The following is a 56,842-nucleotide window of genomic DNA, read 5'->3' as shown; positions in this document are numbered from 1 at the left end:
CTTAAAAAATATGAGAATCTTCTGGTAGTACAGACTTTTTCCAAATCCAGAGCCATGGCGGGAATGCGTATCGGCTTCTGTATCGGTAATGAGAAGCTGATACACTATCTGAATGATGTAAAATTCTCCTTTAACTCCTATACCATGAACCTGCCTTCCCAGGTCATGGGCGTGGAAGCGGTAAAGGATGATGCTTATTTCAAGGCCACCACGGCAAAGATCGCAGCTACCAGAGAGCGGATCAAGAAGGAACTGACGAGCCTGGGCTTTACTTTCCCGGATTCGAAAGCAAACTTTATATTTGCTTCTCATAAGGAAGTTCCCGCAGAAGAACTGTTCCGGGCTCTCCGTGAGGCTGACATCTATGTCAGACACTGGAATAAACCGAGAATTGCCAACTCCCTGCGTATCTCGGTCGGTACGGATGAGGAAATGGACCGTCTGATCGCTTTTCTGAAAGAATATCTGGAAAAGCGGGTATAATTAAAAAATAAAAGAATTGGAGTAAACACATGTTAAAAAAATATTTGATGATTTTCCTGGTATCTATGGTTCCTCTGATCGAGCTGAGAGGTGCTGTCCCTATTGCGGTTGGAATGAATCTTCCTTTGCTTCCCAGCTATATTATCTGTATTCTGGGAAATATGCTGCCGGTACCTATTATCTTCTTTTTTGCAAGAAAAGTACTGGAATGGGGTGCGGACAAGCCGGTCATCGGCAAGTTCTTTACCTTCTGCCTGGAAAAAGGACATAAAGGCGGACAAAAGCTGCAGGAAAAAGCGGGCAGAGGCCTGTTCGTGGCGCTGTTGTTGTTCGTGGGTATTCCCCTTCCCGGAACCGGTGCGTGGACCGGAACACTGGCAGCAAGTTTGTTAGACATGGATTTCAAGTCCAGTGTCATTGCAGTAATGTGCGGTGTGGTTCTGGCAGGCGTGATCATGGGATTGCTCAGCATGGGAGTATTCGGCGCATTGGGGACTATTTTCTAAAAAAACTGGAGATGCTGCAATTATGGAGAATACGGAAGAAATCTATACAGACTTTGCAAGAGTATATGACGAACTGATGGATAATACACCCTATGAAATGTGGTGCAATCGTCTGGATCAGCTGATTGCGTCCTATGGTGTATCCAGACCTACGCGGGATGCGGAAGGAATTCTGGATTCCGAGCGGAATCTGGTGGTGGATCTGGGCTGCGGCACCGGCACTTTGACAGAACTGTTATACCAAAAAGGGTATGATTGCATCGGCGTGGACAATTCTGAAGAGATGCTGGGCATTGCCATGGAGAAAAAGGTGGAGAGCGGTTCGGAGATCCTCTATCTGCATCAGGATATGCGGGAACTGGATCTGTATTCTACTGTTGGTACGGTGATCAGCGTCTGTGATTCCGTCAATTATATTTTGGAAGAAGAGGAACTTTTGCAGGTATTCCGGCTGGTGAACAATTATCTCTACCCCGGTGGCATTTTTATCTTTGATTTTAATACAGATTATAAATACCGGGAAGTCATCGGCAATACGACGATTGCGGAGAACCGGGAGGATTGCAGTTTTATCTGGGAAAATTATTATGATCCGGAAGAAGAGATCAACGAGTATGATCTGACAATCTTCGTCCAGGAAGAGGGTGATACCTTCCACAGATTTACCGAGACCCATTTGCAGAGGGGTTATACCGTAGGACAGATGAGGACACTGGTGGAACAGGCCGGACTGAAGATTCTGGAGATCATGGATTCCGATACCGGTGAGGCGGTAACGGAGACCAGTGAAAGAGTATATATCGTAGCAAAAGAGCAGCAGAAAGAGCTGTAGACAGAAAGGTACGTGGAATAAATGAAGGATTATATGGTACGTGCAACCGCGGCAAATGCGCAGATCCGAGCGTTCGCCTGCACGACAAGAGAGACGGTGGAGACCGCAAGAGTATCTCACAATACCAGCCCTGTGGTAACGGCGGCACTGGGGAGATTACTCAGCGCAGGGGCCATGATGGGAAGCATGTTAAAGGGCGATGATGAACTGATCACACTGCAGATCAAAGGAGATGGTCCGATTGGCGGACTGACAGTTACAGCAGATATGAACGGTCACGTAAAGGGCTATGCCAATGTGCCCGATGTGATCCTGCCAGCCAATGCCCAGGGGAAACTGGATGTGGGCGGTGCCGTAGGTGCAGGTGTTTTAAGCGTGATCCGCGATATGGGACTGAAGGATCCCTATGTGGGACAGATAGAGCTGCAGACCGGCGAGATTGCAGAGGATCTGACCTATTATTTTGCGGTATCCGAACAGGTACCTTCCGTGGTAGGACTTGGGGTATTGATGAACAGAGACAATACCGTGAGACAGGCAGGCGGCTTCATTGTACAGCTGATGCCCTTTGCGGAAGAGGAAATGATCAGCAAACTGGAAGAGAATATCAAGAATCTCTCTTCCGTTACTACTATGCTGGATGCCGGCAAGACTCCGGAGGGAATGCTGGAAGTACTGCTTTCCGGAATGGATCTGGAGATCACCGATACACTTCCTGTGGAATTTGCCTGCAATTGCAGCAAGGACAGAGTGAGAAAAGCACTGATCAGCATTGGCAGGGAAGAATTGCAGTCCATGATCGATGATGGAGAGACCATCGAAGTGAACTGCCACTTCTGTAATAAAAACTATAATTTTACCGTGGATGAATTGAAACAGATGATCCAGTAATGTATACAGTAAAGCGAGGAAGCTTATGAAACAGGGATTTGTCAAGGTAGCATCCGCCACACCCAGGATCCGGGTGGCGGATCCGGTCTATAATGCGCAGGTAATCTGTGAACAGGCAAAAGAAGCGGCGGAGCATGGAGCAAAGATCGTAGTGTTTCCGGAATTATGTATTACCGGATACACCTGTAACGATCTTTTTTTGCAAGAACTTTTGTTGGAAAAAGCAAAAGAAGCATTGCTTACGATTGCAGAAGAGACCGGACAGTTGGAAACGTTATTTCTGGTGGGACTTCCCGTGGACAAGGACGGCCGTCTGTACAATGTGGCTGCGGTATTGTACCGGGGTAGGATACTGGGAATGATTCCTAAGAAAAATATCCCTATGTATGCGGAGTTCTATGAAGGCAGGCATTTCACACCGGGAGAGGAAACGGTGACGGAATATCGTCTGGGAAAACAGGTGATTCCTTTCGGATCCAACCTGTTGTTCCGGTGTGAGGAACTTCCGGAGCTGATATTGGGATGTGAGCTCTGCGAAGATCTGTGGGTGGCAGAGCCGCCTTCTACCTCGCATGCACTGATGGGAGCTACAGTCATTGCGAATCTGTCGGCCTCAAATGAGACGGTTTCCAAGGATGATTATCGTACCCTTCTGATAAAAGCTTCCAGTGCAAGACTTCTGTGCGGTTATATCTATACCTCTGCCGGAGAAGGGGAATCCACGCAGGATCTGGTATTCGGAGGACATGATCTGATCGCAGAGAACGGAACACTGTTGGTACAGTCCGCTCGTTTTACTACGGGAATTCTTTACACAGATCTGGATGTATTAAAAATAAGCAGTGAGCGCAGGCGAATGGGTACCTTCGGAAAGAGACCGATGAAGCCCTATCTTACAGTTCCTTTTTCCATGCAGCTGACTGGGACAAAACTGGACCGGAAGTTCGCTGCACACCCGTTTGTACCGGAGGACATGGTAGAACGCAACCGCAGATGTGAAGATATTTTATCCATTCAGGCTTTCGGCCTGAAAAAGAGATATGAGCATATCGGATGTAAGACAGCGGTCCTGGGTATTTCAGGAGGACTGGATTCCACACTGGCACTTTTAGTGACAGTGCGCACTTTTGATCTGTTGGGACTTCCGAGGTCGGGGATCATTGCAGTGACCATGCCCTGTTTCGGAACAACAGACCGGACTTATGAGAATGCCTGTCTGCTGGCGAAGACGCTGGGAACTACATTGCGGGAGGTGGATATCCGGGAATCGGTCACCAGACATTTTACGGATATCGGTCAGGATATGGAGTGCCATGATGTCACCTATGAGAACGGACAGGCCAGAGAGCGTACCCAGGTGCTCATGGATATTGCCAACAAGGAAAATGCTCTGGTCATCGGCACGGGAGATATGTCGGAACTGGCCTTAGGGTGGGCTACCTATAACGGAGATCATATGTCCATGTATGGCGTCAATGCCGGAGTGCCCAAAACACTGGTGAGACATCTGGTGGCCTATTATGCCGATACCTGTAATAATGCAGAGCTTACCGCAGTCCTAAAGGACGTGCTGGATACGCCGGTGAGCCCGGAACTGCTTCCACCGGTGGAGGGGAACATTGCACAGAAGACGGAAGATCTGGTAGGTCCTTACGAACTGCATGACTTTTTCCTGTATTATATGCTGCGGTGTGGTTATGCACCGGACAAGGTCTACCGGATCGCGAGAGAGACCTTTGAAGGAAAATATGACGATCCGACGATCCGCAAGTGGCTGAAGAATTTTTACCGGAGATTTTTCACACAGCAGTTTAAGCGTTCCTGCCTGCCGGACGGACCGAAAGTGGGAAGTGTGGCATTGTCACCCAGAGGTGATCTGCGGATGCCGTCCGATGCCTGTGCCAGGATCTGGCTGGATCAATTGGAAGAAATATAAAAATATTGTTAAAAATTCGTCGAAATTCTTAATTTTCTGTTTTTTACTTGAAATGGAAAACGGGAAATCGTATATTATAGCTGTACCAATTTTGGAGGACACGTGGAGGAATAAATATGACTAAGGCGGAGATTTTAAAGAAAGAAATTTTGAGACAGTATCGTAGTGTCAGACAGTTTGCCATGGAGATGAACATTCCCTACAGCACACTGGTGACTGCATTGGAGCGCGGGATTGAAGGGATGGCGTACGGAACAGTGATCAAGATGTGTGACAAGCTGAGCCTGAACCCGGTGGATTTCTCTTCTCTGGAGAGAGATGCTTCTCTGGGAGCACAGCTTCTGGAAAACCGTGTTATGCAGAACTACGTGAAGCTGAACCAGACAGGTAGAGACAAGATTCTGGAGCTGATGGATGATTTTGTACAGATTGATAAGTACAAGGCCAAATCCAAAAAGGCAAAATAAGAAAACAGAAGCAGAAAATGAAATAACAGCTACTGTTAATTCCCCGGAAGGGAATCAACAGTAGCTGTTAAACATCATACCGCTGTAAGCGCTGGTAATGTAAGGACTGGCAAAATTGTGACCGGGATTTTTGTAGGCCACAATTTTTTTGTCTACATAATCCATAGGATTCAGAGCAACCTGATCACTCTTGTGTAAAAGCGAACTGCTGAATTCTTTCAGTACATTGAAGCCGGACAGGTCATTCCCGGATTCCGCGGCGGTCTGCCGCAGCTTTTCATCATTGACAGATAGAATACCATCCTCCTGCAGGTGCATTCCCATGTTTTCCAGAGAAGTACCGTAGTGGGAAGCTATGGAGGAGAATTCGTGAATCAGCTGTTTGCTTCTGGACTGTGTCTCCAGGTAGGAGGAAGCTGTTTTAATAAATTCATTATAACTGCCTACCAGCTGGATGATATTGTCTGTGATGGATTCGGTATCTGTTTTCAGACCGACACGTGTGGGCTGATCCTCCGGACTGACGGTTTTTAACTGTACATCGAACAGTTTTCCTATTGTCAAGTGGTTGGAAGAAGCGGTTCGTTCTTCACCATTGAGAAAAAATCTTGCGTTGCCGGCAGGACGACTGACATAATTCAGTCCGAGGTAATCCACAACACCGGAGGTCTTGCTGGTATGATCATCGCTGACCTGAAAATGATAGGCCTTGCCGTTCGGTACACCGGTAGCATCCGAGGTCAGACGAAGTGCGTAACGGGAATCGGATTCCGTCACATCTGCTGTGATACCGATATCCGCGTTGTTGATCAGACGGGACAGACGTTCCATGATCTGCCGGTTCGTATCACCCTCGCCAATATTGAACTGGAATTCATAGTTCATATCGTTGATCGCAATATCAAAAGAATAGGTGGCAGGAGCAAGCGTGGTTGCCAGATCCGGAAGAAAATAACCCAGATTCTCCTGCGGCGTGGCCAGCTGTTTTACTTCGATATCAAATTCCGGAGAAGCTCCTGTGGTGGTATCGGAGCCTATGTAGGAAGCCTCCACGATATCATCGTCTGTGGAGTAGGCACTCTTTTTCCGGAACAGTCCATCCGTCTCCAGTCCGCCGATCTGTGCGATGGTGTTGTGCAGTTCGCGGGCGTTTTCCTTCAGATCCACGGCATAATGCTGTGTGTCTTTATTGGTGGTGGGAAGATACCAGGGAGTGTCCTTGTTCAGCTTTACGATAGAGTTGTATACACTGCGAAGCTCACTCTTTTTATGGGTGTCATATTTTGTAATCTGTCTTGATGCATAGGTGGTCAGGTAGTTATTATAGACAGTGTTCATGATAGCACTCATAGGCATCTCCTTTCTTCCCTGCGGATGAATTGGGACGGGGAAATCCAATACCCCACTTTTATGCGATCATTATAGCATAATAAATAAGAAGAAACAAGAAAAATAGTGGGATTTTTGGGAAAACAGTTGACGAAGACCGCAGATTATGTTATAGTATCCAAGCGAGATGAGATTTAGGTCTTTTTTTTATGCTTAAATTTAGAGATCAGAAAACACGTGGAGGTAGAAAAATGCGTACAAAAATTACTTTAGCATGTACCGAGTGCAAGCAGCGTAACTACAATACTACCAAGGATAAGAAGACTCATCCTGATAGAATGGAAACCAAGAAGTATTGTAGATTCTGTAAGACACATACATTGCACAAAGAAACCAAATAATCAGCCGTTCTAGTATGGGAGGTCGAAATGGGAGATTCCGCAGAAAAACAGAAGCGCCCCAGTTTCTTTAAAGGCGCAAAAGCTGAATTTAAGAAAATTTCATGGCCGGACAGACAATCAACATTGAAGCAATCCGTAGCGGTTGTTGCAATATCAGTTGTAGTGGGTGTGATTATTGCGGTTCTGGATTATTTTATCCAGTACGGCGTAAACTTCTTAACATCATTATAGAGCGAGGGTGATTGTATGGCAGAGGCAAAATGGTATGTAGTCCATACCTATTCAGGATATGAGAACAAGGTCAAAGCCAATATTGAGAAGACCATAGAGAACAACAAGAGTCTGGCAGAACAGATCCTTGAAGTAAGAGTTCCCATGCAGGATGTCGTAGAACTGAAAGACGGCGCCCGCAAGACGGTCTCCAAGAAAATGTTCCCCGGTTATGTGCTTCTCAACATGGAGATGAACGATGATACCTGGTATGTCGTTCGTAATACCCGTGGTGTGACCGGTTTCGTAGGTCCCGGAAGTAAACCTGTACCTCTTACAGAAGCTGAGATGAAGCCTTTGGGCATTAAGACCGAGAATGTATCCATCGACTTTGGTGAAGGCGACAGCATTGCTGTTGTGGCCGGAGTATGGAAGGATACCGTCGGCGTGGTGCAGAAACTGGACTATGGCAAACAGACAGCTACGATCAATGTAGAAATGTTTGGAAGAGAGACCCCTGTGGAAATCAGCTTTGCAGAGGTCAGAAAGCTTTAATAAGCTTACAAGGATATTTTTTCTCACGGGCAATTCCGGAGATAAAATATAAAACTCTCAGAAACCGCAAGGTGAAGAGAGTGGCAGCATGAAAGGAACGAGAAGTCGTTCCAGTGGGAGCAGGAGGCAAGCAACAAGGCAGCCTGCGCCGAATTACCACATTATAGGAGGTGCCACAATGGCAAAGAAAGTAGAAGGATATATCAAGTTACAGATCCCTGCCGGCAAAGCAACACCGGCTCCCCCTGTTGGTCCTGCACTTGGACAGCACGGGGTTAACATCGTTGAATTTACCAAGCAGTTCAACGCAAGAACAGCAGACAAGGGAGATCTTATCATCCCCGTAGTTATTACTGTATATGCAGACAGAAGCTTTAGTTTCGTTACAAAGACTCCCCCTGCAGCAGTACTGTTAAAGAAAGCCTGCAACATTAAGTCCGGTTCCGGCGTTCCTAACAAGACCAAGGTAGCTACCATTTCCAAGGCTAAGGTTCAGGAAATCGCTGAGATGAAGATGCCGGATCTGAATGCAGCAAGCCTGGAAGCAGCTATGAGCATGATCGCTGGTACTGCACGCAGCATGGGTATTGTTGTTGAGGAGTAACTTATAAATATTTGGGAGGCAATGAATAAAATATTGCCGCTGGAACCTAGGAGGTAAAATAATGAAACATGGTAAGAAATATACCGAAGCTGCCAAGCTGGTAGATCGTGCTACATTCTATGAGCCCAACGATGCTATCGCTCTGGTTAAGAAAACTGCAACTGCTAAATTCGATGAGACCATCGAAGTTCACATCAGAACCGGTTGTGACGGACGTCACGCTGAGCAGCAGATCCGTGGCGCAGTTGTACTGCCTAACGGAACTGGTAAGACTGTAAAAGTTCTGGTATTCGCAAAGGGCGATAAGATCAATGAGGCTGAGGCTGCAGGCGCTGACTATGTTGGTGGCGAGGAGCTGATCCCGAAGATCCAGAACGAAGGATGGCTGGACTTCGACGTTGTAGTAGCAACCCCTGATATGATGGGTGTTGTAGGTCGTCTGGGTAAGGTTCTCGGACCTAAGGGCTTAATGCCTAACCCTAAGGCTGGTACCGTAACCATGGATGTAACCAAGGCAGTTAACGATATCAAAGCCGGTAAGATTGAATACAGACTTGATAAGACCAACATCGTGCATGTTCCCGTTGGTAAGGCTTCTTTCTCTGAGGAAGCTCTGCAGGAGAACTTCAATGCACTTATGGACGCAATCGTAAAGGCTAAGCCCAGCGCATTAAAGGGTCAGTATCTGAGAAGCATCACTCTGACCAGCACTATGGGACCTGGCGTTAAGGTTAGCGTAGCAAAGTTCTAATCTGATCTCTAATCTAATTAGATAACGAATGCAAAAGAGCCGCTTCACTGTTTACAGTGAGGCGGTTTTTGTGATAGAATACATTTATCCTTAGGAAACAATAACTGGCTGCCTGCAGGTATGCTGGTTACGAATTCGAACGTTCGAAGAACGGAGAAACCGTATGTTTTAGAATAAAGGTTACCTCCAAAAGGTATAGTAGATGAAAAGAGAAGGAGAAAACACCATGAACAAATATCAGGGAACCCAGACAGAGAAAAATCTCCAGGCGGCATTTGCCGGAGAGTCCCAGGCACGTAACAAATATACTTATTTTTCATCTGTAGCAAAGAAGGAAGGGTATGAGCAGATCGCAGCTATTTTCTTAAAGACTGCAGATAATGAGAAAGAACATGCAAAAATGTGGTTCAAGGAACTGAACGGCATCGGTGATACCAAAGAAAATCTTGCTGCAGCATCCGAAGGTGAGAATTTCGAGTGGACTGATATGTATGAAGATTTTGCGGCAACTGCAGAGAATGAGGGATTCCCTGAACTGGCGCAGAAATTCCGTATGGTTGGAGAGATCGAAAAGCATCATGAGGAAAGATACCGCGAACTGTTAAAGAACGTGGAGACAGCAAAAGTGTTCGAGAAGAGTGAAGTGAAGGTATGGGAGTGCCGCAACTGCGGGCACATCGTGGTAGGCACCAAGGCACCGGAGGTTTGCCCCGTATGTAATCATCCCCAGAGCTATTTTGAAATTCATGCAGAAAATTATTAAATAATCCTTGACAAACACGGTCTCCCATGCTATTCTATCTGAGGTTGTAAAACCATGCCGAAGACAGCAGGTGCAAGGGAGACCGAGCGTAAGTCCTGCCGAGGAGATAAGTATGATGATATCATCTCTCTGTGTCTTCACAGAGAGTTTTTTTTACTTTATAGGATTTTATCCTATAAAGCAAAACGCTCCGCGAGGATCGCACTGCGGCGAAGTGGAATATATCGCTAAAGCGATTCGCCGCAGGCGTAGAATCCTGCGAGCAGGATTCTATTTATATTCTTCTTATCGGCACAAAATCTATAAGGAGGTAAAGAAATGGCAAAAGTTGAATTAAAACAGCCTGTAGTAGAAGAGATTTCTGCTGGTATCAAAGATGCCCAGTCTGTAGTTCTGGTAGACTACCGTGGACTTACCGTTGAGCAGGATACCCAGTTACGTAAGAGCTTACGTGAGGCAGGAGTTAGCTACAAGGTTTACAAGAACACCATGATGAACTTTGCGTTCAAGGGTACACAGTTCGAAGGTCTGTCCGAGTATCTGGAAGGACCCAGCGCAATGGCTTACTCTACCGAGGATGCAACCGCTCCTGCAAGAGTACTGGCTCAGTTCGCTAAGACTGCTGATAAGCTTGAGATCAAGGCCGGTGTGGTAGAAGGTACTGTTTATGATGCTAAGGGTATGGCTGCAATCGCTAACATCCCTTCCAGAGACGTACTCATTTCCAAACTGCTTGGCAGCTTACAGAGTCCTATCACCAATTTTGCACGTGTTATGAATCAGCTGGCTGAAAAAGGCGGCGCAGCAGCTTGCGAAGCAGCACCCACAGCTGAATAATAATTGCAGCTAATTGACAATCAATCAAAATATTTCAAATGGAGGAAATTAAAATGGCTAAATTAACAGCACAGGAATTAATCGATGCTATCAAAGAGTTATCTGTATTAGAGTTAAATGATCTCGTAAAGGCTTGCGAGGAGGAGTTCGGCGTATCTGCAGCAGCTGGCGTTGTTGTAGCAGCAGCTGGCCCTGCTGAAGCAGCAGAAGAGAAGACTGAGTTCGACGTAGAGCTGACCGAGGTTGGCGCTGAGAAGGTTAAGGTTATCAAGGTTGTTCGTGAAGTAACCGGTCTGGGCCTGAAGGAAGCTAAGGATGTAGTTGACGGAGCTCCTAAGGTTGTTAAGGAAGGCGCTTCTAAGGAAGAGGCTGAGGACATCAAGAAGAAGCTTGAGGAAGTTGGCGCAAAGGTTACTCTGAAGTAATTTTTAACCAGTATATGACGGACCATGTGCCGGCACCTGCCGGTGCATGGTTTTTCTTATTCGCATCTGTCAGTTATTAATTTTTAAAAATATCTATTCTTTTTAAATAATTCAAAATATTTCCTTGACGTATTTCTAACATTGTGCTATTATGGATAGTGCACTATTGTGCGGTACCATGCTTATTTGTCATGCCAAAAAACTGGCGTTTATATATACTGCATTGTTGCCGACGCAAAATAGGCTTTAAATCTGAAAGAACGGGGTGAAATGTCAATGGAAAAGAACAGAATACGTCCGATTGCCGGTACCAAGGTTATGCGTATGAGTTATTCAAGACAAGAAGAGGTTTTAGAGATGCCCAATCTGATCGAGGTCCAGAAGGACTCCTATCAGTGGTTTTTAGACGAAGGCTTGAAGGAAGTCTTTGACGACATCTCTCCGATCGCTGACTACAGCGGTTCCTTGAGTCTGGAATTTGTGGATTTTGAACTCTGCAGGGACGACGTGAAGTATTCTATCGAAGAGTGTAAAGAGAGAGATGCTACCTTTGCAGCACCTCTTAAGGTTAAGGTTCGCCTTTATAACAAGGAGAAGGAAGAAATCAGTGAGCATGAGATCTTCATGGGTGATCTTCCGCTGATGACTGAGACCGGTACTTTCGTAATCAATGGCGCAGAACGTGTTATCGTCAGCCAGTTGGTTCGTTCTCCCGGTATCTACTACGGAATCGGACATGATAAGATCGGTAAGAAGCTCTTCTCCTGTACCGTGATCCCGAACCGTGGTGCATGGCTGGAGTATGAGACCGACTCTAACGATGTCTTCTATGTACGTGTGGACAGAACCCGTAAGGTTCCCATTACCGTACTGATCAGAGCCCTGGGTATCGGTACCAATGATGAGATCCGTGAACTCTTCGGTGACGAGCCCAAGATCGAGGCAAGCTTTACCAAGGACACTGCTGAGAATTATCAGGAGGGTCTGTTAGAGTTATACAAAAAGATCCGTCCCGGTGAGCCTTTAAGCGTTGAGAGTGCTGAGAGCCTGATCAATGCTATGTTCTTCGACCCCAGAAGATATGATTTAGCCAAAGTCGGCAGATATAAATTCAATAAGAAGTTAGCTCTGAAGAATCGTATCCGTCATCAGATCCTGGCTGCAGATGTAGTGGATCCTTCCACCGGTGAAGTGATCGCATCCGCAGGAGACAAGGTGACCGCAGAACTTGCAGATACCATCCAGAACAGCGCAGTTCCCTTCGTATATATCCAGACCGAAGAGAGAACTGTAAAAGTACTGTCTAATCTGATGGTAGATCTTACCCACTATGTAGATTGCGATCCCAAGGATTTCGGTATCCATGAACTGGTATACTATCCGGTTCTGGCACAGATCCTGGAAGAGTTCGGCGATGATCCCGAGAAGCTGGCAGAAGCAATCAAGAAGAACGTACATGAACTGGTACCCAAGCATATTACCAAGGAAGATATCCTGGCTTCCATCAACTATAATATGCATCTGGAGTATGGCCTGGGCAACGATGATGATATCGACCATCTGGGCAACAGACGTATCCGCGCAGTAGGTGAGCTGCTGCAGAACCAGTATCGTATCGGTCTGTCCAGAATGGAGAGAGTGGTACGTGAGCGTATGACAACACATGATGCTGAGGATATTTCTCCCCAGTCTCTGATCAATATCAAGCCTGTAACCGCTGCAGTGAAGGAGTTCTTCGGATCTTCCCAGCTGTCTCAGTTCATGGATCAGAATAACCCTCTGGGTGAGCTGACCCACAAGAGACGTCTGTCTGCACTGGGCCCCGGCGGTCTGTCCAGAGACCGTGCCGGATTCGAGGTTCGAGATGTACATTACTCCCATTATGGAAGAATGTGCCCTATCGAGACACCCGAAGGTCCTAACATCGGTCTGATCAACTCTCTTGCAAGCTATGCAAGAATTAATGAATATGGTTTCGTAGAGGCTCCTTATCGCAAGATCGACAAGTCCGATCCTAAGAACCCCCGCGTTACCGATGAAGTAGTTTACATGACTGCGGACGAAGAGGATAATTACCATGTGGCACAGGCAAACGAAGCACTGGATGCAGAGGGACATTTCGTGAGAAAATCTGTTTCCGGACGTTATCTGGATGAGACACAGGAATATCCTAAGGAAATGTTTGATTACATGGATGTATCCCCGAGAATGGTATTCTCTGTGGCTACTGCACTGATTCCTTTCCTGCAGAACGATGATGCGAACCGTGCGCTGATGGGATCCAACATGCAGCGTCAGGCTGTGCCGCTGTTAAGCACTGAGGCTCCTGTGGTTGGTACCGGTATGGAAGTAAAGACAGCGGTTGACTCCGGTGTCTGCGTAGTGGCCAAGAAGCCCGGAACCATTACCTATGTATCTTCCAAGATCATTCGCATTGCTTATGATGACGGAGAAAAGGCAGAGATCCATCTGACCAAGTTCTCCCGCAGTAACCAGTCCAACTGCTACAACCAGAAGCCTATCGTATTCAAGGGTGACCATGTAGCGGCAGGTCAGGTCATTGCAGACGGTCCTTCCACCTCTCAGGGTGAGCTGGCACTGGGTAAGAACCCTCTGATCGGTTTCATGACCTGGGAAGGTTACAACTACGAGGATGCGGTTCTGTTAAGTGAGAGACTGGTACGTGACGATGTTTATACTTCCGTTCATATCGAGGAGTATGAGGCAGAAGCCCGTGACACCAAGCTGGGACCGGAAGAGATCACCCGTGATGTTCCCGGTGTCGGTGACGATGCACTGAAGGATCTGGATGACAGAGGTATCATTCGTATCGGCGCAGAGGTTCGTGCCGGTGATATTCTGGTAGGTAAGGTTACTCCTAAGGGAGAGACTGAACTGACCGCAGAAGAGAGACTGCTGCGTGCCATCTTCGGTGAGAAGGCAAGAGAAGTAAGAGATACCTCCTTAAAGGTACCTCATGGCGAATATGGTATTGTAGTGGATGCCAAGGTATTTACCCGTGAGAACAGCGATGAGCTGGCACCCGGAGTAAATCAGGCAGTCCGCATTTATATCGCACAGAAGAGAAAAATCTCCGTAGGCGATAAGATGGCAGGTCGTCATGGTAACAAGGGTGTCGTTTCCCGCGTGCTTCCTGTAGAAGATATGCCTTATCTGCCCAACGGACGTCCTTTGGACATCGTGCTGAACCCCCTGGGCGTGCCTTCCCGTATGAATATCGGACAGGTCCTGGAGATCCACCTTTCCCTGGCTGCCAAGGCTCTGGGATTCAATGTGGCAACACCTGTCTTCGATGGTGCGAACGAGAAAGATATTATGGATACGTTGGATCTTGCCAACGATTATGTAAACCTTCCTTTCGACGATGCAGAAAGTGCAGAGTGGAAAGAAAAGGGACAGGAAACTACCGCAGACGGTAAGCCCTGGGCAGGAGAGACCTTTACCAGCAAACATGGTGAAGAGCTTCTTCCTGAGGTTATGCAGTATCTGTCTGAGAACAGAGATCACAGAGGAGTATGGAAGGGTGTTCCCATTTCCAGAGACGGTAAGGTACGTCTTCGTGACGGTAGAACCGGTGAATACTTTGATGGCCCTGTAACGATCGGACACATGCATTACCTGAAACTGCATCATCTGGTAGATGATAAGATCCATGCGCGTTCTACCGGACCGTACTCCCTGGTAACACAGCAGCCTCTGGGTGGTAAAGCCCAGTTCGGCGGCCAGCGTTTCGGAGAGATGGAAGTATGGGCTCTGGAGGCGTATGGCGCATCCTACACCCTGCAGGAGATTCTGACTGTGAAGTCCGATGATGTGATCGGACGTGTGAAGACTTACGAAGCAATCATCAAGGGAGACAATATCCCTGAGCCCGGTATCCCCGAGTCCTTCAAGGTTCTGTTAAAGGAACTGCAGGCACTGGGGCTGGATGTCAGAGTGCTGCGTGAGGATCAGACCGAGGTTGAGATCATGGAGACTGTCGATTACGGTGATACCGATTACCGTTATGAGATGGAAGGTGATCGTAAGTACGATGACGATTACGATAAGAGCTCCCTTGGCGAGATGGGCTATCAGTCACAGGAATTTGATGACAATGGTGAGCTGGTGAACTCTGAGGACGACGATTACGTTGACGATGATTACACCGATGATAGCTTTGACGGCAGTGATGATGAATTTTAATGCTTTGTATAGAAGGGAGTGCCATTAATGTCAGAAACAAAAAATGAAACAACCTATCAGCCTATGACATTTGATGCCATCAAGATTGGATTAGCTTCCCCGGAGAAAATCCGGGAGTGGTCCCATGGCGAGGTATTAAAGCCCGAGACGATCAACTATAGAACACTGAAGCCCGAAAGAGACGGTCTGTTCTGTGAGAGAATCTTCGGACCCAGCAAAGACTGGGAATGTCATTGCGGTAAATATAAAAAGATCAGATATAAGGGCGTAGTCTGCGATCGTTGTGGCGTAGAAGTTACCAAAGCCAGCGTACGTAGAGAGCGAATGGGACATATAGAGCTTGCAGCTCCCGTATCCCATATCTGGTATTTCAAAGGTATCCCCAGCCGTATGGGCCTGATCCTGGATCTGTCTCCCAGAATCCTGGAGAAGGTTCTGTACTTCGCTTCCTATATCGTTCTGGATCCGGGAACCACGAACCTTGAATACAAGGCAGTGCTGTCCGAGAAGGAATATCAGGATGCAAGAGAGACCTGGGGCAACAAGTTCCGTGTAGGCATGGGGGCAGAGGCTATCAAAGAGCTGCTGCAGGCCATTGACCTGGAAAAAGAGGCAGTAGAGCTGAAGACCGGTCTGAAGGAGTCCTCCGGTCAGAAGCGTGCACGTATCATTAAGAGACTGGAAGTTGTAGAAGCTTTCCGTGAGTCCGGTAATAAGCCGGAGTGGATGATCATGGATGTGGTTCCTGTCATTCCTCCCGATCTGCGTCCTATGGTACAGCTGGATGGCGGACGTTTTGCTACCTCCGATCTGAATGATCTGTACAGAAGGATCATCAACCGTAATAACCGTCTGAAGAGACTGTTAGAGCTTGGTGCTCCTGATATCATTGTTCGTAACGAGAAGAGAATGTTGCAGGAAGCGGTAGATGCTCTGATCGATAACGGCAGACGCGGACGTCCTGTTACCGGCCCCGGTAACAGAGCACTGAAGTCTCTGTCCGATATGTTAAAGGGTAAGACCGGTCGTTTCCGTCAGAACCTGTTAGGTAAGCGTGTAGATTACTCCGGACGTTCCGTTATCGTCGTTGGACCGGAACTGAAGATCTATCAGTGTGGTCTGCCGAAGGAAATGGCAATCGAACTGTTCAAGCCTTTCGTAATGAAAGAACTGGTAGCCAAGGGAATCAGCCAGAACATCAAGAATGCGAAGAAGCTGGTAGAAAAGCTGGATACACAGGTATGGGATGTGCTGGAAGAGGTTATCAAGGAACATCCTGTTATGCTGAACCGTGCGCCGACACTGCACAGACTGGGCATTCAGGCATTTGAGCCGATCCTGGTAGAAGGTAAGGCAATCAAGCTGCATCCCCTGGTATGTACCGCATTCAACGCGGACTTCGATGGAGACCAGATGGCTGTACATCTTCCTTTGTCCCAGGAGGCACAGGCAGAGTGTCGTTTCCTGCTGCTGTCTCCCAACAACTTACTGAAGCCTTCCGATGGTGGACCCGTAGCCGTTCCTTCCCAGGATATGGTACTTGGTATCTACTATCTGACCCAGGAGAGACCCGGTGCGATCGGCGAAGGTAAGTATTTCAAGAGCGTAAACGAAGCAATCCTGGCATATGAGAACCAGGCGCTGACCTTACATTCCCGCATCCATGTGCGTATGCACAAGGTAAATGCAGAGGGCGAGACCATTACCGGTACGGTAGAGTCCACTCTGGGACGTTTCATCTTCAATGAGATCCTGCCTCAGGATCTGGGATTCGTAGACAGAAGCGATCCCGAGAACTTCCTGAAGCTGGAAGTAGACTTCCACGTAGGCAAGAAGCAGTTGAAGCAGATCCTGGAGAAGGTCATCAATACCCACGGAGCATCCAAGACCGCAGAGGTACTGGATGATGTTAAGGCTATCGGTTACAAGTACTCTACCAGAGCTGCTATGACCGTATCCATTTCCGATATGACCGTCCCTGAGAAGAAGGGTGAAATGCTGGCAGCTGCACAGGCTACCGTAGACAAGATCGCAAGCAACTTCAGACGTGGTCTGATCACCGAGGAAGAGCGTTATCGTGCCGTTGTAGAGACCTGGAACGAGACCGATAAAGAACTGACCGACGTACTGCTGTCCGGTCTGGATAAATACAACAACATTTTCATGATGGCAGACTCTGGTGCGCGTGGTTCCAGTCAGCAGATCAAACAGCTGGCAGGTATGCGTGGACTGATGGCTGATACTACAGGTAGAACCATCGAGCTGCCCATTAAGTCAAACTTCCGTGAAGGTCTGGACGTACTGGAATACTTCATGTCCGCACATGGTGCACGAAAAGGTATGTCCGATACCGCTCTGCGTACCGCAGACTCCGGTTATCTGACCAGACGAATGGTTGACGTATCTCAGGAACTTTCTATCCGTGAAGTAGACTGCTGTGAGGGTCAGGCTGAGATCCCTGGTATGGTAGTCAAGGCATTCATGGATGGCAAAGAGACCATTGAAGGCCTGAAAGACAGAATCACAGGAAGATATTCCTGCGAGGATATTTATGATAAAGACGGCAATATGATCGTTAAGCACAACCACATGATCACCCCCAGCCGTGCTGCCAAGATCTTAAGTGTTGGTGTCAATGCACAGGGTGAGCCCATTGAGGAAGTGAAGATCCGTACGATCCTGACCTGCCGTTCACACGTTGGTATCTGTGCAAAATGTTACGGTGCCAACATGGCAACCGGTGAAGCCGTACAGGTAGGTGAAGCAGTTGGTATCATCGCTGCACAGTCTATCGGTGAGCCCGGTACCCAGCTGACCATGAGAACCTTCCACAGTGGTGGTGTCGCAGGTGACGATATCACTCAGGGTCTTCCCCGTGTCGAGGAGTTGTTCGAGGCCAGAAAGCCTAAGGGACTTGCAATCATTGCTGAATTTGGCGGCAAGGCTGAGATCCGTGATACCAAGAAGAAGCGTGAAGTGGTAATTACCAACGAAGAGACCGGTGAATCCAAGGCATATCTGATTCCTTACGGTTCCCGTATCAAGGTTATCGACGGCCAGGTACTGGAGGCCGGTGATGAACTGACCGAAGGTAGTGTAAACCCTCACGATCTGTTGAAGATCAAGGGTATTCGTGCCGTACAGGATTACATGCTTCGTGAAGTACAGCGTGTATATCGTCTGCAGGGTGTAGATATCGCAGATAAGCATATCGAAGTCCTGGTACGTCAGATGCTGAAGAAGGTTCGTATCGAGAATAACGGCGATACTGAGTTCCTGCCCGGAACTCTGGTAGATGTTCTGGATTTCGAAGAAATGAACGAGAAGCTGACCGCTGAAGGCAAGGAGCCTGCAGAAGGTAAGCGTATTATCCTGGGTATTACCAAGGCAGCACTGGCAACCGAGTCCTTCCTGTCTGCAGCATCCTTCCAGGAGACCACCAAGGTTCTGACAGAAGCTGCCATCAAGGGTAAGGTAGATAATCTGATCGGTCTGAAGGAGAACGTTATCATCGGTAAGCTGATTCCTGTAGGAACCGGTATGAAGAGATATCGCAATACCAGACTGAGCACCGATGCCGTAGAGACCATTGACTTCGGTGGTGATATGTATGGTGACGATGCAGAACTGAACCTGAGCGACGGAAGCGAACTGGATGCAGAAGGTGCAGAACGGAATGAAGATGTGAACACAGAAGCAGAAACTGTGGAAGTGGGAACAGACGCTGATAATCAGTAAAATAAAAAGACTTTATTAAGAAAGGCTCTCCGGGATTTTCCCGGGGAGCCTTTTAGAATCGGAACAATTATTGCAATTCTTCTGTATTCAGAACCTGCCAGGCAGTAATCCGGTAAAAGGTATCTTCATCAGATTCCGGATAGAGGATCTCAATGGTCACCTGCAGGGTCTGTAAGTCGGAGATTGGAATCACGTAAGATTTTCCGTGACCTACCGCCACAAAATAGGCTTCTTCGCTGTCACTGGATGCATACATGCGTTGCAACGTCTTATCCATACCTGCCAGGGATTGTTCTGCCTGATTGCAGGCGGCATAATAAGCGGTGGTACGTTCCAGCACACGGGCGCTGAGTTTGCTATCAGCGTTGGCACTGACGATGGACAGTACGGCAAAAGACACCAGGCAGAGGATCACGAATACCAGAAGGATCGAGGCGGATCCGATATTCATGCCGAATTGTTTTTTTCTGGAGGAATTATTCATGGGATCCCCTCCTTTCTGCGGTGTGATGCATGACAGAGAGTGTGTAAATGGGAGATTCCGGTGTAGATACATCATAGACGGTGATCTCGCCTTTCATGATTCCGGTCTCTTCTGCCGGAGTGCTTTTTAGTTCTGCATAAAAGCCGGCGTTATCTTCGGCAGTGCACAGATTCCAGCTGCTGTCAAAGGCAAGGCGGAGAGTGTTTTCATCGGTCAGCTCCGATGGGGAGAACAAATCCTGCATGGCAGCCACATTGCCCTCCAGAGAGAGATAGGACTCTGCCAGATTCTGTGCCTGAACGACAGCATGATTCTGGTTTACCGTCTGTGTGCTCAAAAGATGTGAGCGGGCAAACAACTGGATACAGACGGCACTGGCCAGTGAAAAAAACAGGATCGCTATGATCATTTCCATTAAAAATAAACTGGATCTGGAATGTTTCATAATAAGTTCGGAATCCTTTCTGTTCGGTTTCTATTCTGTGGTAGTATTACAGTGCACGTGGATATAAAAAGTATGGTCCTCTCCGGAGGCGGTTCTCAGGGATATCCGGATCAGATCGTCCGACGCATAGGATAAGGAGAACTCCTGCAAGTCCATAATATCCGTACCGGCAGGCAATACCTGTCCGCCGAGGGAAGCTCCTTCCCGCATAAAAAGTTCTTTTAAATGTCCGTCATACAGATAGAGGTAAGTACAGTAGGTTTCTTCGTCAATTTCGGAAAGCATGCAGAGCGCCGGAACATTTTCCAGATCGGTCAGGAAAATACTGTCAGCGGTATCGTTCTGCCGCACCTTTTCCATGATATAAGACACCGCCGTCCGGCTTTCGTAATTGACGCCCATATCTTCTACAGTGTGCTGGTATACATCTGCTCCGATGGTAACAAGGGCCAGTGCGGAGACAGCGAATACACCGAACAACGCCAGAACGAACAAGATATCCACAATAAAATGTTTTTCCTGCTTCTGATGATTTCTATTGTTCATATGTCAGAAACTCCTTTAGTGAGCACCGGTCCGGCGAAGTACAGTGACTTCCGGAAGAAGGTTGCTGCCATAATATTCATAGTCAATGAAGAAGCTGTCCTCGTCATACAACAGTCCGTAATGCTGCTCCAGATATTCCAGAGAAGGAGGATAACAGCCTTCTACGGCATAGCACTGGGAAATGCTGCGTTCCAATGCGGTTTCCAGACTTTCCTGCTGCTTGCTCAGAGTAGATTCACCGACGGAGCCGATGCCCCGCAGAAAAAGAACAAACAATATCACAAAGGCCAGAATGGGAAGTAAATAGATCAGCTTACGCCCGAGGGACATACTTTTTTGCTCAAAACGGTTCATAGTATCGTACTCCTATCCGATGCTGGTCATAATACCCATAAGAGGCAGGATGACCGATAACAGGATCAAGCCCACGATCACCGACAGAATAATGACAAGGGTCGGCTCCAGAATGGCAATGATGGATTGTAGTCTGCGGTTGGTATTTTCCTCATAACGATCCGCTATTTTTTTGAGAACCACATCTACGTTACCGCTGCGGAAACCGACAGATACCATCTGGGAATACAGGTGGTTGAAAATGCCAGCACCGGTCAGAGCCTCGGCAAAATTGGCACCGGCATTAATGGCTTCCTTACAGCTCAGGATCTTCTGTTTCATTTTCTCGTTGCCTACCAGAGCGGCCACCATATCCAGGCTGGAATAGGTATCCATACCGCTGCTTAAGGTCAGTGCCATACCGCTGGCAAAACGTTCGCAGGCCACACTTTCATAAAAACGTCTGGTGAGGGGGAACCAGTTCAGGAACCGGGCGGTGACACGTTTGCCGGTCTGGGTTCTGGTAGAAAAAAGGTACAGTAACAACAATATGCACAGAATACTTACGAAAATAAAGGAATACCGGTTCAGATGGTTGCCGAGACGCAAAAGTGATGCAGCAAACCCGGTCATCTCACTGCCCAGCTCTATATAGACCTGCTCGAAGATCGGCATGACGCGGCTGACCAGTACCACGATGACAGCGGCCATCATGGCGATCATGATAAAGGGATATGTTACAGCATCCCGGATACTGCCTGCGATGGCATCCTCTTTTTCATAATAATCCGCCAGAGAGCTCATACACACATCGAGATTACCGGATTCTTCACCCAGAGCGATCATATGCAGGCAGTAATCGGGGAAGACCTTGGTGGCTTCCAGTGCTTTGTGAAAGCTTTCTCCCTGTCGGCATACGGTAAGGATCTCCTCGAAGATCGCCTTGCCTTCGGGAGACTGGGCATCACTTTGCAGGATGGCCATGCCCTCCACGGGCGGAATGCCTGCCTGAAACAGCATGGCAGCCTGACTGCAAAAAGAAGCGATCTCTTCATTAGAAAGTAGTTTTTTCTCTGTGGTCTTCATGGCGTTTTGTTCCCTTTCACTAATACATTTTCTGCAGGATATAATTACTGCCGTCACCGATGAACTTTTTCAGAGTCTTGTCATCCGTGTTGGCACCGAACGTAGGATCCACCAGGGTCCAGACATTGCCGTCAAATTCTATGATGCCGTTCAGCCATCCGGTATCAGCGGTGTAGACACTGATCCAGGCATGGTAGGCATCCTGGGCATAGCCGACCTCCAGCCGGGTCGGGATCCGCTGGCTTCGCAGCATGCTTGCCATTACCGCGGCATAATCCAGACAGATACCGGTGCCGGAAGCAAGAATGGCATCCACATCGGAGGTATAGCCCGTAGGAGGATCGGAGGCTTTGTCGTAGTCGTAAGTAATATTCTGGGTAATATAATCATAGATCCGGGTGATCACTTCCAGATCCGAGGAAGCACCCTCGGCAAGTTCCTGTCCCTTGGCCACCACTTTGCTGTCCGCAGTAAAATTCACGTACTGGTTGGGGTAGAGAAAAGGGCTGAATGCATCCGCAATCTGTACATCCAGGTCTGCATACAGGCAGGTGGCATAATTGGTACCGGAGATATTTTCATAGATCGTCACGTCATAATATCCGTCTCCGGAAGACAAGGGGAAAGTCTCATAGCCGCCACCGTGCAGATCGTAAGTATAGACAACGGTATCCGGTCCGGTAATGCGCAGTTTGACCTTGGGACAGGTGCCAGTGTAATTGGCACAGACATAGCCGTCAGACATATGAGAATAGTCGATGACAGCCACATCATTGGAAGCTGTTGCTGTTCCGTCGGCCCGGGGCACAAGACAGACAGGCGTGGCATCCCGGAGAGGCTCTGCGTCAGCTACGGCTTCCGTTTCAGGAGAAGAGGCATCCGCAGAGCTGATATTCGTATCCGCAGAAGAAGGAACTGCGGAGGATTGTGATGGTTCGCCGTAAGTGTCTGCGACGGGGGCATCCACAGGCAGATTGTCAGAGCCGGATCCGCAGGCACATAAGCCGATTGTCATGGAATATGTAATTAGCAAAATGCGCAGTCGCGCAGATAATTTTGGCATCCGCATAAAAATCGTTACATCCTGTTGTTATTGTTCCAGGCCCGTTACATTATCGGGAGTAAAAAGCAGGTGGAGAGTCTCACCGTTTTTGACGGGGACATAAATATTGGCTTCCTCGGACAAAAAAGGAAAATTGATCACACCCTTGGAGGAATCCACAGAGAGCGGTTCGATGATCTCCCCGGACACAGTCTCCATAAAAGCCTCCTCGTAAAGAATGTTGTCACCGGTGAACTTCAGACTTAAAATATTATTTTCCACATAATCCAGTGTAAGCACCGCAGGTGTGGGGGCCAACAGTTTTTCAGTCATCTCAGAGAGAGGAACGATGGCGAGCGGCGACAAAAAGGTCAGCACGAAGATCAGTGTCGTGGCAACGATCAGCCGGTTGTAGGAGGCGGCATTCACTTTTTTGCGAAGCACCAGCTTGTCAAAAGGGATCGTATTGACCGGCTGGTTGCAACTGGACAGGATATTCTGCAAAGCATTGTTGGCAGTTGTCATGTCCAGTTCATATCTGTTTTTTTTATGAAAAAACATCATTCTGTTATCCTTTCATACTTTCTTTCAAATGTTCCTGTCCGGAGGCAATGTAGCGTTTGACGCTGCTGCGGCTGATCTCCATGGCGGCAGCAATCTCTTCCAGCTTCATGTCGTTATAATAACGCATGATCAGCACCTGTTTTTCATTAAAGGGTAACTGCTCTAAAGCTTCCGTCAGGCGGGAATACTCATCCTTCTGCTGGTAGTGCAGTTCCGGATTGGCATCCAGATGAGGGTCCTGAAGAATATCCAGAATTTCCTGACTTAAGACCTGACAGTCATTCTGCGGACGATTCTTCTGGGTCATGTCATAACAGACATGGAAACAGATGCGGTTCAGCCAGGCGATAAAAACGGTGGGATCATTCAGTTTTCCGATGTTTTTCAAAGCCAGTATGTAAACCTCCTGCATGGCATCCTGAGCGAGAAAGTCATCTCTCAGATAATGCCTGGTGTAGTTGTATACTTTATTATAGGTAAGAGCATACAATTCTGCGAAGGCATCCGAGTCGCTATGCTGGGCACGGATCACAAGACCGGCAATGTAAGGAATGTTCAAGTCTTTCATGCGTTCGTCTCACTGTTGTGTTAACGGGTTCCTTAGGGGTGCAGCTTGTTGTAGGTCTCTGTGAGCAGGGTGGAAAAATATTCGGCATGCGCCTCTTCATTTAAAATATATGCGTATTGGATCTGAATGGGAGCGTTACTGTGCTCCTCGTTGTATTCTTTTAACTGCTGGTTCAGACTTTCGATGAAATATTCCATGGTGTCATGAGAGCCGTGGTTGACGATCATCAGGAATTCGTTGCCTCCGTTACGGCCCACCACACCGAAAGCATCACCAACGCTTTCCAGAATACCGGAGAAGTCTTTTAACATCTGGTCACCTACGACATGGCCCATGGTCTGGTTGATCTCTTTCAGGTTGGTGATGGTCACCATATAGCAGGCTACATGAGCCAGAGATTCCGGAGAGTCATAGGTCTCGAAGACCACGTCCAGACCGTGCCGGTTGGGGATACCGGTCAGATGATCCAGGAAGGCCGCACGGTTCAGAGCATGGCTTTCTTCGGCAAAAGTGCGTAATTTATAGAAATCGTATAATAACCATATCAGATTAAATAATGCAAGGATCCAGGAAAGTGTGCATAAGATAAACAGAGTCCGGTCTTCGAAAAGCTTTGTGCCCAGTGCAGGGTTCAGAGTCAGGACCAGAACATAGGCGGTTTCCAACAGCAGAAGAAGAATTAACTGCACGGTTTTGGTGTTACGGAAGGTTTTTACGAATTTCTTTTTCTGTATCATATAGGTTCACTCCTTTGATTGCGCTGGTGGTGAGGTGTACATCGGGAAATCACTTCGCCGTTCGCCAATCATGCAAGCATGTTGGCTCTCTTGCGCTCATTATATCATGATTCGCACCTTCGGTGCTTAACGTTGCTTCGCAACTATCATGATCAACTTCGCCGTTCGCCAATCATGCAAGCATGTTGGCTCTCTTACGCTCATTATATCATAACAGGCACTTAAAAAAAAGAAAAGAAATATTGAGCCATTCCGCTTCTTAGCGCCGTCTTTATATACAGAAGTGCTTCCGGAGTGTATGAGCGGAGGCGTGGCTGCATATATGGAACGTATTATTTATACGATTTACATAAGAAGAAAACGGACAGGCCAATGTCCGGCGTAAGATATCCATCAGGGAATTCCCTGGTGGATATTTTCATTTTAGGGAAAAGCAGAATTTGTCGAAAAGGAGAGGACAATGTTGGAAACGATCTTGAATAATTTTCATCTGGAGAAGATCCTGTGGATCCTGCAAAAAAGGATTGCATACATTATGATCCTGGGGGTACTGGGAGGAATGGCGGGAGGTGCTTATGCATATCTGACCAACAGTACACTTTACCGGGCGGAGGTATCCTTCTATGTATACAGTGATCCGGACTACGTGTATGATTCTTCGGTCAATATCTCAAATTCCGAATTTACCCAGGCCAAGAATCTGGTACAGAGTTACATATTAATCCTGAAGAGTAACACGATCCTTCAGAAGGTGCTGGAGGAAGCCGGGCTGGATTACGGAACGGAAGCTTTGTCGGGAAGAATCGGTACCAGTGTGGTGGAAAACACGGCAGTGTTCTATGTCTACACTTATGACAGCGATCCTTACCGGGCCATGGAGCTGGCCAATGCTATCGGCAGGGTGGCTCCGAAGGAGATCGGCCGGATCGTGAAGTCCGGTGGCATTGAGGTGATCGATTATGCCACACTGCCGGAAGCACCCTACAGTTCCACCAGTCTGGTCAAATATGCACTGGTGGGCTTTGCCGGATGCTTTGGGGCATCCTTTGTATTGTTTCTGCTGGCAGGACTGATGGATACCACGATCCGCAGGCGGTACGAACTGAAGCTGGCATTCCGGATTCCGGTGCTGGGAGATATTCCGCAGATCCAGGCGCCGGACCGGAAGAGTAAGCCCGTGTTAGTATTGGGGGAGAACAGCTCCTTTGCCGTGAAGGAATCCTATAATACCATCCGGGCAAACCTGCTGTTCACGGGAAAAGGAGAACGTTGTCCGGTCTATGCCGTCACCAGTGCGGATAAGGATGAAGGCAAGACTTTGAACAGTGTCAACATCGCCATCAGTTACGCACAGCTGGGCAAAAAAGTATTGCTCATCGACGGAGACATGCGGAATATGTCGGTGGCATCCCTGCTAAAGCTCCGGGGCAGACTGGGACTGAGCCAGTATCTGGCGGGATTGCGGGAGACACCGCAGATCGTGGAATACCGGCAGAATCTGGATGTGCTGGTGGGAGGAGAAAATCCACCGAATCCTTCCGAACTGTTGGGCGGAGAGCGGATGAAGGAGCTGCTTACGACGTTGCGTAGCCGGTACGACTGCATCATTATTGATCTGCCGCCGGTAGGAATTGTGACGGATGCCCTGCTATTGTCCCATGAAGTCACCGCCTATCTTCTGGTGGTGCGGGCCGGCGTCAGCCATATGAGCCGGGAAAAGTCGGCGGTGACACTGTTAGAGCAGGTGGATGCGGATATCTGCGGCATCCTGTTCAACGGCCTGCCGCCAAAATCTAAGGACTGTAACTACAGACTACAGCAATACTGGCAGGAATATAAACAGCAAAATGGGGAAGCAGTTTGAAAAAAACCGGGAGGTCTTTATGAAAATATGTTTTGCCGCATCGTCGGGCGGCCACTTTGAACAACTGATGATGTTAAAACCGCTAATGGAAAAATACGAAAGTTTTGTAGTAACGGAGAAAACAGGCTATGAGGTGAAGACACCGGTGAAATGTTACTATCTGCAGCAGGTGAACCGGAGACAGTGGAGATGCCTTTTTTATCTGTTGAAAAATACCGTGGATTCGTTGCGGCTGTTGCATAAAGAACAGCCGGATGTGGTGGTCTGCACCGGAGTGCTGGCCATGATCCCGCTGTGCATGGAAGCCAAGCTCTCCGGCAGGAAGCTGATCTACATCGAGTCATTTGCCAAAGTGACTTCGGCCACACTGACGGGAAAACTGTTATATCATTATGCGGATCGTTTTTATGTCCAATGGACGCAGATGAAGGAAATCTATCCGGATGCGATCTGCCTGGGGGGAATTTATTAGGATGATATTTGTAACGACCGGATCTCAGAAGTTCCAGTTCAATCGATTGTTACAAAAGATAGATCTGCTGATCGAGGAAGGCATGATAAGAGAGGAGGTGTTTGCCCAGATCGGAGTCAGCGATTATCAGCCAAAGCATTATGAATACTGCAGGTTTCTGGACAGAGAAGGCTTCACCGGGAAGCTGCGGGAATGCCGGATGGTCATTACCCATGGTGGAACCGGTGTGATCATCGGCGCCGTAAAACAAGGGAAAAAAGTGATCGCAGTGCCGAGACTTGCCAGCTACGGGGAGCATGTGGACGATCATCAGGTACAGCTGCTTCGGGAATTCGACGGAATGAACCTGATCTGTGCCTGTTATGACAGTGAGAAACTGGGGGATTGCATCCGGGATACCGGCAGCAGGGACTTTGCCGGATACCATTCCAATACCCGGAGGATCCTTAAGGATATTGAGAATTTTTTAATTGCGGAAGAGGGGGAAAACCATGGAAAACATTCAAAAATTTCGTAAAAAAGGGAAAAAACTGGGAGAGTATATGATGACGAAGCTGCGCCTTTTGCGGGATCAGAAAAAATATCGCTCCCGGGGAGTAACATTAAAATATATGCTGGACCGGGTGGATTCCCGGGATCTGATCATCGTTTTCAGCTCCTGCACCAGAAAAGGGATCCGGGCCAGATACAATTATGTCCGGACGTTAAAGGAAGTTCCCTGTAACAAGTTGTTTCTGTTGGATGATTTTGCGTCAGATCACAGAGGTTCCTTTTATCTGGGCAGCAATATGAAATTCGAGGAGGCGGTCGTTGTAAAGGAACTGATCGACCGGGTACGGGAGCAGACCGGAGCAAAACGCCTGATCTTCTGCGGTTCCAGCAAGGGCGGTTACACGGCACTGAATTTCGGACTGGACTATCCCGGAAGCTATATGGTGGTGGGTGGTCCCCAGTATTTTCTGGGACAAAGCCTGCTGGACACCGGGAATATTGAGGCGTTGAAGCATATTGCCGGACAGGTCTGTAAGGAAAAGGTCGAATTTCTCAATGAGTATCTTCCGAAAAAGGTGGCAGTCAACCGTTATGCGCCCTCCCAGAGGATCTATCTGCATTATTCCGACAGCGAACACACCTATGAGGAACATATCCGCTATCTGCGCCGGGATCTGGCGAAAAAGGGATACCGCTGCAGCGAGGACGTGGCACATTACAAGGAACACGGGGAGATCAGTCTGTATTTTCCGGAATTTTTATTACATAGTGTGGAGGAAATCTTATGCCGGCAGTCAGCGTGATTGTTCCGGTATACAATACGGAAAAATATCTGGAGGAATGCATTCGTTCCCTGACAGAGCAGACGTTGTCTTCACTGGAACTGATCTTCGTGGATGACGGTTCCACGGATGCTTCTCCCAAGATTCTGGAAAGATATCGTGCCAGGGATCCCGAACACATCCGGGTCATCACCCAGAAGAACGCAGGGCAGGGAAAGGCAAGAAATGTAGGACTTGCGGCTGCCACGGGAGAATATGTGGGATTCGTGGATTCGGATGATTATGTGGACAGGCGTATGTACGCGGCCATGTACACCAGGGCCGGTTCCGAAGAACTGGATCTGGTGGAATGTGATTTTCATTATCTGGAGGAAGACGGCAGAGAGAAGCGCTCTTACGGTTCGGCGGCTCCCTGGAACAAGCTGATCCGCAGGAGACTGCTTACGGACAACGATATATGGTTCCCGGAGGGGTATATCTATGAGGACACCTCTTTCTACCTGAAGTTACGCCCCTTTGTGAAAAAACAGGCGAAAATGCTGGGAGTCTATGTCTATCACCGGGACAGAGGGGATTCTACCATGAATGACAATAAAAGCAGACGGGTGGGAAATATTTTTCCGGTATTGCAGGATGCCTGTCGGTTTTACCGGGAAAAAGAACTGATGGATACTTATGGGAAAGAACTGGAATATTTCTGTACGAGGATCCTGTTGTGCAGTTCCATGGGGCGGATCTCCAGAGTGCGGGACCAGAAGCTGCGGAAATCTCTGCGGGAAGAGACTTTTGTGTTCCTTCGGGAAAATTTTCCGGAGTATCGGAAGAACCCCTATCTGGGCAATGGACTGAAAGGGCGTTATCTGCGGATCGCCACACCGGCATTGTGCGGGATCTGTGGGGGAACCATCGGCAGATGCAGGCCGGGAGGGTTACCGGGATAGAAAATGGCGGACAGAGAAAAGGGGAAAAATATGCGGATATCGGTAGCAATGGCCACTTATAACGGGGCCAGATTTATCACAGAACAGCTGGATTCCATCCGGCTTCAGAGCCTTCCGGTGGATCAAGTGATCCTGCGGGATGACGGTTCCTCGGATCAGACGCTGGAGATCGTACGGGAATATCTGGAGACTTACGAGCTGGCACCGGCATGGAGGATCACACAGAACGGAAAACGACTGGGGTATGCGGAGAATTTCCGGGCAGCGGTGGAAGAGACGGACGGTGATTATGTCTTTTTCTGCGATCAGGACGATATCTGGGAGCCGGACCGGGTGGAAGATATGGTGAGCGAGATGGAAAAACGGAGAGAGATACTGGTGCTGGGATCGGAATTCGTACCGTTTACAGTGGATCCCGATGCTCCTTCTGTCAGCCGGAGCGTATTGAAAAGCTTCCGGGGGGACGGAAGCATGGAGCATGTTGCATGGAGTCCGGCCCATATTTTCATCGGCAGTGAGGGCTGTACCATGTGTCTGCGCAGAGAGTTCCTGGAAGAGACGAAGAAGTACTGGTATCCCGGGTGGGCGCATGATGAATATGCCTGGAAGTTGTCCCTGTGCATGGACGGCTGTTACATTCTGCACAGTGTTACGTTACGGCGGCGAATGCACTCGGGTAATGTATCCAAACGCAAGATGCGGGATCTGGACAGACGGATCGCTTTTTTCCGGGAATTGCAGAAAAGTCATGAAACCACTCTGCGGTTCGCCGAGGACTTTGGAATGCCGGAGGAAGCGAAGGAACTGTTAAGACGCAATATCCGGGCCACCATCCTTCGGATCGAGCTGATGGAACAGCGAAAATTGTGGAATATTGTGCCGCTTTTATGGAAATACCGGGATTGTTATCACAGCAAAAAATCTCTGCCGGTGGAATTTGCCATGGCAGTCAGAGGATGAGGCAATGAGCAGATATCTGGTGGAAAAAACGAAGACAACGGGGCAGGGCTGGCAGAGCAGCAACCGCTATTTTGAAAATTGTGGGGAGCGGAGTCTTGGACAGTTTTTGTCGGTTTCTTTTCTTGTGGCCTATTATATTTTACCACAGTATTTCGGAATCCGGCTGCCGGGCTTTGATCTGACGGCACAGCGAATGCTCATAACGATTCTGTGTCTCTTTCTGCTGAGCAAAGAATCCCGGAAAAAGATGTTCTGGGAAGGGGTGAGAAGCTGCAGATTGTGGCTTTTTATGGCAGGATATCTGGGAATCTGTTTCTATACGGCGGTACTGCGTTTTCACATAGGTACTTTTCTTTATCCGTTCATTGAATTATTGGGAGCTTTTCTGGTGATCTACGTACTGCGGGAGTATCTGGGAAGTGATGGATTTCTGGTGCTTTTCCGGCGGATGCTTTTGTTTCTGTGTGTGCTGGGACTCGTGGAGGCGGTCATGAGAAAGACACCCTTTGCCTATCTGGAGACCATCAGGGGACTTTATACCGGAGGCATGATCCGCTCCGGTTCCTACCGGATCATGGGACCGGCCAATCATTCTCTGGCGTATGGGCTGATCCTGATCTCCGGGTTACCATTATTGTGCATTGATGAGGAGAAACATTGCTTCACGCTGTTTCGGCATCTGCCTCTCCTGCTATTGGTGGTGGTTAATGTATTTCTTACGGGATCCCGTTCCACGCTGGCGGTCATGGGACTGGAGCTTTTGCTGTTGACCGTGCTGGCACCGGGAGAGCAGAGGAAGAAACTGTTATTTACCATAGTACCGGCCGGGCTTTTCATTCTGCTTCTTGCATTTTTATTCCCCAATTCTCCGCCGGGACATTATATTCTGTTGCAGCTTAGTACGGTGGTGGATGAGATGTTTGGAACCTCCTATGCCATCCGTTACGGGGTGGACAGCACCTCCCTTGCCAACAGCGCTTCCTACAGGGATGCCCTGCTGGATATTTTCACGGTGGACTGGCTGAACCCCTGGCTGGGGCAGGGCTCCGGATATCATTTCTCCTGGTATATTCCGGGAGGGGCCACGATCCACTCCATTGACAATTTCTATGTGGCCAATTATATCCGCTACGGGTATCCGGGACTGGTGGTCTACGGACTGTTGATCCTGCAGGCGGTGGGGGAGATGGTGCGATGCGGGATTCAAAAGAAGGACAGAACAATGTTAAGTCTGGCGCTTGCGGTCTGCGGGTACTTCTTAAATCTGTGGTGGATGGATACGCTGCAGACCATCAAGTATGCGTATCTTCCCATCGCACTGTTCCAGGTGATCTCCCGGGAAAAATGGGAAAATATGTCGGATTTGCAACACAAAGCGGTGCACAGATACATAAGGTAAATAAAGAGAAGAAACGAAAAAAGGAAATGAAAATGCGAAAAAGTTTTTGGCTGTTTGCAATAGTTCTGAGTATGAGTCTGGGGATACGGGCGCAGGCGGCACCCAGAGAGATCCCGGACCATTTCAATACCGGTGTGGATACAGATACAGAGCTGACGGAGATCCCGGAACCGGGGATTTACGGTGGAATCCAGTATAAGACCGGAGCCGGAGGACAGCTGGCACTGGATCTGGTCTACAGCAACAGACAGGCGGGGAATGAGATAGAGATCCGGAATATGGATTTTTCCCGGTATGCACTGTTGATGGTCAATGAGGGCAAAATTGCCGTGGAGACCACGGTGACTTTCCGGAACTGTAAATTCGATGCAGTCACTACCGGGCGGGAGGATGCCCGGATATCCTATGTGTTCGAAGACTGCACCCTGCGTAATTTTCAGGGAAGCAATGCCACGTTTACCCGGTGCCGTCTGGGTGGCAGCAGCGGAGATGCGTTGAATCCCTATCGCAATGTGACACTGAGAGATTGCTACATTGCGGATCTGGCACATCCGGACAGCGGGGATACAGTACATTCTGACGGGGTACAGATCTTCGGATATCCTTCTCTTACGGCGGAGAATATTTCCTTCGACAACTGCAGATTCGAAGTACCGGCGATCCCCGGAGGGGGGAGCTATGTGAATGCCTGTCTCATGATTGCCCCGGAGAAGAGCGGTGCCAAAGGAATCTATTTCACAAACTGCATTCTCAACGGAGGCGGTTATGCCATCTACACACTGGTAAAAGACGGTTTTTCTCTGGAGAATGTGGTGCTGTGTAATATCTCGGTAGGGGATGCGGCCCGTTATGGAACCTTCTACCATCGCAATGTCACGGCGGGGGTCACCATGGAGAATATTTATACGACGGATACTTTGTATGTAGGCAGCAGATTCGTGGATGAAGAGGGCAGGATCCATTTCAGCGTGACCAACGATACGGCGCAGGAACGGAAGCTGATGATCGTGACGCCCAGACAGACCATAATACTGCCTGTTAAGGCGTGTCCGCCCTATGAGGACAGAACGGCGGATATGACCTTTGAGGATTTTCCCTTTGATATCGATGTGGTGGTGCCGGGGGTACAGTGGGCGGTATGCTATGACATCACGGACGGGTGCACACAGATCGCACTGTATGCGGAAAGGAAGAGATGATTATGACGGAAGTACTGTATATATGCCTGTGGTACAAAGATAAAAAGAGAACCTGGTCCGGAACGGCCTGGTCCCTGCGACAGGCCATGGAGCCTTATCTGCAGGTGCAGGATCTGGCACTTTCGGATCCTCTGTACCGCAAAATACTCCGGAGACTGCAGAGGAAGAAGGGACTGACCCCCGGGCCGGTCCTGCGGGACCGGCTGCGGCTGTCGGGGAGATATGCTGCGTGGAGACATCGGCACAGGACAGACGAAAAAATGCCTGTGTTTCAGTTTGGCGGCTGGCCGTCGGGAGCGCATTTGGCATCCTATCTCTATCAGGACCTTTCCATTTCCGCGATTCTGTGGCTGCAGAGGGAAGATCCGGTGGGCTATCGGTACTGCGAGTATGATCAGGTGCCGCAAAAGACGTTGGAACGCAGGGCGGCGAGACAATTGGAGCAATACCGACAAAGTGAAGGGGTATTCACCATGAGCAGGTGGCTTTCGGAGTTCCTGATCCGGGAATGCGGGCTCCCCCGGGAAAAGGTCCATGCGGTGGGAGGCGGCATCAATGTGGATGCTGCAGGGATCCGTCCGGGATCAAAGGAGGGGCGGCGTATCCTGTTTGTGGGAAGGAATTTTGTGAGAAAAGGTGGTCCGTTGGTGGTACAGGCTTTCACAATCCTGCGGAAAAAATATCTGTGGTCAGCGGAGCTGTATCTGGCGGGGGCAAAGGAGTCGGACATCCGGGACGCTCTGCGGGAGAGGCAGATCAGGGTAGAAGAGGTGGACTGGCAGAAGATCCACCTGCTGGGAGATCTGGGGTCTGAAAAACTGACAGACTATTATAACCTGTGTGATGTCTTCTGTATGCCGTCTTATTTTGAAGCCTATGGACTGGTATTTGCAGAGGCACTTACTTATGGTCTGCCCTGTATCGGCAGAGATAAATTCGCTATGTCGGAGTTCATTGAGGACGGATGCACCGGCAGGCTTATTTCCGGGGAGGATGCGGAGGAACTGGCACTGGATCTGTGGGAAGTACTTCGGGATCCGAAATACCGGGAGGAAGTGGAACGGCGGAGGGAATGGTATCTGAGAGAGTATTCCTGGGACAAGGTGGCGCAGAGAATATGCAGTGTGATGGAGAAAAATGAGAGAGACAAAGATCAGTATCGTAGTGCCGGTGTATAACGCGGAAAAAGAATTACAGCGCTGTGTGGACAGTATTTTCCGGCAGAGCTTTTCCAACTGGGAACTGCTGCTTATCGATGACGGCAGCAGGGATAGCTCTTCGACCTTGTGTGACAGGCTGGGGGCGCAGGACACAAGGGTCCGGGTCTGGCACAAGGAAAACGGCGGTGTCAGCAGTGCCAGAAATCTGGGGATCTGTAAGGCTGAAGGAGAGTATCTTTTTTTTACGGACAGTGATGATACCCTGTTCCCGGATACCCTGGAAACTTTATATCAAAAGGCAAAAGTATCCGGCGCGGATCTTTCGGTGTGCGGTTTTACATATCTGGTGGAACAGACGAAAGAATGTGTGGATAACCTTCCGGAAAAAGCTTTCTGCGGTGGAGGAAAAGAATATCTGGAGGAGCGGTTTTTATCGGACTTCCGGCGGGAATTTTTCAATCCGCCATGGAATAAGCTGATCCGCAGGGAATTGCTTCTGGAAAATGATATCCGCTTCGGAGAGGAATTTGCCATCTGTGAGGATATGGCTTTTTCCATGCAGGTGCTGGAAAAGAGCAAAGGGATCTGTGTGGTTCCGGAGTCGTTGTATTGTTATCACTATAAGGAAGCGGAGAATCTGGTGAACCGTTTTCATGAGAATTATTATGAGGCTTTATTGTATTTCCGGGACCGCACCTGGCAGTGCTTCCGAACGCTTCAGGCAAAGCAGGAACTGTATGCGGAGGTCAATGCCTGTTTCGTGGGGAAGAGTCTGATGTATCTGCATAAGATCTATAGAGATTCCGGCTATGAGGAAACCAGGAAATATGCGGAACTGAAACGGATCGGTGGTTCCCTGCCGCTGCAGAATGCCCTGCGGGAATACCGGGCCACGGGAAAGAGGCGCTTGCTGCGGGAGTTGCTCCTGCATAAGAGATTCCGGCTATTGGACAGTCTGTACCGGTGGCGGTAGGACAGGGGAAGGAGAGAGGATTGGAACTGACAAAACAGATCGGCGTATTGCGCAATCGAAAAACCTTGGACGGAAGAAAAGCAGACAGGAACAAAGTAAATCTGGAGTACTGGAATTTTAATGAGAATCTGGGGGATCTGCTGGCACCGGTGGTGACGCAGTGGATGTTGCACCGTCTGGGACTGGATCTGTACAGAGAGGCGGCAAAGCCCTGCCATCTGATGACCATTGGTTCTGTGTTGGGACTGGGAGTTTTCGATGCGGTGATCTGGGGCAGCGGGGTCAATTCCTTCGCCCATGTGGGACGGGTGACTACACAAAAGGGATACCGGAAGCTGGATATCCGGGCAGTCAGAGGTCCGGTCACCGCACAGGTGCTCCGGGAGAACGGATATACCTGTCCGCAGATCTACGGAGACCCGGCGATCCTGCTGCCTCTGATTTATCCCGGCAGACGACCGGAGAAAAAGAAAAAATATGTGGTGATCGACCATTACATGAAGCGGAAAACGACAGGAGATGACAGACTTTCCATACGAACCGGAGATTACCGGACCTTCCTCGACAAAATTCTGGAGGCGGAGGTGGTATACTCGTCTTCGTTACATGGGATCATTCTGGCGGAGAGCTATGGGGTCCCGTCGGTATTCCTTCGGCAGGGGATGGAGGAAGAGATGCTGAAATATTATGACTGGTACTTTGCCACCGGCAGATATGAGGTGCGCTCGGCAACATCCCTTGCGGAAGCAAAGGAAACAGAACCCATGAAATTGCCCGAACTGGAAGAACTGAGGGAGGGACTGCTACAGAGCTTTCCCTATGATCTGTGGATCGGCCAGAAAGCCGGAAGGAGAAAGTGTGAATGAAAAGGACCCGAAATGCCGTCAGAAATGTGATCTTCGGAGGACTCCTGAAGGGGTATCAGATTCTGGTTCCTTTTATCATGCGCACGCTGCTGATCCGGTATCTGGGAATGGAATATCTGGGGCTGAACAGTCTGTTTACTTCCATACTACAGATCCTGAATCTGGCGGAGCTGGGAGTAGGGAGTGCACTGGGCTACAGTATGTATGCTCCCATCGCGGAAGGAAAGAAGGACGAGATCTGTGCTCTGTTGTCATTGTATCGCAGATATTACCGCCTGATCGGTCAGGGGATCTTTCTGGCCGGAATAGTGCTGCTGCCGTTTCTGCCCTCGCTGGTGAAAACGGACAGTATTCCGCCGGATGTGGATTTGTATGTATTGTATCTGCTGCATCTGGGAGCCTGTGTCATCAGCTACTGGCTGTTTGCGTATAAAAACAGTCTGCTGGCAGCTCATCAGCGAAGTGACCTGGCAAATAAGGCGGATCTGGCGGTACGGACGCTGCAGTATCTTATACAGGCCGGGCTGCTGGTGGGCTTTCGGAATTATTACTGGTATCTGCTGGCGGCACTGGGAGCACAGATCCTGACGAATCTGTGTACCGCACTGGTGGCACAGAAAAATTATCCGGATTATGTCCCAAAGGGACAGGTGGAAGAGCAGACCAGGCAAAAAATCCGGGGCAAGATCAAGGACCTGTTTACCTCCCGGGTGGGGGTGGTCATTGTGAATTCCGCGGATACTCTGGTCATTTCGGCATTTTTGGGACTGACGGTGCTGGCAGTCTATCAGAATTATTATTACATCGTTACTTCCGTCATTGGTCTGGTAGGGGTACTTTTCACCTCCACTCTAGCAGGGATCGGCAATAGTCTTCTGACCGAGAGCCGGGGGAAAAATTATGCGGACTTCTGTAAATTTACACTGTTGATCGCCTGGATCGCAGGACTTTGCACCTGCTGCCTGCTGTGTCTGTTGCAGCCCTTTATGAAACTGTGGATCGGAGAGGCAGGCATTTTGCCCGGACAGATCGTGATCTGTCTGTGTGTATATTATTTTATCTACGAGTTCAACCAGCTGTTCAATGCCTACAAGGATGCCGCCGGGATCTGGCACAGAGACCGGTTCCGGACACTGACAACGGCAGGAGTGAATCTGGTCCTGAATCTTCTGTTGGTGAAACCTATGGGGCTGTACGGAGTGATCCTGTCTACGGTAGTTGCTACGGTCATCGTAGGAATGCCGTGGCTGATACATAATCTGTTTACGACGTTGTTTGACGGAGAGGACCGGCAAAGCTATCTGGGGAAACTGGTCTTCTATGGAAGCGTAACTTTTTTAAACTGTATGCTGACCGACCGGGTATGCAGTCAGATACCGGTAGAAGGAATCCGGGAATTATTGGAGCGGGCACTGGTATGTCTGCTTGTGTCCAACGGCATTTTTCTGTTGTGTTACGGAGGCCGGAAGGATTTCCGGGCCCTGTTGGCAATGGGGAAGAGATTTCTGCCTGAAATACCTCATGATAAAGCGACTTCGGGAAATGACCGATCCGCAGAGGAAACCACAAAGTTTGCAGATTACGGAAAGGCGGGAGCTTTCTATGAAGATTGCAGTAGCGGGAACCGGGTATGTGGGATTGTCCATGGCAGTTCTGCTGGCCCAGAATCATGAAGTAACGGCGGTGGATGTGATACCGGAGAAGGTAGAGTTGTTACAAAAAGGGAGATCACCTATCCGGGATAAAGAGATCAAAGAATATCTGGCAGGCGGCAGGCTGCATTTGCAGGCTACCCTGGACGGAGAGGTGGCTTACCGGGATGCGGAGCTTGTGATCGTCTCCACACCGACGAACTATGATCCCGGAATTCACTTTTTTGATACCGGTTCTGTGGAAACGGTGGTGGAGACAGTACGGAGGGTGAATCCTGACGCGGTGATCGTGATCAAGAGTACGGTGCCGGTGGGATATACAGTGTCTCTGATGGAAAAATATCACACGGACAGGATCCTGTTTTCTCCGGAATTTTTGCGGGAAGGGCATGCACTGTATGACAATCTGTATCCTTCCCGGATCATTGTGGGAGCAGACACAAAGTCCGTTGAAATGGCGGAGTATGCAAGACGGTTTGCAGAGCTTTTGCGTGAGGGTGCAAAAAAACAGGAGATCCCCATACGGATCATGGACCCTACGGAAGCGGAGGCGGTAAAACTGTTTGCCAATACCTATCTGGCGCTCCGGGTCAGTTTTTTTAACGAACTGGACACTTATGCGGAGATGCGGAACTTAAGCAGCCGCAATATTATCGAGGGTGTCTGCCTGGATCCCCGGATCGGGATGCAGTACAACAATCCCTCTTTTGGCTACGGAGGATACTGTCTGCCGAAGGATACGAAGCAGCTACTGGCCAATTATGAGAACATTCCCCAGAATCTGATCCAGGCCATCGTGTCCGCCAACAGTACCCGCAAGGATCATATCGCGGACAGTATTCTGGAGAAGGCGGGATTTTATCAGGGAAGTCAGGGTAGAGGCGGTGTACCGGGGCAAAAGGTGGTCATAGGAATCTATCGGCTTATTATGAAGTCCGGCTCCGATAATTTCCGTCAGTCCAGTATCCAGGGCGTCATGAAACGGATCCGGGCCAAAGGGGCACAGATTTTGTTGTACGAGCCGGAACTTTCGGAGGATGATTTTTTCGGAAGCCCGGTCATACGGGATCTGGAAGCCTTTCAGCGGCAGTCGGATGTGATCGTGGCCAATCGTTATCACAGAGATCTGGAGAATGTCCGGGAGAAGGTATACACCAGAGATATTTATTACAGGGACTGAGTGAGGGAAGAAATGGATACAGAGAAAAAAACGGGGGAACGAATAGGAATCACGCTGGCACTGTTAGCATGTGTGGGATTTTCCGCTTTTCTGATCTGGCTGCAGCAGAAGCAGAAAAATGACAGACAGCAGCTGACACAACAGGTACAGGACAGCGGGCAGCGGGAAGAACAGACGGAAGGAAGCGGGCAGATCGAGATCCGGAGTCGTGTTACCCGGAGCAAAACAGGGGATCAGCCGGTATTTTCCCTGCCGGGAGGGTTTTATCCGGAGGATATTATGGTAGAGATCGCTGCACCGGCGGGAAGCAGTATCTATTATACACTGGATGGCACGGTGCCGGATCCGGAGAACGGAATTCTCTATGAGGCACCGGTGGAGATAACGAATGTCTGCGGCAGCCCCAATGTCTACTCCGCCATTTCCACAGTGTCAGCCTACCAGGACTATGCGCCGTTTAATGACGTGGACAAAGCGGTGGTGTTACAGGCAGTGGCAGTAGATGCCGGAGGCAGGACAAGTAATGTCACCTGCGCCAGCTATTTTGTGGCTATGGAGGCCAGAGCAATGTACCGGGATCTGCCGGTGTTGTCGCTGACTGTGGATCCTGTGGAGCTGTTTGATTATTTTGGCGGCAATTATGTCACAGGTGTGGATTATGAGAATGCGCTGGCAGCGGATGACCTGCGGTTTGATTCTGCCAATTATTACCGGGGTGGAGAGATGAATGCCCATGTGGAATACTTCGAAGCGGACAGATATCTGACTTATGAGGGGGAGTTAATTTTAAGTTTGCGGAAGGACGGAAATCTGGATTACGGGCAGAAAAGTTTTCTTATGACGGGAGCGGATCCGGTGCCGGAGAGCAGTTGTGAGCTGTATGAGCTTTTCCGGGACGGCACGTTTCTTCTGTACGGGGGCGGCACGGATCATGTGGCCAAGAACAGACAGGTTTTAGAGGAACTGCTGTTAAAAGAAATCACGGATTTTACGCTGGAAGAGCGGAAGGGCTGTCTGGTGTTTGTGGACGGGGAGTTCTGGGGATTGTATCTGGTGGGCAGGGTAAATACGGCGGAAACCTTTGCCCGAAGAGCCGGCGGTTCCCCGGAAGAAATTCAGGTCATAGAGAACCGCTATCCCTCCCAGATCGCTCCGGAATACGGAGAACTGTACCGGCTGGTGACCGAGGGGAATACTTCCGGACACGGAACGTATCAGAAGATCCTGGAGCAGATGGATCTGGAAAGCTATCTGGATTATTACTGTGCCAATCTCTATTTCGGTAATTCGCAGTTTGACTCTTTTTCCACCACTTTGTGGCGACGGGCAGGAGAAGGAGAGACGGGAAAATGGCACTGGGAATTCTCGGATGCCACGGATACTCTGGGACGGAATAAGGTCAGTAATTACAGTGTGAATACTTATCTGTGTCCGGGGGTGGCAGAAGATCTGTTTTTACAGGGATTGCTGAAAAATAAGGACTTTCAGACAGCGTTCCGGCAGAGAATGCGGGAATACGTGGAAGAACTGACGAAGGAAAAGGCAGAAGAGTATCTGACACCGCTTCTGGAAACTTACCGGGTGGCAGTGACAGCCACGGCGGAGCGCTACGGCCTGCGACAGACAGAGGAAGGATATCTGGCTGACGGGGATACGATTCAGGAATATTTTGCCTCACGGGGAGAATATATTCTGCGATATACGGAAGAGCTTATAACGCTTGTGGATCAGACGGAGGCTCCTGACGGAGTACAGGAAACGGTCACGGAAAGCGCACCTGAAGAATAAAGGGAAAGGGGACCACGTATGGAAACAATGGCAGAATATCTGGCGGAACTGGTAAAGGCCGGATTGGAGGACAGAAAGGCGGCGTCTCTGCCAGAGGGAGTCTCTGTAAGGGAGATCGTAAAGATTTCAGAGGAGAACCATATGGATTATCTGCTTTTGGGAGCCTTGTTAAAAACAGATGGGCTTTCGGAGGAAGAAAAAGAGCTTTTGCGGGAAAAAGTACTGGGAAGCATGCTTTTTACCGGTATGCAGCTGCAGGAATTGAAGAAGCTGGAGGAACGGATGGAACAGGCAAAGATTCCCTGTCAACCCATGAAAGGAGCCCGGATGAAATTCTATTATCCGTCTCCGTTTCTGCGGGAAATGAGTGATATTGACATTCTGGTCCACGGAGATTTCATGGAGCAGGCGGCAGTGGAACTGGAAGCCATGGGGTATGTCCTGCAACAGAAGATCAAGCATCATGATATCTATCGGAAAGCACCGGGAATCGTGGTGGAGGCGCACAGAGCCATGTATGACCGGACAGTGGACGAGAGGCAGTATGCCTATTTCTCGGATCTGTCCCGGGCGGTGCGCAGAAAGGGCTTTCTGTATGTGTATGATTTTGAGGCGGAAGATTTCTATATTTACATGATGGCTCATATGGCAAAGCATTTTTACAAGAGAGGCTGTGGTATCCGGAATCTGGTGGACATTTATGTGTTTCTGGAAAAATTCGGTGGGGAAATGAACGCAGACTATCTGCAAAAGCAGTTTGCGGGATTGGGACTGACGGCATTTACGGAGCATATGGAGAAGCTGGCCCGGATCTGGCTGCAGGGAGAGCCCGGTGAAGCGTTTTATCAGCAACTGTTTGACTATATGCAGGGGTGTGGAATCTATGGCAAGGATGAAAACGGTATCTGGAACCGGTTCTGCGATGCGCGACCGGAGAAGGGAGAAAAGGGCCGAGATGCCCTGAAACGCTGGTACTGGTTCCCTCCTTATGAATATATGGTGTTGTATTACCCGTGGCTTTCGAGAAATCCCGTTGCGGGAAAATTTCTGCTTCCGGCAGCCTGGGGAATCCGGGCCGCTCGGGGTGTGGTCTGCGGCCGGGGAAAATACAAGCGGGAAATGCTGCGGCAGATCGATGCATCACAGATCGGTGTAAGACAGGATATCTACCGCAGACTGCAGTTACGTTTTCATTAGTCTGTTCCATTGAAATATTTATAAGGAGTGTAAGAAAGCCATGAAAAGTCCGTCAGGGTTTCTTTGGAAGAACCCATGGAAAAAAGAAACCTTACTTACCTATTATTATTCGGCGATCTTCCGCATGCAGCTGCTGCTCCTGCCACCGGGGAAACTGCGGAAGGGCTGGGGCAGAGAAAACGAAGAATCCGCAGGAACGGCATCCCGGGAAGGATACCGGCAGGCGGCGCGTATCGCCCGGATCGTGGGAAAGGTCTGTGATAAGACTCCCTGGGAGAGTAAATGTCTGGTGCGGGCGCTGGCGGCCCAGAGACTGTTGTACCGACAGGGACTTTCTTCCACCCTGTATCTGGGGTGTGGCATGGAAGAAGGTAAAATGGTGGCCCATGCCTGGCTGCGTTTTGGGGAAATGTATGTGACCGGAGGGGACGGCGGCGGATATACTACCGTGGCCCGGTTCTGTAAGGAGGCTTCCGGAAAGAGGGGATAAGTATGTCGGCAATCTGGGGAATTGTGGATCTGAGTGTGGCGCAGTCAGAGGCACAAAGAAAAAATCGTGCAGGGAACCTGTGGGAAGAGGCTCTGCGGATGCGGCAGGCCTATAGGACGAGCTGCCTGGACCGGATACAGGAAAAAAGGGAGGCAACCTATTATCTGGCCTGCGGGGTACAGGATGTCACAAGGGAAGCTGTGGAAGAAAGATTCCCTTATGAAAGAAAGGGAGAGCGCAGAAGTCTGTTCGTGGCGGATGTGATCCTGGATAACCGCGGAGAACTGGTGCAGCGGTTTGGAGGCATCAGGGATCTGTGCAGCCATCCGGACGGGGAAATTCTGTATGAAAGCTTTTGCAGCCATCCGGAGGAAACGCTTGCCGTGGCCAGAGGAGCCTATGCCTGTGCGTATCTGGAGCCGGGGAAGCGGACCCTGACTTTGTTCAATGATGCGGTGGGAAACCGTTCGGTCTATTATTTTCAGGAGGAAAAAAGGGTCTATTTTTCCACGCTGCTTGCGGGGATCACCTGCGAACGGGAGAACTGGAAGGAAAATACGGGCTGGTTTGACCGGTTCTATACCATCCGGGATCTGCGGGCGGTGTCGGAACCCAGAGAGACACCCTATGCGGGGATCCTGCGACTGGCTCCGGGAGAAATTGTGGTATTTACTGAAGAAGGGGTGCACAGAAGGGATTACTGGGATCCCTTTGCGGGAAGGAGGATCCTGCGGGGGAAGACGGAAGCAGGGTACCGGGAGCTGGTGACCACGGTGTTCCGGCACTGCGTGGAGGATGTGATCCGGGAAGGCCGGGGTGGAAAAGAAACAGGAATTCTGTTAAGCGGCGGGCTGGACTCCAATGCGGTGGCAGCTTATGCAGCACCTTACCTTGCTGCCAGAGGAAAGAAACTGTATTCCTTTACTGCGGTGCCGGAGGAGAAGGAAAGAGCACGGATCCCGGGACAATACGCTGTGGAGGATGAGAGAAGCAGTGTGGAACTGGTGCGGAGATTTCACGGGAATCTGGAACCGGAGTATCTGGTGACCAACCGGGGAGATCTGCTGGCGGAGAACCGGAGGCTGTGGGAAGTTCTGGAAGTTCCCTGTAAAGCGGTACTGAATCTGCCCTGGATGTATGAAAGTTATCGTCTGGCAGCTCAGAAAGACTGTGGGATCCTGCTGTCGGGACAGTACGGAAATATTACCATATCCTATGGGGATTTTCGAAGCCTGTTCCTGACACTGCTACATCAGGGAAGAATCAAAGAACTGGTGCGGGAGATCAATGTCTACAGCAGAAAATACCGCAGGAGCCGCAAGTGGATCTGGCGGGATCTTTTCACGGCGGAAGCCGGTGGGGATCATGAAGCGGTGTCCCGGTATATGTATGACAAAAGTGCCTTGCGGCAGATCGGAGAATATGAAGTAAAGCTGTCTCTGGCCACCGGAGTGGTGCCCAGAGATCCCACCAGAGACAAGCGGCTGATCGCACTGGTGCTAAGTCTCCCGGTGGAACAGTTCACCCATGCCGGGCAGGAGAGACGCCTGGTTCGGCAGTATTTACAAGGGAAGATCCCGGAAGAGATCCTGGCGGATGAATTCCACAAGGGAAGACAGGGCGTGGGAAGCGGGGAACTGCTCGCCTTGCAGTGGGAACGGATCTGTGAGGAACTGTCGGGGATTCCGCGTGAGACGATGCCCGGGGAAAACGGGCACTCAAAAGCAGACATGGTGCGTGGCTTTTATGTGGGCCTGGCACAGGAATATCGGAGAAGGTTTGAGGTATGATGGAATATTTTTACAGAATCTACGGACTGCGGGTGCAGTCGCAGATCCCCTTTTCGGAGGCAGTACCGGAGACGGCGGGAGAGGCAGAGGTAAAAATTGTATTCGGAAGGATGCCGGATTTCCTGTTGGAAGCGGGACAGAAGGGCTACGGGACCTGGACAAACGGCTTTGTGTCGGCCTGGTTCCGCATCCGGGACGGAACACAGGTCTATGTGGAAGGGGGCAGTAGGATCACCGTTGAGCTTTCGGAGGAACCGCAACTGCTTGTGATCACTTCCCTGTTGCTCAGTGCCGGGATGGCACTGGTCTGTCTGCAGAGGGGGGAACCCTTTTTTCACGGAAGTGCATTGTATACCGGGGAACAGGCCATTTTACTCTGTGGGGAGAGCGGGGCCGGGAAGTCTACGGTGGCCATGGAATTGTTGCAAAGAAAGCTTGGATTTCTGGCGGATGACACAGTGAGGGTGCATCCGGGAACTATGGGGATGCTGGCGGAGCCTTCCTACCCGCAGCAGAAGCTTTGTCGTGATATGGCGCTGAAATGCGGGAAGCCGCTGGAAGAACTGATCTATATTGACGAAGAGAGGGACAAATATGCCTGGCGCAGACAGGATTGCTATCGGAAAGAGGCGGCGCTCCTCGGGAAGATTTTTTTGCTGCGAAAGGATGCTGTGGCCGGGTGGCAGGATGCGGTGCAGAATACCGGGGAAGAGGCAGTGAGTATCCAAAAGCTCACCGGGCAGAAAGCACTGGAGACTTTGAGCAGCCAGTTGTATCTGGCGGATACCTACCGGTACAGTACCGGGATTCCGTATCCTTTGATGGAACAGTTGGTCCGGATCGCAGGGCAGGCCGGAATCTATGAAGTGATCAGGCAGTCGGACAAGGATACACTCCACGAGGTCGTAACGAAAATCTTACAGTTTTGTTAGAAAGAGGGTATTTTTACAGGGAAATTATTATAATCAGAAATGTAAGAAATCATAAAAATGTAATAAGGAGGAATGGAAAATGAAAGCATGGAGTCAGCCCGAAATGGAGGAACTGAACGTAAGAGCAACGGCTTACAGCCCTAAGGGAGGTCTGATCGAGGACGGCGTTTACCAGTCCGATGACGGTAAGTATACTATCCCCACTTACGGTCCTTCTTCCGGCAATTCCGGAGAACCTACCGTAGACGTACAGTAGTTTTCGGACTGTATGAGAGGAAAATGCCAGAATGGATCAGGGAAGCTCATGGTTACATGGGCTTTTTTGGTGTATATGATGAGTCCGCCTGCTCGATTAACAGACGGAGACAGAGCGTGTAAAAGAAGGGAGAACAGAAAATGGACAAAATGGCAAAAATCCGAATGAAAGCGAAAAGGAATGTGACGGACCTGGCGGGAGAAAAGGTCATGGTGGATTTCGAACAGGGGAAATATTTCTGCATCAAAGGTGTGGGAAACGACATCTGGGATATGCTGGACGGGCAGGAAGGCGAAGACGGCATAACGGTGGAGGCTATCTTACATAAACTGATGGAAGAATATGAAGTGATGGAAGAGGTGTGTGAAAAAGAGGTGCTGGCATTTCTGGACAAACTGGAACAGGCGGGGATCCTGGAAGAGGTGTAGACACATATGGGAAAAATAAGAGGAAGAGATTATATTTCCTGGTTGTGGCAATATACCGCTCCCTATGCGGGCAGGATTGGTCTGCTGTTATTGTTTGGGCTGTTGGAGACTTTTGCCTCGCTGGCCATGGTGCAGATCACCAAGGAGATCATTGATCATGCCACAGTGGGAAGCGGTTTCGGACGGCTGCTTACGGGTTATGTGCTGCTGTTATTGGGAATGCAGGGAATCTCGGTGTTGTCGACACTGCTTACTGCACTGGTAACGGAGCGGTTTTCCTTCGGGATCCGACGGCAGATCTATGAGAAGATCCTGCATTCTGGCTGGCGGGAAGTGACGGCCTATCATACCGGTGATCTCATGACAAGACTGACCAGCGATGCGGGAAATGTGGCGGACGGTATTGTGGGGACGATCCCCAATATCTTACAGCTGGGGATCGAGTTGGTACTGGTGTTTTGTATGTTGTTTTATTATTCCCCGCTCCTTGCGGTGTTTGCCCTGCTGGTGGCACCGGTGGCAGCCCTGTGCTCCTGGTGGCTGGGAAAACGCCTGAAACGGTTACAGCGGAAAGTGCAGGAGAGTGAGTCGGAATACCGTTCCTTTTTGCAGGAAAGTCTGGCCAACCTTCTGATCGTAAAGGCTTTTACCGGAGAGGACCGGGCGGTGGAGCGCCTGACAAAGCTACGGGAGGAACGGTTCTACTGGGTATACCGCAAGACCGGACTGGGAACCGCCAGTTCCACGGTGATGTCACTGGCTTTTCAGGGAGGATATCTGATAGCATTTTCCTACGGGGCATGGCAGCTGTCGAGACAACAGATCACCTACGGTACTATGTCGGTATTTCTGACACTGGTGAACCGGGTACAGGCGCCGATCCTGGGACTGGCCCAGCAGATTCCCCGGATCATTGCCCTGTTGACTTCCGCCGGGAGGATCATGGAGTTACAGAGAATTCCCGGGGAGCAAAGGGCAGCCGGAGAGATCCGTGGATGGGAGATCGGAGTGGAGCTTCGAAATGTATGCTTCGGATATACCAGGGAACCGGTGCTGAAACGGGTGAATCTGAAGATCTGTCCGGGAGAATTTGTCGCCATTGTAGGAGAGTCCGGTATCGGCAAGACAACACTGATCCGCATTCTGATGGCCTTTCTGGAAACGGGGGCGGGAACGGTGGATTTCTACAATGGCAGCGGACAGAGGCAGGAGACCGGAGCTTTCGTCCGGAAGTTTATTGCCTATGTCCCCCAGGGGAATACTCTGTTCAGCGGAACCGTGAGAGAAAATCTGCAGATGGGCAGAGAAGATGCTTCGGAGGAAGAATTGTGGGCGGCCCTGAAACTGGCTTCCGGAGAAAATTTTGTCCGGTCACTGCCGGAGGGGCTGGATACCGTCATCGGGGAAAGAGGGCATGGCCTGTCGGAAGGACAGGCGCAGCGGATCGCCATTGCCAGAGCCTTTTTGCGGAGAGCACCGTTTCTGATCCTGGATGAGGCCACCTCGGCGCTGGATGAAGCTACGGAGGTCGCCGTATTGCAGGGGCTCCGGGCATTAGAACCGAGACCCACCTGCCTGCTGATCACCCACAGGAAGGGTGTTTTAAAATATTGTGACAGAGAACTTTGCATCCGGGAAGGGAGTGTGACGGAAGAATGCAGTACCACTACTATCTGTACGGCATGAGGGTAACAGCGGATCTGGACTTTGTACAGCTGGATCCGGTGCGTTTACCGGAGGATGACAGGGACTTCGGACGGGAAAAGGTCCGGATCCGGGCGATGGACGAAGAGGAGGAAGCACAGTTTCGGAAAGAATACGGAGACTGCGTCTGCGGAAGTTTTTTGGGTAGGGAAAAAGGCTGGTTGTGTAATCGTACGCTGGCCATGAGTGTGGAGCGGGGACAGGTGATCCGGTATCACATCCGGAAGGGAGGAGATCCCGGAGCGGTACGAACCTATCTGCTGGGCTTTGGAATAGCAATGCTCAGCCTTCAGCAGGGAAAACTTCCCATCCATTGCAGTGCGCTGGCAACTCCGGAAGGTGGTGCGATCCTGATCGCCGGAGAGAGTGGTGCGGGCAAGTCCACACTGACGACAGAACTGCTGAAACGGGGGTATCGTTTTCTGGCAGACGATATGGCAGTGGTGGACATTTCCGGAAAAGAAGGGGTGTGGGTGTATCCGGCTTTTCCTTATATGAAGCTGTGCAGGGATGTGGTGCTGAGGCAGGGATATCCCCCGGAAGAACTTTTGTATATTGATGAAAAAAAGGACAAATTTCTGGTGCCCTGTACCGGGGTATTTCAAAGGGAAAAAGCCAGACTGGAACGATTTGTTTTTCTGGGAATCCGATGGAAAAAAGAGGCGGAAGATAAGTCCGGGAAGATAAAAGCAGAAAAAATCACAGGCCCCGACAGCATGATCGTGTATAAAGACAATCTGTTCTTAAGACATCTGTGGAAAAAACAGGATCCGGGAATGGAAATCTGGCAGAACTGCCTGAAAATAGCGGAGCAGATACCGGTCTTTTGGATAAGGAGACCGGCAGCAGGTGATTCCACTGCCGAGGTGGCAGCGGAAGTACACGCACTGCGAAACGTCGTGTCAGCTTAAGAACTCTTCCGGTTCCTCAGAAGGCTGCGGGGGCTGACAGTCGCCGCCACCGGGATGGTGTCCGGGATGATGTCCTCCTCCGCCGGGATGTCCGGGGTACCAGGGAAACCATCCACAGGCGGTCTCGGATACCTTCAGTTCCATCAGTTCAGGTTGTGTCCAATGCTTCATAAGAATTCTCCTTTCCGTCTGCCTTATGCAGAGATGTACACGGGGAAAGTCCCTGTGTGACTACAGCATAGGGAACACAGGGGCGGAAGTAAAGAAATGTATCATGATTGTAAGAATTTTGCAGGAAGTGTCACAGAAAAGATACTGCCTGCACCGGGGGCATTTTCGCAGGACACGGTTCCGCCGTGACGTTCTGTGATCGTCTTTACAATGGCCAGTCCCAGACCACTGCCGGTGGCAGAACCGGGAGTTCTGGCGGAGGAGACGGTGTAGGTGCGGTTAAAGATCCGCTCGAGGTCCTCCGGCGGAATGCCGGGCCCCTCATCGGTCACGGAGATCCGGAGAGAAGTAAGGTCAGCGGAAGGCGCGGCAGACAGAGTGATTTTCGTTCCGGCGGGAGCATATTTTACGGCATTGCCGAGCAGATTGTCCAGAATCCGTATCAGTTTTCCGGGATCTGCAAAAAGGGTGGCATGGAGATCCTGCGATACAGATAAACAGAGAAGATGACCGGCATAGTGTCTGTCCGGAAGTGCGGTATAGAAATATTCTTCCAGAAAGGCCGGGGCATCCAGTTCCTGAAAGGAAAAGGCGTGGGAAGGATCCTCCAGAGTGAACAACTCATACATATCCCGGATCAGATGTTCCAGTGTCCCAGTCCGGTGATCGATCAGGGTGAGGGCACCTTCGATATCCTGTGCAGACAGAGACTGTCCGGAAGTAAGATAATCCACGGCACTGCGGATGGCAGTGAGGGGAGCCCGCAGATCATGGGAGAGATTGGCCAGCATTTCCGTACGTTCCTGTTGCAGGTGCTGCAGGGAGCGATTGCTGGCATTTAACTGCGCGGTGATTTCCAGCAGCCTGCGGGACAGTTCTTCCACGGTCTCCTGTTCGAGAGAGGGAGAACGGAAAACGGGGCGGGAATTTTGTGCCATGGTCAGATACCTCCTTTCAGAAAACGATACCCTTTGGACCAGACGGTCTCGATGCGGTTCTCCAATTCGTAATTGCCTTCGAAACGTTTGCGGAGACGGCTGACATTGACCATAACGCTGCGTCTGTCACTTTCCCGGTAGACACCGAAGAGAGCCGTTCCCAGTTCCTCGAAGGTGATGTCCCGGTCCGGGTGTTCTGCAAGATACAGCAGGACTTCATATTCCCGGTTGGCGAGACACAGATCCTGTTCCCGGTAGAAGGCCTTGTGGGCTACCCTGTCGATGGAAAGATTTCCGATCGTCAGTACCAGATCGGAAGAAGCCTGCGCCAGTTGTCTGCGCCTGTGGATCAGGAGGTCCACCCGGGCTTTCAGCTCCCGGAGACTGTAGGGTTTGACCAGATAATCGTCCCCACCGCAGGTAAGTCCCCGGATCACATCTTCCTCGGAACTTCTGGCAGTGAGAAACAGGATCGGCACAGAGGAAAAAGAGCGGATGTAACGGCACACCCGGTAACCGTCGGCTTCGGGCAGCATAACATCCAGTAAGATACAATCCGGAAGATTCTTTCGAATGGATAAGACGCCTTCCCGGGGGGAGATGGCAGTATACACGGTGAATCCCGCACCGGTGAGATATTTCTGATTGATCGCCAGCACTTCGGCATCATCATCGATCAGCACAAGCTTGAACATAGTATTATCTTACCTCCTTTGCTGGTGCTATTTTAGCATGGGGGAAAAACGATTGTCACCAAAGGAAGGTCGACAGAGAGAGACAAAGGACAGCGGAAAACGACAGACCGGATGAAAAAGTGACACGAGAAGGGGGAGAAAAATGAATCGGTCAAATACGAGTGCAAATAAGGATATCGGACACATAGTAAAGGATATGCTGCGGCTTCTGGTGGCTTATGGAGTGGCTGTGTTATTTATGGGAAGAGCATGGAGCCTTCGGACACTTGGGGGTATGACAGGGCTGGCAGCGATATTCGTGCTGCTTTATGTATTGGGAAAGGAAGAGCAATATCTGTATAATGTGACCCTGTTCGGTTATCCGGACAGGATACAGCGGCGCAGAACAGGATCGTTTCTGGTGGCAACAGCGGCAACCGTGGTCCTGCTGCCATATATTACAGAGGATCAGAGGGGATATTTTCTGTTTCTGATCCTGGCGTACAGTCTGGAAAGCGTACCGTTGCTGAGACACGGCAGATGCTGCAGAGACATGGAAAGAAATCGCGGGGAAGTACCGCGTACCGCATTTGTGGGAAGAAGGGCGCAGTACAACAAGTTTCGGTATTTTTTGAAGAAGACCAGCATCCCCATGGAGCTTGTGGGGTATATTGCGGCATCGGCACAGGAACTGGCACAGATTTCAGAAGGAGATGCAGGAGAATATCTGGGAAGTCTGGAAGATCTGGAAATGCTGATCCGCCGGTACCATCTGGATCAGATCTATATTCTGCAAAAGCGCGAGGAACAGCTTTTTTCCATGCAGAAATATGTGGATCTGTGCATTGATATGGGGGTGACGGTACGGATGGTGGTGGATTTCTATAAGAGGCGCAGAGCCGACAGTTATGTAAGCTGTGTGGGAACCTATCCGGTCATCACCTACCATACGGTGACGTTGAATACCGGAGAACAGGTGATAAAACGGATCATGGATGTGGCAGGAGGCCTGGCAGGGATCGTTTTGTTTTCTCCGGTGATGTTATTGGCGGCGCTGGCCATTAAGCTGGATTCCCCCGGTCCTGTGATCTTCCGGCAGACCCGGGTCGGGAAAAACGGCAGGACATTTCAGATCTATAAATTCCGTAGCATGTATGTGGATGCGGAAGAGAGAAAGTCAGAGCTGCTTTCGCAAAATGAGATTGCCGGGGGCGTAATGTTCAAGATCCGGGAGGACCCCCGGATCACCCGGGTGGGCAGGATCCTGCGGAATTTAAGCATTGATGAGCTGCCACAGTTTTTTAATGTGTTGGGAGGTTCCATGAGTCTGGTGGGAACGAGACCGCCGACCCCGGACGAGGTGGAGAAATACGGCACAAGGCAGTGGCGGCGGATCAGTATCAAGCCGGGCTTGACGGGCATGTGGCAGGTGAACGGCAGGAGTCTGGTGACGGATTTCGAAAAGATCGTGGAGCTGGATGTGGAATATATTGATAACTGGTCACTGATGGAGGATATCCGGATTTTGTGCAAGACGGTGACAGTGTTGTTAAAGCATGCGGATGCGTATTAGAAAGAGAGGCAGAAGAGGTGGAATGAAGATGCATGGAACCCGGGTGAACTGGGTAGGAATGACCGGTGCCGTGGTATTGTTTGGATATGGATGGTGGAGAGAACCGTTGGCGGCGGTGCTGGGAGGGATGATCCTGCTTGCGGATCTGCTGGCCATGGAGGTGAGTGTAAGGAAAAGGGATGGGAAAAATGCTAAGAATACAATGTTTTGAAAAAAATGTAAAAAAATAGAAAAATAGTTCTGTTTTTCTGAACCTTTTTTCTGAGACGGAAAGTCTTAATAGATAAGACAGAATAAAAGGGGCGTTTTAACAGGCATCTCTGTAAGAAAGGAGCAAAAGGGGACATGGAAGAACGAAGACGGATCGACCGTGTGGGCTATCAGGCTAAGAGCGTTATCGTAGTATGTGATTCGGGAGAGAGCATTTTTGTCGAAACATGCAATGTCAGCCCACTGGGCATAGCTTTTACGATGCCGGCCGGATCTCCTGATCTTAAGGGGAAAGACATCATAATCGTAGCGGATACGATGATCATGTATGCGGATGTCACCAGGCAGGAAGCACTGGAAGACGGAAGCTTCAAAGTAGCTATTTCGGCGAAAAAATTCACGCCGGAAGTGCTGCAGTATTTATTCGAACATATTGTTGAAAAATAGAATGGAGAGGAAAAATCATATGAGAAAAAACAGTAAGAACGAAAAAGTGATTCGTGCTATGGCGATCGGCATTTCCGCAATGCTGATGGCATCTTCACCGTTGACTGCACTGGCAGCAGAAGGAGAGGGGAATTCTTCCGAAGGAAACGAGGATAAGAACATTACAGTGACACCGGAAGCCGGTGTATGCGATCAGGCGGAAGCAGCCGCAAAAGATGCTGACAAGGCTGTAGAGGGCGCCGAAAAGAGTGCCGCAGATGTGAAGTCTGAAGTGGCTGACCAGGTAGTGGCAGGGGAAGCTAAGGATACGCAGGGCAAGGATCTGTCTCAGGCTGTTCTGGATGCCAATGCCAAAGTAGAGGATAAGACTGTTGAAGGCGGTTCATCCCTGAAGGACGCAGAGTCTGCCGTAGAGAATGCAGATACTGCACTGGGGGTTGCGGAAGCCAAAGACAAGCTGTCCGATGCAGAACTGGATAAGGCAGCTGATGCTGCGGCAAATGCAGGACAGACTGCGGCAGAAGCAAAGGATGCCATGCAGGTTTCCCAGGATAAGGTAAATGGACAGATCGAGAATATCAAGGATGCTGCTTCTATCACCGATGCCAATGCTGCCTATGAAGAAGTAAAGACTACCGTGGATCAGGCACAGGCAGATTTTGACGCAAAGCTCGGGGAGTACAATACCGCCAAGGCAGCTTATGAAGAAGCCGCAAAGAAACTGGCGGATTATGAAAAGGCATATGAGGATGCGGTAAACAGTGCAGATGCCAATGCAGATGCCGCAGCTACTGAGTTGAAAGCAGCGCAGGAAAATGCAGAAGCACTGGCAAAGGCTCTGGAAGCTGCCAAGAGCGCAGTGGATACCTCCGCAGCAGGTGCCATGGATATTGCAGATAAGGAAGCTCTGACACAGGGAGATCAGGGACTTAACTGGAAAAATGAGGATAAGCTTTTCATTTCCATTATGCAGAATTATTATTTGCCCGAGGTACTGAACATTAAGGGTGATACCACTGTTGTTCGTAAACAGGGCAAAGACAACAATACGATGAATTACTTCGAAGTAACCTACACGGATGAAAACGGAGTAACGCAGCATAAATACTACAACTTCCTGATGGATGACAAAGATGCAAAGGGTGACCAGAAGGATCAGGATAATATCGTGATCTTCGAGAAGAGACTTGAAGAGATCAACTGGGAAAAGGAACAGGAGACCAATCCGGATCAGTATGTGAAGGGAAACGGGGATACTATCACTGTTTCCGATGTGAAAAAAGGTCTGGAAGACGGAACCATTATTGCAGTAGATGGAAAGAAAGTGATCAAGAACGACGGAACCGAGAGTAGTATTTCTGACAATAATCAGAAGACCGAAACCGGTGAGGTCGATACGATTGTGGATAAGGATAAGCAGGATGAATCCTGGAAACTGGATGAAAACGGAAAGCTGATCAAGACAGTGACCGCTGATGTGACCACCATCACCTATACCAATGCAAAATTCACTTCTACCGAACAGTACCAGACAGAGGCAGAGAGAGATGCTGCAGCTGCTGAAAAGGAAAAGGAATTGGAAAATGCCAATAACGGTAAGGAAGCAACCGTTACAGGAACAGAAAAAACGGATTATACTTATACCGGTAATGGAACCTACATTCCTACCTTTACGAAGACTGTGAATGTGAAGGATGAAGAGGTTGAATGGAAGCATACAGATAAAAAGACGGATTATGGTGTAAGAACAGAGGAAGAAGCAGTAGCAAAGGTTACGAAAGAGCAGGAGAAGGCGTTAAGCAATAAGATTAACGATGATGACGACTTATACCTGATCGGTGTAAGCAGTGATCTTAAGGTAACCGGCCATACAGAAGATCACTGGTATGATGATTCCGACTTCCTCGTATCCGGCACTGTATCCGCAACCTACGCAAAGGTTACCAAGAAAACTGTCGATCAGAGTACCTTCGGTTCTCTTTGGAATGATATCAAAGCCCTGCTTGGTAAGGGAGAAGCTACGAACAAGAAGCTGGAAGATGCAGCCAGAAAGGCAGTCGAGGCAGACGGTGGTATTTTTGTAAGTGCCAACTGGGATGACTGGAAGTTCGGCAAGGCAACCATCCGCTATGTGGCAGGTGTCAGCGTTAAGACCGATGAGAAGACCTCTGCTGAGGAGGCACAGAATGCGGTACAGGATGCAGCACTGGCACAGGCAAAAGCAAGTGGCGCAACCGGTGTGTACAATGTGAAGACTACAGATACCGATACCATTGCTCATACCAGCTATTCCTATGAGATTGATTATCTGGAGAAAACCGGAGAGACCACAACCAATACTGCTGTCAGAACTGAGACTTATGCAAATGCAGAGGTGCTGACCGGTCAGATCATCCAGAACCTGAATTACATTCAGGGCAACATTAAGCTCACCCAAAAGGATGAAGCATATCGTAAATTCGTAGATGATGCCAAGGCTCTGACCGAAAAGTATCAGAAACTGTTAAATGATGCACAGGACGCACAGAAAGATGTGGTAGCAGCACAGGGCAAGGTAGAAGAGCTGAAGGCAGAGATCGAAGCTCTGAAGAGTAACAGAACCAGTAACCTTGGAGCTCTGAAGGAACTGGAAGGAAAGCTGGCCGTGGCTGAACAGAACAAAAAGGATGCAGAAGATACTCTGAAGGAGATTCTGGGCAGCCTGGATGAGGCAGGCGGAGAGCTGGATAAGGTGATCGAGCGTCTGACTCCTGCACCTACACCCGGAACACCTGCAGGTGGAGAAGGTGAGACCGGAGATGCCGGTGATACAGAGGAAGGCGGCGCCGGAGAGGCAGCAACAGTTGTTACACCTGTTGCACTGGCAGCAGCACCCGCAGCACAGGCAACCGTAGTTGCACAGAACCAGGCAGCAGCACCCGTTGTACAGATCGCTGACGAAGCAGCACCTCTTGCAGAAGCAGCTCCTGCAAATACACAGGAAACCGTTCAGGCAGGTTCCGATAAGGAAGAGACCAAGGAAGCCGTAAATATCGAAGAAGAGACTGTTCCCCTGGCAGATGTAGCTGTGGAAAGCGAACAGGCAAAGATGTCCTGGTGGTGGTGGCTGATCATTCTGATCCTCGGTGCAACCGGATATGAAATGTACAAGAAGCACAATGAGAAGAAGCTGAAGGCTCAGGCAGAAAATGCAGGAGATATCGAAGAATAAAAGATAACAAAAACGACATCCATCGGGATTTTCCCGGTGGATGTCGTTTTTTAGACCTTGGAAAGCGGATTACTCGAAGAGCTCTTCAACTTTTTCCAGATCACCGTCTCCGGTCAGAAGAAGAGTCACTGTGGCCTGGGCACTGCTGATATCGGTTGTCCCCTCAACGCATAATTCACCGTCAGTATTGTAGAGAGCCCATTGGAACTCATTGACAGAGGAGGGCCAGTCTGCTTCCATAGAGATCGATTCCTGATCCGACAGGGAATCCAGATTTACCTGTTCCCCGGTCACGGGATCAATGACCGCTACCATACCGACTTCGATGCCACACATATTGACTACTGACAGAGTGAGTGCCCTGGTATCCTCCGAAGTGGATTCTATGGCAGACGAATCGGAATCCGGGGAAACATCGGCAGGCTGGGCGGCAACAGTCTCAGACGGGGAGGTGGAAGCAGTCGTGGCGGAGGATGTATCCTCTCCGTCAGAATTCTGACTGCATCCTCCGAATAACAGACAACAGGACAATATACTTACAGCAAAAATATGTCGTATGAAACTTTTTTTCATAATAATCTCCATTCTGCAGACGATTCCTTCCGTCGGAGAAATCGCGAATCAAATTTCAAATTTGATTCTGCGATAAGGGCTGCTTTGTGACGCCTGCAGCACAAATAGCCGTGTGAAAATCTATATCACCATTATATCGGATTTCCCATAAAAAGTAAATTTATGCGATAAAAATTTCCGGAAGCAGACCGGTAGGAATTCCTGAAAAAAATATCGAAAAATGTGAGCCGTTTTTCATGGATAAGTAGTCTTTATAGATAGAGACTAAGAAATAACGGAGGCGGTCGAGATGAGCGGCATGCTATATTCCATACCTGTGATTTTGACAGGTTATCGAATCGTACAAATTGAAGATGAAGCGACACCGCTTGCACAGGCAGCAAAGAGTGGATATTACGGTGACACAGTAGCCGGAATGCTGGGCATTGGTGTTTTATTACTCTTGGTGATTTATTTTATATTATGCAGAAAATACCAGAAAAGAATCATAGAATTGCAGGAAAATGCACATCCCGGCTGGAACTGGTGGAAACTTAGAAAGCAGGTAACCGAACTGGAGGATAAAAAGGCAGAAGGAATTGTCGAGGATATCCGGCGGGCAGCGCAAAGCTATATGACTGTTTAAATTTAATCAGAAAGATCCGGGGATCATCCCCGGATTTTTTACACCAGATTTATAAAAGTGAAGTATTTCGTTGCTGATGTCTGCCGGGAATGTTATAATCATGTATGTGGCCGGTTCAGAGACCTGCGCCACAAGCATAGGAAAGAAAAGGAAGGCAATCTATGAAAGTCTTGGTAACAGGCGTAAAAGGCCAGTTGGGATATGATGTGGTAAATGAGTTGACAAAGCGTGGCATTGAGGCTGTC

General features: G+C 49.6%; 58 protein-coding genes and 1 other annotated feature (2 of these 59 only partly in view). Of the genes, 44 read left to right on the top strand and 14 right to left on the bottom strand.

The genetic code is table 11. The annotated features are described in order from the left end of the window. From hisC to ACLTOH_RS06870, 6 genes are all read left to right on the top strand, one after another. Window positions 1-483: the end of a histidinol-phosphate transaminase gene (hisC, locus tag ACLTOH_RS06895; protein WP_412223720.1), read on the top strand. It extends 579 nt beyond the left edge of the window; the window shows 483 of its 1,062 coding nt (coding positions 580-1,062); its start codon lies off the left edge, out of view; it ends in the stop codon at window positions 481-483. A 29-nt stretch (window positions 484-512) separates the two neighbouring features. Beyond that, window positions 513-989, top strand: coding sequence for a COG2426 family protein (locus ACLTOH_RS06890; RefSeq protein WP_022312168.1), 477 nt, complete (start codon window positions 513-515; stop codon window positions 987-989). Between the two features lie 22 nt (window positions 990-1,011). Beyond that, on the top strand, window positions 1,012-1,821 hold the full coding sequence (locus ACLTOH_RS06885) for a class I SAM-dependent DNA methyltransferase (RefSeq protein WP_118669223.1): 810 nt from the start codon (window positions 1,012-1,014) through the stop codon (window positions 1,819-1,821). A 21-nt stretch (window positions 1,822-1,842) separates the two neighbouring features. Then, window positions 1,843-2,712, top strand: coding sequence for an Hsp33 family molecular chaperone HslO (hslO, locus tag ACLTOH_RS06880; protein ID WP_412194868.1), 870 nt, complete (start codon window positions 1,843-1,845; stop codon window positions 2,710-2,712). 25 nt (window positions 2,713-2,737) lie between these two features. Then, complete coding sequence (locus ACLTOH_RS06875; protein WP_022312171.1) at window positions 2,738-4,648, top strand: NAD(+) synthase; 1,911 nt, start codon at window positions 2,738-2,740, stop codon at window positions 4,646-4,648. Window positions 4,649-4,764: 116 nt separating this feature from the next. Beyond that, window positions 4,765-5,115 (top strand): transcriptional regulator, encoded by a 351-nt coding sequence (locus ACLTOH_RS06870; RefSeq protein ID WP_022312172.1) that lies wholly within the window; start codon window positions 4,765-4,767, stop codon window positions 5,113-5,115. 54 nt (window positions 5,116-5,169) lie between these two features. Here the strand turns inward: ACLTOH_RS06870 and fliD are convergent, their stop codons facing one another. Then, complete coding sequence (gene fliD / locus ACLTOH_RS06865) at window positions 5,170-6,465, bottom strand: flagellar filament capping protein FliD (RefSeq protein ID WP_412223719.1); 1,296 nt, start codon at window positions 6,463-6,465, stop codon at window positions 5,170-5,172. A 230-nt stretch (window positions 6,466-6,695) separates the two neighbouring features. On the opposite strand from fliD, the gene rpmG reads away from it, so the two are divergent. The 10 genes from rpmG to rpoC all read left to right on the top strand — a co-directional run bounded on the left by rpmG (window position 6,696) and on the right by rpoC (window position 18,934). Beyond that, window positions 6,696-6,845 carry a 50S ribosomal protein L33 gene (rpmG, locus tag ACLTOH_RS06860; protein WP_022153716.1) on the top strand — a complete coding sequence of 50 codons (150 nt, stop codon included), beginning with the start codon at window positions 6,696-6,698 and terminating at the stop codon, window positions 6,843-6,845. Between the two features lie 27 nt (window positions 6,846-6,872). Further along, window positions 6,873-7,076 carry a preprotein translocase subunit SecE gene (gene secE / locus ACLTOH_RS06855; protein ID WP_022153715.1) on the top strand — a complete coding sequence of 68 codons (204 nt, stop codon included), beginning with the start codon at window positions 6,873-6,875 and terminating at the stop codon, window positions 7,074-7,076. Window positions 7,077-7,091: 15 nt separating this feature from the next. After that, complete coding sequence (gene nusG, locus ACLTOH_RS06850; protein WP_117465605.1) at window positions 7,092-7,610, top strand: transcription termination/antitermination protein NusG; 519 nt, start codon at window positions 7,092-7,094, stop codon at window positions 7,608-7,610. 178 nt (window positions 7,611-7,788) lie between these two features. Then, the gene (rplK, locus tag ACLTOH_RS06845) at window positions 7,789-8,214 is read left to right on the top strand and encodes a 50S ribosomal protein L11 (protein WP_117465604.1); all 426 of its coding nucleotides are present in this window, start codon (window positions 7,789-7,791) and stop codon (window positions 8,212-8,214) included. 61 nt (window positions 8,215-8,275) lie between these two features. Continuing rightward, the gene (rplA, locus tag ACLTOH_RS06840; protein ID WP_118503843.1) at window positions 8,276-8,965 is read left to right on the top strand and encodes a 50S ribosomal protein L1; all 690 of its coding nucleotides are present in this window, start codon (window positions 8,276-8,278) and stop codon (window positions 8,963-8,965) included. Window positions 8,966-9,191: 226 nt separating this feature from the next. Further along, window positions 9,192-9,728: a rubrerythrin gene (rbr, locus tag ACLTOH_RS06835; RefSeq protein ID WP_412223737.1), complete on the top strand. Its 537-nt coding sequence runs from the start codon at window positions 9,192-9,194 to the stop codon at window positions 9,726-9,728. A 39-nt stretch (window positions 9,729-9,767) separates the two neighbouring features. Then, window positions 9,768-9,891 (top strand) — a sequence feature (ribosomal protein L10 leader region). Between the two features lie 155 nt (window positions 9,892-10,046). Then, window positions 10,047-10,565 carry a 50S ribosomal protein L10 gene (gene rplJ, locus ACLTOH_RS06830; RefSeq protein WP_117465603.1) on the top strand — a complete coding sequence of 173 codons (519 nt, stop codon included), beginning with the start codon at window positions 10,047-10,049 and terminating at the stop codon, window positions 10,563-10,565. A gap of 53 nt (window positions 10,566-10,618) precedes the next feature. Next, window positions 10,619-10,990 carry a 50S ribosomal protein L7/L12 gene (gene rplL, locus ACLTOH_RS06825; RefSeq protein ID WP_022153710.1) on the top strand — a complete coding sequence of 124 codons (372 nt, stop codon included), beginning with the start codon at window positions 10,619-10,621 and terminating at the stop codon, window positions 10,988-10,990. A 276-nt stretch (window positions 10,991-11,266) separates the two neighbouring features. After that, window positions 11,267-15,196, top strand: a complete 3,930-nt coding sequence (locus tag ACLTOH_RS06820) for a DNA-directed RNA polymerase subunit beta (RefSeq protein WP_118669226.1) — start codon at window positions 11,267-11,269, stop codon at window positions 15,194-15,196. 27 nt (window positions 15,197-15,223) lie between these two features. Then, complete coding sequence (gene rpoC / locus ACLTOH_RS06815; RefSeq protein WP_337416958.1) at window positions 15,224-18,934, top strand: DNA-directed RNA polymerase subunit beta'; 3,711 nt, start codon at window positions 15,224-15,226, stop codon at window positions 18,932-18,934. Window positions 18,935-19,001: 67 nt separating this feature from the next. Here the strand turns inward: rpoC and ACLTOH_RS06810 are convergent, their stop codons facing one another. From ACLTOH_RS06810 to ACLTOH_RS06770, 9 genes are all read right to left on the bottom strand, one after another. Further along, window positions 19,002-19,418, bottom strand: coding sequence for a hypothetical protein (locus ACLTOH_RS06810; RefSeq protein WP_022312354.1), 417 nt, complete (start codon window positions 19,416-19,418; stop codon window positions 19,002-19,004). Further along, on the bottom strand, window positions 19,411-19,863 hold the full coding sequence (locus ACLTOH_RS06805; protein WP_337416959.1) for a hypothetical protein: 453 nt from the start codon (window positions 19,861-19,863) through the stop codon (window positions 19,411-19,413). Before ACLTOH_RS06805 ends, ACLTOH_RS06810 begins: the two co-directional genes overlap by 8 nt. Window positions 19,864-19,893: 30 nt before the next feature. Beyond that, on the bottom strand, window positions 19,894-20,409 hold the full coding sequence (locus ACLTOH_RS06800; RefSeq protein WP_022312356.1) for a DUF4860 domain-containing protein: 516 nt from the start codon (window positions 20,407-20,409) through the stop codon (window positions 19,894-19,896). Window positions 20,410-20,424: 15 nt separating this feature from the next. Continuing rightward, window positions 20,425-20,763 carry a hypothetical protein gene (locus ACLTOH_RS06795; protein WP_022312357.1) on the bottom strand — a complete coding sequence of 113 codons (339 nt, stop codon included), beginning with the start codon at window positions 20,761-20,763 and terminating at the stop codon, window positions 20,425-20,427. A gap of 12 nt (window positions 20,764-20,775) precedes the next feature. Next, window positions 20,776-21,828 (bottom strand): type II secretion system F family protein, encoded by a 1,053-nt coding sequence (locus ACLTOH_RS06790; protein ID WP_022312358.1) that lies wholly within the window; start codon window positions 21,826-21,828, stop codon window positions 20,776-20,778. A gap of 19 nt (window positions 21,829-21,847) precedes the next feature. Next, a complete protein-coding gene (locus ACLTOH_RS06785) occupies window positions 21,848-22,843 on the bottom strand; it encodes a transglutaminase-like domain-containing protein (RefSeq protein WP_337413090.1) in 996 nt (331 codons plus the stop codon). A 75-nt stretch (window positions 22,844-22,918) separates the two neighbouring features. Next, window positions 22,919-23,434, bottom strand: coding sequence for a hypothetical protein (locus tag ACLTOH_RS06780; RefSeq protein WP_118503859.1), 516 nt, complete (start codon window positions 23,432-23,434; stop codon window positions 22,919-22,921). Between the two features lie 4 nt (window positions 23,435-23,438). Then, window positions 23,439-24,002: an RNA polymerase sigma factor gene (locus tag ACLTOH_RS06775; RefSeq protein WP_022312361.1), complete on the bottom strand. Its 564-nt coding sequence runs from the start codon at window positions 24,000-24,002 to the stop codon at window positions 23,439-23,441. 32 nt (window positions 24,003-24,034) lie between these two features. Further along, on the bottom strand, window positions 24,035-24,739 hold the full coding sequence (locus ACLTOH_RS06770; RefSeq protein ID WP_022312362.1) for a GGDEF domain-containing protein: 705 nt from the start codon (window positions 24,737-24,739) through the stop codon (window positions 24,035-24,037). A 460-nt stretch (window positions 24,740-25,199) separates the two neighbouring features. Here ACLTOH_RS06770 and ACLTOH_RS06765 point away from each other — a divergent pair, with 460 nt between their 5' ends. The 22 genes from ACLTOH_RS06765 to ACLTOH_RS06660 all read left to right on the top strand — a co-directional run bounded on the left by ACLTOH_RS06765 (window position 25,200) and on the right by ACLTOH_RS06660 (window position 48,175). Further along, entirely contained in the window at window positions 25,200-26,603 is a 1,404-nt protein-coding gene (locus ACLTOH_RS06765; RefSeq protein ID WP_022312363.1) for a polysaccharide biosynthesis tyrosine autokinase, read from the top strand. A gap of 19 nt (window positions 26,604-26,622) precedes the next feature. Then, window positions 26,623-27,075 carry a PssD/Cps14F family polysaccharide biosynthesis glycosyltransferase gene (gene pssD / locus ACLTOH_RS06760; RefSeq protein WP_022312364.1) on the top strand — a complete coding sequence of 151 codons (453 nt, stop codon included), beginning with the start codon at window positions 26,623-26,625 and terminating at the stop codon, window positions 27,073-27,075. Window position 27,076: 1 nt separating this feature from the next. Next, window positions 27,077-27,592 (top strand): PssE/Cps14G family polysaccharide biosynthesis glycosyltransferase, encoded by a 516-nt coding sequence (pssE, locus tag ACLTOH_RS06755; protein WP_118730883.1) that lies wholly within the window; start codon window positions 27,077-27,079, stop codon window positions 27,590-27,592. Further along, window positions 27,567-28,370, top strand: a complete 804-nt coding sequence (locus tag ACLTOH_RS06750) for a hypothetical protein (RefSeq protein ID WP_412223717.1) — start codon at window positions 27,567-27,569, stop codon at window positions 28,368-28,370. Before pssE ends, ACLTOH_RS06750 begins: the two co-directional genes overlap by 26 nt. After that, window positions 28,352-29,290, top strand: a complete 939-nt coding sequence (locus tag ACLTOH_RS06745) for a glycosyltransferase (protein WP_412223716.1) — start codon at window positions 28,352-28,354, stop codon at window positions 29,288-29,290. The genes ACLTOH_RS06750 and ACLTOH_RS06745 overlap by 19 nt, the downstream gene beginning before the upstream one ends. 3 nt (window positions 29,291-29,293) lie before the next feature. After that, window positions 29,294-30,250, top strand: coding sequence for a glycosyltransferase (locus tag ACLTOH_RS06740; protein ID WP_412223715.1), 957 nt, complete (start codon window positions 29,294-29,296; stop codon window positions 30,248-30,250). A 4-nt stretch (window positions 30,251-30,254) separates the two neighbouring features. Further along, entirely contained in the window at window positions 30,255-31,649 is a 1,395-nt protein-coding gene (locus ACLTOH_RS06735) for an O-antigen ligase family protein (protein WP_412223714.1), read from the top strand. A 32-nt stretch (window positions 31,650-31,681) separates the two neighbouring features. Beyond that, window positions 31,682-32,848, top strand: coding sequence for a hypothetical protein (locus ACLTOH_RS06730; RefSeq protein WP_412223711.1), 1,167 nt, complete (start codon window positions 31,682-31,684; stop codon window positions 32,846-32,848). 2 nt (window positions 32,849-32,850) lie between these two features. Further along, on the top strand, window positions 32,851-34,026 hold the full coding sequence (locus ACLTOH_RS06725) for a glycosyltransferase (protein ID WP_412223710.1): 1,176 nt from the start codon (window positions 32,851-32,853) through the stop codon (window positions 34,024-34,026). Continuing rightward, on the top strand, window positions 33,986-34,981 hold the full coding sequence (locus tag ACLTOH_RS06720; RefSeq protein WP_412223709.1) for a glycosyltransferase family 2 protein: 996 nt from the start codon (window positions 33,986-33,988) through the stop codon (window positions 34,979-34,981). Before ACLTOH_RS06725 ends, ACLTOH_RS06720 begins: the two co-directional genes overlap by 41 nt. Before the next feature lie 20 nt (window positions 34,982-35,001). After that, window positions 35,002-35,847: a polysaccharide pyruvyl transferase family protein gene (locus ACLTOH_RS06715; RefSeq protein ID WP_117465587.1), complete on the top strand. Its 846-nt coding sequence runs from the start codon at window positions 35,002-35,004 to the stop codon at window positions 35,845-35,847. Then, a complete protein-coding gene (locus tag ACLTOH_RS06710; RefSeq protein ID WP_412223707.1) occupies window positions 35,844-37,520 on the top strand; it encodes a lipopolysaccharide biosynthesis protein in 1,677 nt (558 codons plus the stop codon). Before ACLTOH_RS06715 ends, ACLTOH_RS06710 begins: the two co-directional genes overlap by 4 nt. After that, the gene (locus ACLTOH_RS06705; protein WP_227062753.1) at window positions 37,450-38,679 is read left to right on the top strand and encodes a nucleotide sugar dehydrogenase; all 1,230 of its coding nucleotides are present in this window, start codon (window positions 37,450-37,452) and stop codon (window positions 38,677-38,679) included. The genes ACLTOH_RS06710 and ACLTOH_RS06705 overlap by 71 nt, the downstream gene beginning before the upstream one ends. 12 nt (window positions 38,680-38,691) lie before the next feature. Next, window positions 38,692-40,467 (top strand): CotH kinase family protein, encoded by a 1,776-nt coding sequence (locus tag ACLTOH_RS06700; protein ID WP_412223705.1) that lies wholly within the window; start codon window positions 38,692-38,694, stop codon window positions 40,465-40,467. Window positions 40,468-40,485: 18 nt separating this feature from the next. Then, window positions 40,486-41,664 carry a nucleotidyltransferase family protein gene (locus ACLTOH_RS06695; RefSeq protein ID WP_412223703.1) on the top strand — a complete coding sequence of 393 codons (1,179 nt, stop codon included), beginning with the start codon at window positions 40,486-40,488 and terminating at the stop codon, window positions 41,662-41,664. Between the two features lie 40 nt (window positions 41,665-41,704). Next, complete coding sequence (locus ACLTOH_RS06690; RefSeq protein WP_118538245.1) at window positions 41,705-42,154, top strand: lasso peptide biosynthesis B2 protein; 450 nt, start codon at window positions 41,705-41,707, stop codon at window positions 42,152-42,154. A 2-nt stretch (window positions 42,155-42,156) separates the two neighbouring features. Next, window positions 42,157-43,944 (top strand): asparagine synthase-related protein, encoded by a 1,788-nt coding sequence (locus tag ACLTOH_RS06685; protein WP_412223701.1) that lies wholly within the window; start codon window positions 42,157-42,159, stop codon window positions 43,942-43,944. Then, on the top strand, window positions 43,941-44,876 hold the full coding sequence (locus ACLTOH_RS06680) for a hypothetical protein (RefSeq protein WP_022312380.1): 936 nt from the start codon (window positions 43,941-43,943) through the stop codon (window positions 44,874-44,876). The genes ACLTOH_RS06685 and ACLTOH_RS06680 overlap by 4 nt, the downstream gene beginning before the upstream one ends. Before the next feature lie 79 nt (window positions 44,877-44,955). Continuing rightward, a complete protein-coding gene (locus ACLTOH_RS06675; RefSeq protein WP_022312381.1) occupies window positions 44,956-45,132 on the top strand; it encodes a hypothetical protein in 177 nt (58 codons plus the stop codon). Window positions 45,133-45,272: 140 nt separating this feature from the next. Further along, window positions 45,273-45,560 carry a PqqD family peptide modification chaperone gene (locus ACLTOH_RS06670; protein ID WP_412223698.1) on the top strand — a complete coding sequence of 96 codons (288 nt, stop codon included), beginning with the start codon at window positions 45,273-45,275 and terminating at the stop codon, window positions 45,558-45,560. Window positions 45,561-45,566: 6 nt separating this feature from the next. Further along, window positions 45,567-47,246, top strand: coding sequence for an ABC transporter ATP-binding protein (locus tag ACLTOH_RS06665; protein WP_412223697.1), 1,680 nt, complete (start codon window positions 45,567-45,569; stop codon window positions 47,244-47,246). Next, window positions 47,216-48,175 (top strand): hypothetical protein, encoded by a 960-nt coding sequence (locus ACLTOH_RS06660; protein ID WP_412223695.1) that lies wholly within the window; start codon window positions 47,216-47,218, stop codon window positions 48,173-48,175. Before ACLTOH_RS06665 ends, ACLTOH_RS06660 begins: the two co-directional genes overlap by 31 nt. On the opposite strand, the gene ACLTOH_RS06655 is transcribed toward ACLTOH_RS06660, so the two are convergent. From ACLTOH_RS06655 to ACLTOH_RS06645, 3 genes are all read right to left on the bottom strand, one after another. After that, window positions 48,167-48,346: a hypothetical protein gene (locus tag ACLTOH_RS06655; RefSeq protein ID WP_022312385.1), complete on the bottom strand. Its 180-nt coding sequence runs from the start codon at window positions 48,344-48,346 to the stop codon at window positions 48,167-48,169. The genes ACLTOH_RS06660 and ACLTOH_RS06655 overlap by 9 nt on opposite strands. Before the next feature lie 101 nt (window positions 48,347-48,447). Further along, entirely contained in the window at window positions 48,448-49,284 is an 837-nt protein-coding gene (locus ACLTOH_RS06650; protein WP_412223694.1) for a sensor histidine kinase, read from the bottom strand. A gap of 2 nt (window positions 49,285-49,286) precedes the next feature. Then, complete coding sequence (locus ACLTOH_RS06645; RefSeq protein ID WP_412223693.1) at window positions 49,287-49,979, bottom strand: response regulator transcription factor; 693 nt, start codon at window positions 49,977-49,979, stop codon at window positions 49,287-49,289. 142 nt (window positions 49,980-50,121) lie between these two features. Between ACLTOH_RS06645 and ACLTOH_RS06640 the strand changes: the two genes are divergently transcribed. From ACLTOH_RS06640 to ACLTOH_RS06625, 4 genes are all read left to right on the top strand, one after another. Then, the gene (locus ACLTOH_RS06640; RefSeq protein ID WP_022312388.1) at window positions 50,122-51,531 is read left to right on the top strand and encodes a sugar transferase; all 1,410 of its coding nucleotides are present in this window, start codon (window positions 50,122-50,124) and stop codon (window positions 51,529-51,531) included. Between the two features lie 22 nt (window positions 51,532-51,553). After that, window positions 51,554-51,742: a hypothetical protein gene (locus ACLTOH_RS06635; RefSeq protein WP_118503888.1), complete on the top strand. Its 189-nt coding sequence runs from the start codon at window positions 51,554-51,556 to the stop codon at window positions 51,740-51,742. A 134-nt stretch (window positions 51,743-51,876) separates the two neighbouring features. Continuing rightward, entirely contained in the window at window positions 51,877-52,188 is a 312-nt protein-coding gene (locus tag ACLTOH_RS06630) for a hypothetical protein (protein WP_117465572.1), read from the top strand. Between the two features lie 19 nt (window positions 52,189-52,207). Next, the gene (locus tag ACLTOH_RS06625; protein WP_412223691.1) at window positions 52,208-55,399 is read left to right on the top strand and encodes a hypothetical protein; all 3,192 of its coding nucleotides are present in this window, start codon (window positions 52,208-52,210) and stop codon (window positions 55,397-55,399) included. A 69-nt stretch (window positions 55,400-55,468) separates the two neighbouring features. On the opposite strand, the gene ACLTOH_RS06620 is transcribed toward ACLTOH_RS06625, so the two are convergent. Beyond that, window positions 55,469-55,972, bottom strand: a complete 504-nt coding sequence (locus ACLTOH_RS06620; protein WP_412223690.1) for a hypothetical protein — start codon at window positions 55,970-55,972, stop codon at window positions 55,469-55,471. A 289-nt stretch (window positions 55,973-56,261) separates the two neighbouring features. Between ACLTOH_RS06620 and ACLTOH_RS06615 the strand changes: the two genes are divergently transcribed. Together ACLTOH_RS06615 and rfbD are read left to right on the top strand one after the other, a co-directional pair. Next, window positions 56,262-56,597 (top strand): hypothetical protein, encoded by a 336-nt coding sequence (locus ACLTOH_RS06615; protein WP_117465569.1) that lies wholly within the window; start codon window positions 56,262-56,264, stop codon window positions 56,595-56,597. 161 nt (window positions 56,598-56,758) lie between these two features. After that, window positions 56,759-56,842: the start of a dTDP-4-dehydrorhamnose reductase gene (gene rfbD / locus ACLTOH_RS06610; RefSeq protein WP_412223688.1), read on the top strand. 759 nt of this gene lie beyond the right edge of the window; the window shows 84 of its 843 coding nt (coding positions 1-84); its start codon is at window positions 56,759-56,761; the stop codon falls past the right edge of the window.

The sequence above is a fragment of the Waltera sp. genome (assembly GCF_046969025.1).
Taxonomy (GTDB): domain Bacteria; phylum Bacillota; class Clostridia; order Lachnospirales; family Lachnospiraceae; genus Acetatifactor; species Acetatifactor acetigignens.
This window is presented reverse-complemented; position numbering and strand designations above follow the sequence as displayed.

Excerpts from the sequence above, each read along its gene's own strand:
- ACLTOH_RS06890 (WP_022312168.1), top strand. The coding sequence starts at position 513 with ATGTTAAAAAAATATTTGATGATTTTCCTGGTATCTATGGTTCCTCTG.
- ACLTOH_RS06885 (WP_118669223.1), top strand. The coding sequence starts at position 1,012 with ATGGAGAATACGGAAGAAATCTATACAGACTTTGCAAGAGTATATGAC.
- hslO (WP_412194868.1), top strand. The coding sequence starts at position 1,843 with ATGAAGGATTATATGGTACGTGCAACCGCGGCAAATGCGCAGATCCGA.
- ACLTOH_RS06875 (WP_022312171.1), top strand. The coding sequence starts at position 2,738 with ATGAAACAGGGATTTGTCAAGGTAGCATCCGCCACACCCAGGATCCGG.
- ACLTOH_RS06870 (WP_022312172.1), top strand. The coding sequence starts at position 4,765 with ATGACTAAGGCGGAGATTTTAAAGAAAGAAATTTTGAGACAGTATCGT.
- fliD (WP_412223719.1), bottom strand. The coding sequence starts at position 6,465 with ATGAGTGCTATCATGAACACTGTCTATAATAACTACCTGACCACCTAT.
- rpmG (WP_022153716.1), top strand. The coding sequence starts at position 6,696 with ATGCGTACAAAAATTACTTTAGCATGTACCGAGTGCAAGCAGCGTAAC.
- secE (WP_022153715.1), top strand. The coding sequence starts at position 6,873 with ATGGGAGATTCCGCAGAAAAACAGAAGCGCCCCAGTTTCTTTAAAGGC.
- nusG (WP_117465605.1), top strand. The coding sequence starts at position 7,092 with ATGGCAGAGGCAAAATGGTATGTAGTCCATACCTATTCAGGATATGAG.
- rplK (WP_117465604.1), top strand. The coding sequence starts at position 7,789 with ATGGCAAAGAAAGTAGAAGGATATATCAAGTTACAGATCCCTGCCGGC.
- rplA (WP_118503843.1), top strand. The coding sequence starts at position 8,276 with ATGAAACATGGTAAGAAATATACCGAAGCTGCCAAGCTGGTAGATCGT.
- rbr (WP_412223737.1), top strand. The coding sequence starts at position 9,192 with ATGAACAAATATCAGGGAACCCAGACAGAGAAAAATCTCCAGGCGGCA.
- rplJ (WP_117465603.1), top strand. The coding sequence starts at position 10,047 with ATGGCAAAAGTTGAATTAAAACAGCCTGTAGTAGAAGAGATTTCTGCT.
- rplL (WP_022153710.1), top strand. The coding sequence starts at position 10,619 with ATGGCTAAATTAACAGCACAGGAATTAATCGATGCTATCAAAGAGTTA.
- ACLTOH_RS06820 (WP_118669226.1), top strand. The coding sequence starts at position 11,267 with ATGGAAAAGAACAGAATACGTCCGATTGCCGGTACCAAGGTTATGCGT.
- rpoC (WP_337416958.1), top strand. The coding sequence starts at position 15,224 with ATGTCAGAAACAAAAAATGAAACAACCTATCAGCCTATGACATTTGAT.
- ACLTOH_RS06810 (WP_022312354.1), bottom strand. The coding sequence starts at position 19,418 with ATGAATAATTCCTCCAGAAAAAAACAATTCGGCATGAATATCGGATCC.
- ACLTOH_RS06805 (WP_337416959.1), bottom strand. The coding sequence starts at position 19,863 with ATGAAACATTCCAGATCCAGTTTATTTTTAATGGAAATGATCATAGCG.
- ACLTOH_RS06800 (WP_022312356.1), bottom strand. The coding sequence starts at position 20,409 with ATGAACAATAGAAATCATCAGAAGCAGGAAAAACATTTTATTGTGGAT.
- ACLTOH_RS06795 (WP_022312357.1), bottom strand. The coding sequence starts at position 20,763 with ATGAACCGTTTTGAGCAAAAAAGTATGTCCCTCGGGCGTAAGCTGATC.
- ACLTOH_RS06790 (WP_022312358.1), bottom strand. The coding sequence starts at position 21,828 with ATGAAGACCACAGAGAAAAAACTACTTTCTAATGAAGAGATCGCTTCT.
- ACLTOH_RS06785 (WP_337413090.1), bottom strand. The coding sequence starts at position 22,843 with ATGACAATCGGCTTATGTGCCTGCGGATCCGGCTCTGACAATCTGCCT.
- ACLTOH_RS06780 (WP_118503859.1), bottom strand. The coding sequence starts at position 23,434 with ATGATGTTTTTTCATAAAAAAAACAGATATGAACTGGACATGACAACT.
- ACLTOH_RS06775 (WP_022312361.1), bottom strand. The coding sequence starts at position 24,002 with ATGAAAGACTTGAACATTCCTTACATTGCCGGTCTTGTGATCCGTGCC.
- ACLTOH_RS06770 (WP_022312362.1), bottom strand. The coding sequence starts at position 24,739 with ATGATACAGAAAAAGAAATTCGTAAAAACCTTCCGTAACACCAAAACC.
- ACLTOH_RS06765 (WP_022312363.1), top strand. The coding sequence starts at position 25,200 with ATGTTGGAAACGATCTTGAATAATTTTCATCTGGAGAAGATCCTGTGG.
- pssD (WP_022312364.1), top strand. The coding sequence starts at position 26,623 with ATGAAAATATGTTTTGCCGCATCGTCGGGCGGCCACTTTGAACAACTG.
- pssE (WP_118730883.1), top strand. The coding sequence starts at position 27,077 with ATGATATTTGTAACGACCGGATCTCAGAAGTTCCAGTTCAATCGATTG.
- ACLTOH_RS06750 (WP_412223717.1), top strand. The coding sequence starts at position 27,567 with ATGGAAAACATTCAAAAATTTCGTAAAAAAGGGAAAAAACTGGGAGAG.
- ACLTOH_RS06745 (WP_412223716.1), top strand. The coding sequence starts at position 28,352 with ATGCCGGCAGTCAGCGTGATTGTTCCGGTATACAATACGGAAAAATAT.
- ACLTOH_RS06740 (WP_412223715.1), top strand. The coding sequence starts at position 29,294 with ATGGCGGACAGAGAAAAGGGGAAAAATATGCGGATATCGGTAGCAATG.
- ACLTOH_RS06735 (WP_412223714.1), top strand. The coding sequence starts at position 30,255 with ATGAGCAGATATCTGGTGGAAAAAACGAAGACAACGGGGCAGGGCTGG.
- ACLTOH_RS06730 (WP_412223711.1), top strand. The coding sequence starts at position 31,682 with ATGCGAAAAAGTTTTTGGCTGTTTGCAATAGTTCTGAGTATGAGTCTG.
- ACLTOH_RS06725 (WP_412223710.1), top strand. The coding sequence starts at position 32,851 with ATGACGGAAGTACTGTATATATGCCTGTGGTACAAAGATAAAAAGAGA.
- ACLTOH_RS06720 (WP_412223709.1), top strand. The coding sequence starts at position 33,986 with ATGAGAGAGACAAAGATCAGTATCGTAGTGCCGGTGTATAACGCGGAA.
- ACLTOH_RS06710 (WP_412223707.1), top strand. The coding sequence starts at position 35,844 with ATGAAAAGGACCCGAAATGCCGTCAGAAATGTGATCTTCGGAGGACTC.
- ACLTOH_RS06705 (WP_227062753.1), top strand. The coding sequence starts at position 37,450 with ATGAAGATTGCAGTAGCGGGAACCGGGTATGTGGGATTGTCCATGGCA.
- ACLTOH_RS06700 (WP_412223705.1), top strand. The coding sequence starts at position 38,692 with ATGGATACAGAGAAAAAAACGGGGGAACGAATAGGAATCACGCTGGCA.
- ACLTOH_RS06695 (WP_412223703.1), top strand. The coding sequence starts at position 40,486 with ATGGAAACAATGGCAGAATATCTGGCGGAACTGGTAAAGGCCGGATTG.
- ACLTOH_RS06690 (WP_118538245.1), top strand. The coding sequence starts at position 41,705 with ATGAAAAGTCCGTCAGGGTTTCTTTGGAAGAACCCATGGAAAAAAGAA.
- ACLTOH_RS06685 (WP_412223701.1), top strand. The coding sequence starts at position 42,157 with ATGTCGGCAATCTGGGGAATTGTGGATCTGAGTGTGGCGCAGTCAGAG.
- ACLTOH_RS06680 (WP_022312380.1), top strand. The coding sequence starts at position 43,941 with ATGATGGAATATTTTTACAGAATCTACGGACTGCGGGTGCAGTCGCAG.
- ACLTOH_RS06675 (WP_022312381.1), top strand. The coding sequence starts at position 44,956 with ATGAAAGCATGGAGTCAGCCCGAAATGGAGGAACTGAACGTAAGAGCA.
- ACLTOH_RS06670 (WP_412223698.1), top strand. The coding sequence starts at position 45,273 with ATGGACAAAATGGCAAAAATCCGAATGAAAGCGAAAAGGAATGTGACG.
- ACLTOH_RS06665 (WP_412223697.1), top strand. The coding sequence starts at position 45,567 with ATGGGAAAAATAAGAGGAAGAGATTATATTTCCTGGTTGTGGCAATAT.
- ACLTOH_RS06660 (WP_412223695.1), top strand. The coding sequence starts at position 47,216 with ATGCAGTACCACTACTATCTGTACGGCATGAGGGTAACAGCGGATCTG.
- ACLTOH_RS06655 (WP_022312385.1), bottom strand. The coding sequence starts at position 48,346 with ATGAAGCATTGGACACAACCTGAACTGATGGAACTGAAGGTATCCGAG.
- ACLTOH_RS06650 (WP_412223694.1), bottom strand. The coding sequence starts at position 49,284 with ATGGCACAAAATTCCCGCCCCGTTTTCCGTTCTCCCTCTCTCGAACAG.
- ACLTOH_RS06645 (WP_412223693.1), bottom strand. The coding sequence starts at position 49,979 with ATGTTCAAGCTTGTGCTGATCGATGATGATGCCGAAGTGCTGGCGATC.
- ACLTOH_RS06640 (WP_022312388.1), top strand. The coding sequence starts at position 50,122 with ATGAATCGGTCAAATACGAGTGCAAATAAGGATATCGGACACATAGTA.
- ACLTOH_RS06635 (WP_118503888.1), top strand. The coding sequence starts at position 51,554 with ATGAAGATGCATGGAACCCGGGTGAACTGGGTAGGAATGACCGGTGCC.
- ACLTOH_RS06630 (WP_117465572.1), top strand. The coding sequence starts at position 51,877 with ATGGAAGAACGAAGACGGATCGACCGTGTGGGCTATCAGGCTAAGAGC.
- ACLTOH_RS06625 (WP_412223691.1), top strand. The coding sequence starts at position 52,208 with ATGAGAAAAAACAGTAAGAACGAAAAAGTGATTCGTGCTATGGCGATC.
- ACLTOH_RS06620 (WP_412223690.1), bottom strand. The coding sequence starts at position 55,972 with ATGAAAAAAAGTTTCATACGACATATTTTTGCTGTAAGTATATTGTCC.
- ACLTOH_RS06615 (WP_117465569.1), top strand. The coding sequence starts at position 56,262 with ATGAGCGGCATGCTATATTCCATACCTGTGATTTTGACAGGTTATCGA.